The organism is Isoptericola sp. NPDC019482 (genome assembly GCF_040632295.1).
GTDB lineage: Bacteria > Actinomycetota > Actinomycetes > Actinomycetales > Cellulomonadaceae > Isoptericola.
In genome coordinates this window covers 1-56,601 of the sequence record NZ_JBEYBQ010000014.1, presented here as the reverse complement: position 1 = coordinate 56,601, position 56,601 = coordinate 1, and the positions used below count along the sequence as shown (strand labels likewise).

Genomic DNA, 56,601 nt, shown 5'->3' with positions numbered 1-56,601 from the left:
GGCAGGAGACGGTCGCGTTCGACGACGCGGTGGACCCGTCGTTGTGCGTGCGGTGGTCCGACGACGGCACGACGTCCGGGGTGGACCTGCGCGGCGGCGTGCAGACCGTGGTCACGGACCGGCTGCTGTGGCTCGGGGGGTGCGGCATCGACGCATGGTTCACGCCCGACGGCGCGCGCCTGGACCGGCCGGGCGACCCGGGGACGTTCGAGGGCTTCGCCGTGGAGCCGCTGAGCGGCGGCGGCTACGTGGTCCGCACCGACTCCGACGACTTCGGCCTGGACGACCTCGCCGATGCGGACCGCCTCCTGCGTGACGACGGCTCCGAGGTGCGCGAGGTGCAGGGGCGGTACCTGGTGCCGCTGAGCACGGACGGCGGCGGGGACGGCGTGCACCTGGCGCGGCGGGGCGACACGACCGTGGCCAGCTCCGCCGACGGGACCGAGCTGTGGCGGACGGAGGTCCGCAGCACCAGCGTGCTGGTGCGGACCGCGCAGGTGGCGGTCGTCGTCGACGAGGGCCGGCGCGTGTACGGCCTGGACCTCGGGACGGGGGACGTGCTGTGGGTGCGGCCCGACCTCGTGGAGGGTCTCGACGCGATGGGGGCCTACGGGCCGAGGTTCGTCGACGCGGCTTTCACCGACGGGCGGCTGGCCGCGTTCGTCGTGCCGGACTACACCCAGGGCGACGTCGTGCACTGGGTAGCGCTCGACGCCGCCTCGGGCCGTCAGCTGTGGCAGGTCGAGCTCGGCGGCGACGGCTGGGGGGTCCAGCTCGCCGTCGCCGGCCGGCTCGTCCGGTGGTCACCGACCGAGGTCGTCGGTCTCGGCTGACGGGTCGTCCGCGTCGTTCACGTCGGTGTCGGCCGTGGTGTCGTCCGCGAGGACGAGGTAGACCTCGCGCCGTGCCTTGTCGAGCACTGCGGCGGCCGCCTCGGCCTGCGCCCGCGTGCCGGCGCGCGCGACCTGCTCGACGGCGCCGCCCAGGGCGCGCATCGCGTGGTGCAGCTCGTGTCCCTGGCGACGGGGGTCCTCCGCGACCTTCTGCCACGGGGTGCCGAGCTCGTCGCGGTGCTCCTCGACGTACGCGCGGCCGGAGTCGGTGAGCGACGCGAGGCGGCGTCCGCCGTCGTCGGCCACCGTGACGAGGCCCTCGTCCTGGAGCTGGGAGATGGCCGGGTAGACGGCGCCCGGGCTGGGACGCCAGCGGCCGTCGGTGCGCTCGGCGAGCTCGGTGATCACCTGGTAGCCGTGCATCGGCTGCTCGGCGAGGAGCAGCAGCAGGGCGGCGCGGATCTCACCGCGACCGGCGCGGCGGCCGCCGCCCCGGTGGCCGCGCGGGCCGAAGCCGGGGCCGAAGCCCGGGCCGGGAGGGAACCCGGGGCCGAAGCCGCCGGGGCCGGGGAAGTCGCCCCGCCGGCGGCGGTCGCCGCGCGGGCCGGGCTGCCGGTCGAAGGGGTGCCGGTCGAACGACCGGGGGTCGTAGGTGCGGGGGTCGAAAGACGTGTCTCGGGGGGTACGCATGAGCGGTGTCCTCACTGGTTCGGGATGGATGGTCGGTGTCACCCGGGGAGCGCCGGCGGCGCCTCGACCTCGGGCGGCGACGTATCCAAGATAGAACGCGATATATCTTTAAGCAAGCCTCCATCGACTGTGACGTGAGTCACTCCGGTTCCGGTTCGGTGACGGGCCCAGGAGAACGCGCGGAGGTGCGCCTACGTTGTTCGGCATGGAGGTGCTACTCGTCGCGGTGCTCGCGGCGGTCGTCGTCATCGCCGTCACCGCGCTGGCGCCCCGGGCCGGGGTCGCCGCACCGCTGGTCCTGGTGCTGATCGGCGTCGCCGTGAGCTTCGTCCCGGCCGTGAAGGCCATCGACATCGATCCCGAGATCATCCTCGTCGGGGTGCTGCCCGCGCTCCTGTACGCCGCGGCGGCCTCGTTCCCGTCGATGGACTTCCGCCGCGACTTCACGGCGATCGGCGGGATGGCCGTGCTGCTGGTCGTCATCACCGCGGTGCTGCTCGGGTTCGTCTTCTCGTGGGTGATCCCCGGCATCGGCCTCGCCGCCGGCATCGCGCTCGGCGCGATCGTCAGCCCCACGGACGCGGTCGCGACGTCGATCATCAAGAAGCTCGGGGCGCCGCAGCGCGTCGTCGTGATGCTCGAGGGCGAGGGGCTGCTCAACGACGCGACGTCCCTGGTGCTGCTGCGCTCCGCGATCGCCGCGACCGCGGCCAGCGTCAGCCTGTGGGGCGTGGTCGGCAGCTTCTTCAAGGCCGTCCTGCTCGCCGTCGTCATCGGCCTGGTCGTCGGGCGCCTCGGCCTGTGGGTCCGCGAACACCTGCGCCACGCGGCGCTCTCCACGGCCGTGTCGTTCGTCGTGCCCTTCGCCGCATACCTGCCGGCCGAGGAGCTGGACGCGTCGGGCATCGTCGCCGCCGTCGCGGCCGGCCTCGTCACCAGCACGCTCTCGGCGCGGCACCTCAGTCCCCAGGACCGGGTGGCGGAACGCATGAACTGGCGCACCATCGAGACCCTGCTCGAGGGCGGCCTGTTCCTCGCCATGGGCCTGGAGGTGTTCGGCCTGGTCCAGGACGTCCGCGAGGCGCACGGGTCGCTGTGGACGGCGGTCGGCGTCGCGGCGCTCGCGGCGGTCGTCGTCGTCGCGCTGCGGGCCCTGTTCGTGCTCCCGCTGCTGCGGTACCTCGCCGCCCGACGACGGCGGGCGGAGCAGGTCCGCGAGACCCTCGACCGGATGGAGCAGCGGGTCTCCGCGAAGCTCGACGAGCTCGCGGACCCGCACGGCATCATCACGCCCGACGCCGCGAAGGCCCTGGCGGCCGTGTGGACGCAGGGCGACCAGCGCGTGTGGGAGGCCGGCAACCCGCGTCGCCAGGTGCGGCGGGTGCAGCGGCGCGTCCAGCTCGAGGCCGAGAAGCGGAGGGCCTCGTCGGCGGGCGGTCTGTCCGACGACCAGAAGGAGCGGATCCGGCAGCGCCGCATCGATCGCGTCGCCGAGTTCCGCAAGCGGTTCACGCGCCGGATCGCCGATGTCGACTACCTGCTCGCCGCCCCGCTCGGGCCGAAGGAGGGCATGGTCATCGTGTGGGCCGGCATGCGCGGCGTCGTGACGCTGGCGGCGGCGCAGACCTTGCCCGACAAGTTCCCGGAACGCTCGCTGCTCGTCCTCATCGCGTTCGGCGTCGCGGCCGGCACGCTGCTGGTCCAGGGTGGCACGCTGCCGTGGGTGGTGCGCAGGCTCGGGCTGGCCGGGGTCACGTCGTCGCGGTTCGACGAGGGGACCCAGGGGCTGCGCGAGATCGTCGACGGCACCGCCCGCGATCTGCTCGACGACCCCGAGCTGCGCCGCAAGGACGGCACCCCCTACGCGCCGTACGTCGTGGAGCGCGTGCGGACCGTCGTCGTGCGCGAGCAGGCCGACCAGGACGAGGAGGAGGCGACGCCCGAGGAGCTGTCGGCCCAGTTCTTCGAGCTGCGCCTCGCGACGATCTCCGCGCAGCGCAGGGCCCTGCTCGAGGCCCGAGCCGTGGGGACCTACGACTCGGACCTGCTCAGCAGGGCCCTGGAGCAGCTCGACGCCGACCAGATCGCCGTCGAGATGCGCGGGCACCTCGACGGCTGATCCGGCCGGCTGACCTGGACGGTCGGTCAGGTCAGGACGACGAGATCTCGCTGCGCGCAGTCCGCCACAGGCCGCCGGCCAGCGGCGCGACCACCCAGATCAGCGAGGCCGTGACGAGCTGCGCCCACGCCTCGCCGGGCATCGCGGCGTCGGAGAGCAGCGGCGTGCTGGCGGTGCTGAGGTCGACCCAGGGCAGCACGTCGGCCATCCCCGGCACGAGGCTGCCCACGATGCTGAAGATCGTCGGTGCCATCAGGAGCGTGACGATGGCGGCGGGGGTGCTGCGCAGCAGGAGCCCGAAACCCACGCCCTGGGCCATGAACAGCACCACGGTGAGTGCCAGGTAGGCGAGACCGCGCGCCGTGAGGTCCCATGCCGGGTCGGCGTCGCGGAACGCGACCACGATCAGGTGGGCGAGCGCCGCGAGCCCGACCGTGAGCACGATCAGCGCGAGGCCGGAGCCGATCGCGGCCACCACCTTGGCCAGCCCGACGCGCGTGCGGCGCGGCTCGAGGGTGAACGTCACCAGGGCGGTGCGCTGCGACCACTCGGCGGTGGCGGCGAGCACGCCCACGATGGGCAGGAGCATCGCCATCGGCGTCGTCGTGGCGGTCACGTACGCGCCGAACGAGTGGTTGCCGCCGTTGACGAACATCATCACAGCGAGCACGCCGGCGGTGATGATCGCGATGACGGCCAGCATCCAGCGGCCTGCACGGGTGTCGAGCTGCTTGCGCCACTCGACGAGCGTGAGGGTCGCGAAGGACACCGGGCGGAGGTCGGCGCCAGGGCGGTTCGTACGGCTCGCGCGGGCGGCGCGGGTCGGGGTCGCGGTGGTCATGCCGACACCTCCATACGGGTCTGCTCGCGGGCGTCGTCGGCGGTGAGCTCGAGGAAGAGGTCCTCGAGGCCGCGGGAGTCGGCGGCACGCAGCTCGGCGAGCACCACGCCCGCGGCGGCGGCCGCGCGGCCGACGTCGATCGGCTCGGCGTCGACGGACAGCCCGCCGGTGGCGAGCTCCTCGACGCCGGCGCCGCCCTGGCGCAGCGCGTGGGCGAGCGCGACGTCGTCGGTGGAGCGGACGAACGCGCCGGCCTGGCGGAGCAGGTCGTCCTTGTGGCCCTCGGCGACGACGCGGCCGCGGCCGATGACGACGATCCGGTCGGCGACGGCCTCCATCTCGCGCAGCAGGTGGGAGGACAGCAGGACGGTGCCGCCGCGGCGGGCGAAGTCGTCCAGCAGGTCCCGCATCCAGCGGATGCCGGCGGGGTCGAGGCCGTTGGCCGGCTCGTCGAGGATCAGCACCTCGGGGTCGCCGAGCAGCGCGGACGCGAGGCCGAGCCGCTGCCGCATGCCGAGGGAGTACTGGCCCACGCGGCGGGCGGCCTCGCGCCCGGTGAGGCCCACCAGGTCGAGCGTGGTGTCGATGCGGCGGCGGTCGACGCCGGTCATGAGGGCGGCGAGGGTGAGGACCTCGCGGCCGGTCCGCCCGGAGTGCTGGGCGGCCGCGTCGAGCAGCACGCCCACGCGCCGGCCGGGGTTGGCGAGCGCCGTGAACGGCTTGCCGAGCACGCGGGCGGAGCCCGACGTGGCGGGGGTGAGGCCGCAGATCATGCGCATCGTCGTGGACTTGCCGGCGCCGTTGGGGCCGAGGAAGCCCGTCACGTGGCCGGGCTCGACGGTGAAAGACACGTCGTCCACGGCCACGGCCGGCCCGTATCTCTTGGTCAGGTGCTCCACGGTGATCATGGCTCCACCCTGCCCGGGCGCGGGCGGGCGCCGCGTCCGGCGAGGGGATGGTTCGTGTCCTCCTTCCGGAGGATGCGCGGCAGCCGCCCGGCGGATGCCCTCGGCGTGGCCGCTGCCTAGGCTCGACGTCGTGCCCACCGCCCCCGCCCGACCGTCCCGCGCCCGCCGCGTGTGGGGCGAGACGTGGCGCGTGCTGGTCGCCCTCCTCACCGGCCTGACGGTGATGGTCCTCGTGGCCTTTGAGGTGGACACCGGTCAGCGGGAGATGTCCGACGGCCAGTGGGCGCTGGACTTCCTCGTCGGCCTGGTCGGGCTGGGGCTGCTGCTCCTGCGGCGCAAGGCCCCCCTGACGATCGCGCTGGTGCTGTGCGTCGGCGCGACGGTCTCGTCCCTGGTGGTCGGCGCCGAGACCATCGCGGTGATCTCCCTGGCCACGACGCGGCGGTGGTGGAAGATCGCCGTCGTCGGTGTGGTTTTCGTGGCCGCGGGGCGGGTGCACAGCACGCTGCACCCCTACGTCGCCCCGGAGTCCTACGACCGGTGGATCGAGCTCGTCGGCGGTGCGGTCATGTACGCCCTGTTCGTGTGGATCGGCGCGTACATCGGGCTGCGCCGGGAGCATCTCGCGTCGCTGCGGGAGCGGGCCGAGACGGCGGAACGGGAGCAGGCCAGCCGCGTCGCGCAGGCGCAGACGGCGGAGCGCACGCGCATCGCCCGCGAGATGCACGACGTGCTCGCGCACCGCATCTCGCTGGTCGCGATGCACGCGGGCGCCCTGGCCTACCGCACGGACCTCCCGCCGGAGAAGGTCGCGGAGACCGCCGGCGTCGTGCGGGACAACGCGCACGCCGCGCTCACCGAGTTGCGGGAGGTGCTGGGGGTGCTGCGCGACCCGCTCGACGGGGACGGGGTCGCGCCGCCCGAGCCGCCGCAGCCGTCGCTCGCCGACCTCGCCGAGCTGTTCGCCGAGGCCCGCGCGAACGGGGCCGACGTGCGGGTGGACGGGATCGAGGACCTGGGCGAGAGGACCGCGGGGCTCGGGGAGGCGGTCAGCCGGCACGCCTACCGCATCGTGCAGGAGGGGCTGACGAACGCGCGCAAGCATGCCCCGTGGGCTCCGGTGGCCGTCTCCGTGTCGGGCGCGCCGGGCGAGGGGCTGACGATCGTGGTGCGCAACCCGGTGCGCAGCGTCGGGCCCCTGCCCGAGGCCCCCGCGCCACCGCCGTCGGGCCTCGGCCTGGTGGGGCTCACGGAGCGGGTCGAGCTCGTGGGCGGACGCCTGACCTACGGCACGACGGCGGACGCGGCGTCGCGCGACGGGCGCGCCGCGGCGTTCGTGCTCGAGGCCTGGCTACCGTGGGCGGCGTGACGGGTGAGGTGGACGGCGTGAGCGGGAAGACGCGGGTGGTGCTGGTCGACGACGACGCGCTGGTGCGGTCGGGCCTGACGCTCATCCTGGGCGGCGACGCGGACCTGGAGGTCGTCGCGACGGCGTCGGACGGGCTCGAGGCGCTGGACGTCGTGGCGCGCGAGCGGCCCGACGTCGTCCTCATGGACATCCGCATGCCCCGCCTGGACGGCATCGAGGCGACGCGCCGGCTCCGGTCGGTGCCCCACGCTCGCGTCATCGTGCTCACCACGTTCGACGCCGACGACATGATCGTGGAGGCCCTGCGGGCCGGGGCCGCGGGCTTCCTGCTCAAGGACACCCCGCCCGACCGCCTGGTCGCGGCCGTCCGGGCGGCTGCGGCGGGCGAGCCGACGCTGTCGCCCCGCGTCGCGGAGCAGCTCATCGCCCGCGTCACCGACCGCTCCGCCCCCGACGGCCGCCGTGCCGCCGCCGCGCGGCTGGGGACGCTGACGGACCGCGAGCGCGACGTCGCCGTCGCCCTCGGTCGCGGGCTGTCCAACGCGGAGATCGCCGCCGAGCTCTACATGAGCGTCCCGACCGTGAAGACCCACGTGTCGCGCATCCTCACCAAGCTGGACGCCGCCAACCGCGTGCAGGCCGCCATCGTCGTGCACGACGCGGGGCTCGCCACCGGCTGAGCGGCTCCCGCCCGACCTGCGTCGGCGTGTCGCACACGTCGGCGCGTCGTCACGCCGTGACGCTGGCGAGGCTGGTGTCACCAGGGCGAGCGTGACACAGGGGCCTCCGTGAGCAGGTCGGAGACCCGGCACCCGTAGAGGACGGCGATCCGCCCGATCTCGTCCAGGGACCACGGCACCCGCCCGGTGTACCGGGCGGAGATCGCCGAGCGGGAGCGCCCGAGCACCATCGCGAGGTCCTGCTGCAGCATCCCTCGCCTGGCGGTCTCGAACCGGACCGCCCCGGCCGCGACGGCGGCGAGGCCGTCCGGTGACACCCGCGGGGCGCGGCCCTTGCGGTGCCTCGGGGCTCCTGGCCCGCCCTCGGCGTCGTCGTCCTCGGGCTCGGTGCTCCAGGACATCACGTTGTTCCAGCAGGTGCTCATGCCACCGATGCTGGCGGACCGGGGCGTCTGCGGACGCCCGTCGTCCACAGGCCTCAGGCGGCCAGCCGCTCCCGCAGCCAGGAGATGTCGGGGCCCATGTCGCCGTGCGTCTCGCACACGACAGGCGCGCCGGCGGCGGCGATGACGCCCACGAGCAGCTCGGGAGGGATGTTCCCGTCGCCGAAGTGCGCGTGGCGGTCGGCGCCGGAGCCTGCCGTGTCGCGGGAGTCGTTGGCGTGCACCAGGTCGATGCGGCCGGTGATCGCGCGGATGTCATCGGCGGCGGTCGCGAGGTCGATGCCCCCGGCCCAGGCGTGGCAGGTGTCGAGGGTGAAGCCGACGTTCTCGGCCCCGTTCGCCCGCATCACCGCGGCCCAGAGCATCTCCAGGCGGTCGAGGCGGCGCGCCATCGAGAAGTCGCCGCCCGCGGTGTTCTCGATGAGGACCGGCACGTCGGTCTCGAGCGCGTCGATCGCCTTGCGCCAGTTGTCGAAGCCGACGTCCGGGTCGTCCTTCGCGATGACGTGCCCGCCGTGCACGACGACGCCCTTCGCCCCGATCGCCTCGGCCCCGGTCATGATCTGCTGCAGCAGCTTGCGGCTGGGGATCCGGATGCGGTTGTTGGTGGACGCGACGTTGATGACGTACGGCGCGTGCACGTAGACGTCGACCCCCGCGGCCGTCGTCTCCTCGCGGAACGCGTCGGCGCCGCCGGGATAGTCGAGCGGCGGCACCTTCCACGCCTGCGGGTCGGAGAGGAACACCTGGACCACCTCGGCCCCGATGCCCTTCGCCTCCGCCACCGCGTCCTGCAGCCCGACGTGCGCACCGATCTTCACGCTCATGGGACTCACCCTAGGGCCCGGCCCCGACGCCCCGCCCGGCGCCGCTAGCATGCACGCACGACGGCGGGTCCGACCGCCTGGGCCGGCACGATCTGAGGACGGACCGATGAGACTCGACGCATTCGACCCGGGAGGCTTCGAGCCGCCCGCCGAGGACATGTTCGTGGACGTCGTCGGTCCGGGCGACCTGGCCGGCGGCGGGTTCGGCGGGTTCTTCGGCTTCGTCCTCGTCGTGGGTGTCCTCGTGGCGGTCGTGAGCGTCGTGATGGCCGCGCGACGGGCCAAGAAGCTCCATGACGCCGGGATCGACCCGCTCGACCCGGAGACCGACCTGCAGGTGCGGATGGCGCGCAGCCGCGCGATGGCACCCGCGCCGCGCGACGCCGGCGGCGGGGACCGACGGCCCGTCGCCGAGCGGCTCGCGGAGGTCGACCGCCTGCACGCCGAGGGCACCATCACGTCGGTCGAGCGCGACGCCGCGCGGGCCAGGATCCTCGGCGCGCTCTGACGGTCGTAGGCTGGCCCACCATGAGCACCACGCCGCCGCTCGCGTACGTCATCGCAGGGTCCGAGGCCACGGGAGGGGCCGGGATCCAGGCCGACCTCAAGACCTTCCAGCAGCTCGGCACCTACGGGGTGGGGACGCTGACCTGCATCGTCTCCTTCGACCCGAAGCACGACTGGGGGCACCGGTTCGTGCCCGTCGAACCGCAGGTCATCGCGGACCAGTTCGAGGCCGCGACGTCGACCCACGCGCTGGACGTCGTGAAGATCGGGATGCTCGGCACGCCCGCGACGATCGACGTCGTCGCCCGCTCGCTGGAGACGCAGCCGTGGCGCCACGTCGTGCTCGACCCGGTGCTGATCTGCAAGGGCCAGGAGCCGGGCGCCGCCCTCGACACCGACACCGCGCTGCGCGAGCGCGTGCTGCCGCTGGCCACCGTCGTGACGCCCAACCTGTTCGAGGCCAAGACGCTCGCCGAGATGGACGAGATCACCTCGGTCGAGGAGCTCACCGAGGCCGCGCGCCGCATCCACGCCCGCCTGGGCGACGGCCACGGGCGCCGGTACGTCGTCGCGAAGGGCGGCGTCGAGCTGCCCGGCCCGGACGCCGTCGACGTCCTGTTCGACGGCGAGGAGGTCACCGTCTTCGCCACGCCCAAGGTGGGCGAGGAGCGCGTCTCCGGCGCCGGCTGCACGTTCGCCGCGGCCATCACCGCGGAGCTCGCCAAGGGCGCCGACGTCCACACCGCGGTCCGGGTCGCGAAGGACATGGTGACGCAGGGCATCGAGGCGCGCGTCGAGGCCCGCACGCCGTTCGACACCGTGTGGCAGGGCGCGTACGCCTCCTGACGACCTGAGGAAGGAGCCGCCGTGACCGTCGACGAGGACGTGCACGCGGGCGGGCACCGCACGCACGAGGTCACCAACCAGCCGCCGGAGCGGGTGGACGTCAACGAGTACCTCGACTTCCCGGTGCTGCGCGACGCCGTGCACGCCTTCGGCGGCGGCTGGGGCGAGGAGCGGCTCGTCGAGGCGGGCGCGCACGTCGGGAGCGCGGCGTTCCAGCGGGCCGCGGAGCTCGCGAACACGCACGAGCCGGTGCTGCGCACCCACGACCGGCGGGGCCGGCGAATCGACGAGGTCGAGTACCACCCCGCGTACCACGAGGTGATCTCCGCGGCCGTGTCCCGCGGCGCGCACACGAGCGCCTGGGCCGACCCGCGGCCGGGGGCGGACGTCGTCCGCGGCGCCCTCTTCTCCCTGTTCGGCCAGGTCGAGCCCGGCCACGCCTGCCCGGTGTCGATGACGCACGCCGCCGTCCCGAGCCTGCGGCACGCGCCCGACCTGGCGGCGCTGTGGGAGCCGCGGCTGCTCGCCACCGGGTACGACGGCGCGCTCGCGGCGCCCGGCACCAAGCCCGGCGCGCTCGTCGGCATGGCGATGACCGAGAAGCAGGGCGGCAGCGACGTGCGCGCCAACACGACGCGCGCCGTGCCCGCCGGGGACGGCACGCACGTCCTCACCGGGCACAAGTGGTTCTGCTCGGCGCCGATGTCGGACGCGTTCCTCGTGCTCGCGCAGGCGCCGGACGGCCAGTCCTGCTTCCTCGTGCCGCGCGTGCTCGAGGACGGCGGCCGCAACGTCTTCCGCCTCCAGCGGCTCAAGGACAAGCTCGGCAACCGGTCCAACGCATCGGCCGAGATCGAGCTGGACGGCACGGTCGGGCACCTGGTGGGAGAGCCGGGCCGAGGCGTGCGCACGATCATCGAGATGGTGCAGCGCACCCGCCTCGACTGCGTGCACGGCAGCGCGGCCGGGATGCGCCAGGGCGTCGCCGAGGCGCTGTGGCACGCGCGGCACCGGACGGCGTTCGGCGCCGCCCTCGTGGACCAGCCCGCGATGACGGCGGTGCTCGCGGACCTCGCGCTCGAGTCCGAGGCCGCCACCCTCACCTCGATGCGGCTCGCCGCGGCGCACCACGTCGGCCCCGCCGGCGACGAGGGCGAGCGGGCGTTCCGCCGCCTGGCCACCGCCGTCGCGAAGTACTGGGTGTGCAAGCGCGGACCGCACCACGCCTACGAGGCGATGGAGTGCCTCGGCGGCAACGGGTACACCGAGGCGTTCCCGCTGGCCCGGCGCTACCGCGAGCAGCCGGTCATGGCGATCTGGGAGGGCTCGGGCAACGTCGTCGCCCTCGACGTGCTGCGCGCCATCACGCGCGAGCCGGAGTCCCTGGCGGCCGTCGACGGCGAGCTCGCGCTCGCGGCCGGAGCCCACCCCGACCTCGACGCGCACCTCGCCGCGACCCGCGCGCTGCTCACGGACCTCGCCGGCGCGGACCCCGCCGAGCAGCAGGCGTCCGCGCGGCGGCTCGTCGAGGCCCTCGCCGTCGGGCTGCAGGCGTCGCTCATGGTGCGGTACGCGCCGACGGTCTCCGCCGACGCGTTCGTCGCCGCCCGGCTCGGGGACGGTCGCGGCCACGGCTACGGCGTCCTGCCGCGGGGCACCGACACCGCCACGATCCTGCGGCGGCACGCCGGCCCCTGACGGGGGTCAGGTGGTGGGGGTGGCCGATGTCAGCGTCCGCGCCCACGGACGCGAACATCTCCCGCAGCAGCTCCGCACGGCGCGTGCCCTGCGACGGCCGGGTCGCGTTGTAGTCGTACAGCAGCTCCAGGGCCTGGGTCTCCGCGGCGAGGTCGCTCTCGTTGGGGTCGCAGATCAGGCCGGCGGCCATGCGTTCGCGGTTGTCCACGGGCGAGAGTCGAGCAGGTCCGCCCACCCCCGCACCGCACGCCCGGCCCCGACCGGCGAGAATCGGGCCACCGACGGAAGGGCGACGACGATGCAGGGGTACGTGCTCAGGCGCTACGGCCACCCGGGCGTGATGGAGCTGCGCGAGGTGCCGCGTCCGGTCGCGGGGCCGGGCGAGGTATTGGTCCGGGTGCGGGCGGCGGGCCTGAACCCGATCGACCACAAGACGCGCGACGGCGGCCTGCGCGTGATCACCCGGCTCCGGCTCCCGCTGGTCGCGGGCAGCGAGCTCGCCGGGCAGGTGGCGGCAGTCGGCCCGGGTGTCACGCGGTTCGCCGTGGGGGACCGCGTCTTCGCGCGGGTCGACAAGCGGCGGCTGGGCGCGTTCGCGGAGTACACGGCCGTCGCGGAGCACCTGGTGGCGGCGATGCCCGAGTCGCTCGGCTTCGCCGAGGCCGCCTCGCTGCCGCTGGCCGGGCTCACCGCGCTGCAGGCCCTGCGCGACGAGCTGAGGGTGGCCCCCGGCGACCGGGTGCTCGTCACCGGCGGCGCGGGCGGCGTCGGCACCCTCGCGATCCAGCTCGCGGTCTGGCTCGGCGCGGAGGTGACGACGACGGCGTCCGTGCGGGGCGCGGCGCTGGTGCGCTCGCTCGGCGTCACGCGGGTGGTGGACTACCGCGCCGAGCGCTTCGCCGACGTCCTGAGCGACTACGACGGCGCGTTCGACCTCACCGGCGGGCAGGACCTCACGGACGCCTTCGCGATCCTGAGGCCGGGCCGGACGGTCGTCTCCGTCGCCGGCCTCCCGGACGCGACGACGGCCCGCGTCGACCTGGACGCCGGACCTCTCAAGGCGGCCCTCCTGTGGGCGGCGAGCACTGCGATCCGACGCCGGGCGCGGCGCGCGGGGGTGCGCTACCGCTACCTCTTCATGCACCCGAGCGGCGCGGACCTCGCCACGCTGGCCGAGCTCGTCGACGGCGGCCACCTGCGCCCCGTCGTCGACCGCACGTATCCCTTCGTCGACGTCGCCCGTGCGTTCGCCTACCTCGAGCAGGGCCGCGCCAAGGGCAAGGTCGTCGTAGAGCTCCCGGGCGACTGACCGGGGCGCCTCAGGCGAGCCGCGCGACGAGGCAGGGCCCGCCCTCGTAGATGCCGCCGTCGACGGCGAGCGCGCGGCCGTCGGCGTAGGAGAGCGGCTCGGTGATGTCCGTGGACGCACGGCCGACCATCTCGGCGACGATGCTGTGCCCGTGCACGACCCGGTCGCCTCCCAGGTGGTCCAGCAGCTCGCGTGCGGCCCGCGGGCCGTCCTCGCCGCGGAAGGCCGCACGGGAGGTGAGGCCGCGCCACGTCTCCCACCACACGGCGAGGTCGTCGCTCGCCAGCCGGTCCCGACCGGCGGCGTTGAGGTTCTCGAGCGTCCGGCCCCACCCGAGATAGGCGAGGGTGTCGGAGTGCACCAGGAGCGCGTCGGCGTCGTGCGCCGCCAGCGGCAGGGAGGACAGCCACGCGACGTGCTCGTCGGTGAGCCGCGCCTGGTCGCTGTCGAGCCCGCCGTTGCGGGCCCACGACCGTGCGAAGCTCCGCTCGGGCTCGCCGGGCGGTCGGATCGTCGTCGCCCCGAACCGCCGCATCCCGAGGGCCAGCACCTCGTGGTTGCCCAGGAGCGCTCCGACGGCGCCCTCGGACTCGTCGACGAGCCGCCGCACGAGGTCGATGACGCCGACGCCGTCCGGCCCGCGGTCCAGGTAGTCCCCGAGGAACCAGAGCCGGGCGTCGTGGCCGGCCCACCGGCCGTCGGCGTCGGTGAGCCCTTCGGCGGCCAGGGCCCGCACCAGGACGTCGGGGTGGCCGTGCACGTCGCTGACCGCGTACACCCTCGTCATCTGCCGTTCCCTTCGTCCGTCGTCCGGCCGCCGGTGCCGGCCCGGGGCGCTGCACACCGGGGACGACCCTAGCCGCGCCCGCGTGGGGGTCCTGAGCGCGGCCTCGGCCCGGACGGACCGGAAAAGCACTGCCGGAGGGGCGGCGTCACTTGCGACCCTGGGCGCATGACGACCCCCGCACCCATCGATCTGGACACCTGGCCCCGCCGGCAGCACTTCGCGCACTACCGCGCGTCGCCGTGCACGTACGCGATGACGGTGGAGCTGGACGCCACGGCGTTCGCCGCGGCGCTGCGCGCGTCGTCGCGCAGGACGTACCTCGCGCAGGTCTGGGCGCTGGCGACGGTCGTCAACCGGCACGACGAGTTCCGCATGGTCCTCACGGACGACGGCGCGCCCGCCGTCTGGCCGGTGGTGCACCCGGCGTTCACGGTGTTCCACGGGGAACCCGAGACGTTCTCGTGCGTCTGGGCGTCCTACGACGCCGACTTCGGCGCGTTCCACGACGCCGCGACCGCGGTGCTGGCCGAGCACGGGCACTCGACGGACCTCTTCCCGCAGGGCCCGCCGCCGCCGAACGCGTTCGACGTGTCCAGCCTGCCGTGGGCGTCGTTCACGGGGTTCACGCTGAACATCCGGGACGCCTGGAACCATCTCGCGCCGATCGTCACGCTCGGCCGGTACGTCGAGCGGGACGGCCGGGTGCTCCTGCCGCTGGCCGTGCAGGTGCACCACGCCGCCGCGGACGGCTTCCACACGGCGCGGCTGGTGAACGAGGTGCAGGCTCTCCTCGACGACCCGTCCTGGGTGGGCTGAGCCACAGTCGCGGGGTCACCTGCCGGACGGTTCGACGCCCGGACGGCGAGACGGCTTACCCTCTAGTCCCGTGAGCGAGAACCTGGGATCCACCGGCTCGATCGAACGCGTGGTGGCACGCCACGAGATGCCCGACCCCTTGCGGGACGACATCCGCCTGCTCGGTGGGCTGCTCGGCACCGTGCTGAAGGAGGCGGGCGGTCAGAGCCTGCTCGACGACGTCGAGCGTCTCCGCGGCCTGACGATCCGCGCCTACGGGGCGGACGACGGCGGCGCGACGCTGGCGGAGGCGGCCGAGGTCGTGGCCGGCTTCACGCCGGAGCGCGCGGAGCAGGTCGCGCGGGCCTTCACCTGCTACTTCCACCTGGCGAACCTCGCCGAGGAGTACCACCGCGTCCGCGTGCTGCGGGCGCGCGAGTCCGACGCCGCGTCCGGCGTCGTCATCGAGGACTCCCTGCCGCAGGCCTTCACGCAGCTCGCGGAGGAGGTCGGCCGCGACGAGGCGCTGCGGCGCCTGGGCGAGATCGAGTTCCGCCCGGTCCTCACCGCGCACCCCACCGAGGCCCGGCGTCGCGCCGTCTCGGGGGCCGTCCGGCGTATCTCCTCGCTGGTCGCCGACCGCGACACCATGCGCCCCGGCGGCACCACGCTCGCCGAGAACGAGCGCCGCCTGCTCGCCGAGATCGACACCATGTGGCGCACGTCGCCCATCCGCGCGCACAAGCCGTCCGTGCTGGACGAGGTGAAGACCGCGATGGGCGTCTTCGACGCCACGATGTTCTCCACCTTCCCCGAGGTGTACCGCCGCCTGGACGACTGGCTGCTCGACGGCGAGGCCGGCAGCGTCCCGCCCGTCGCGCGCCCGTTCGTCCACCTCGGCTCCTGGATCGGCGGCGACCGCGACGGCAACCCGAACGTCACCTCCGAGGTCACCCGCCAGGCCGCGACCCTCGCCGCCGAGCACGCGCTCGGCGCGCTCGAGAAGGCCGCCGTCGAGACCGGCCGCAAGCTCACGCTGGACGAGGAGGGCACGCCGTCGTCGGCGGAGCTCAAGGCGCTGTGGCAGCGGATGCGCCAGCTCTCCGACGAGCTGGTGACCCGCGCCGCGGCCGACTCGCCGAACGAGCCGCACCGGGCCGCCGTCCTCGCGATCGCCGGCCGCGTCGCCGCCACCCGGCGCCGCGACGCCGACCTCGGGTACCGCGAGCCGGAGGAGCTCGTCGCCGACCTGGAGGTCGTGCAGCGCTCCCTCGTCGAGGCGGGCGCCCCGCGTGCCGCCTACGGCGACCTGCAGAAGCTCGTGTGGCAGGTGCAGACCTTCGGGTTCCACCTCGCCGAGCTGGAGGTGCGCCAGCACTCGCAGGTGCACGCCGCCGCCCTCGCCGAGATCGACGAGAAGGGCGTCCACGGCGACCTCTCCGAGCGCACGGTCGAGGTGCTCGACACCTACCGCGCCCTCGGCGCCGTGCAGAAGCGGTTCGGCATCCGCGCCGCCCGCCGCTACATCGTGTCGTTCACGCAGGCGCCCGAGCACCTGGCCGCCGTCTACCGGCTCGCCGCGCTCGCCTTCGAGGGCAGCGACGACGCCCCCGTCGTCGACGCCGTCCCGCTCTTCGAGACCTTCGACGACCTGGAGAACTCGGTCGACATCCTCGAGGCGATGCTGGAGTTCCCCGAGGTGCAGCGCCGCCTCGCGGAGAACGGTCGGCGCGTCGAGGTCATGCTCGGCTACTCCGACTCGTCGAAGGACGTCGGCCCGGTCGCCGCGACGCTCGCCCTGCACAAGGCGCAGTCGCGCATCGCCGAGTGGGCGCAGCGCCACGACATCACGCTGACCCAGTTCCACGGCCGCGGCGGCTCGCTCGGCCGCGGCGGCGGTCCGGCCAACCGCGCGGTGCTCGCCCAGCCGCCGCACTCGGTGGACGGCCGGTTCAAGCTCACCGAGCAGGGCGAGGTCATCCTCGCCCGCTACGGCGACCCGACGATCGCCGCGCGGCACATCGAGCAGGTCGCCGCGGCGACGCTGCTCGCCTCGGCCCCGACGGTGGAGAAGCGCAACGCCGACGCCCGGGAGCGGTTCGCGCCCCTGGCCGCCGCGCTCGACGAGACGTCGCGTGCCGCGTTCCACGGCCTCGTGAAGTCCGAGGGCTTCCCCCAGTGGTTCTCGCAGGTGACGCCGCTGGAGGAGGTCGGCCTGCTGCCGATCGGCTCCCGCCCCGCCAAGCGCGGCCTGTCGGTCAACTCGCTCGACGACCTGCGCGCCATCCCCTGGGTGTTCTCCTGGTCGCAGGCGCGCATCAACCTCGCGGGCTGGTTCGGCCTCGGCACGGCGCTGCGCTCGGCCGGCGAGCAGCCGGGCGGGCTCGAGGAGCTGCAGGCCGCGTACCGCGAGTGGCCCCTGTTCACCACGCTGCTCGACACCGTGGAGATGGGCCTCGCCAAGACGCAGGAGGACATCGCCGCGCAGTACCTGGCGCTCGGCGACCGGGACGACCTCGCCGAGCTCGTGCTCGGCGAGCTGCGGCTCACCCGCGAGTGGGTGCTGCGGGTGACGGGCAACGAGTGGCCGCTCGCCAACCGCCGCGTCCTCGGCCGCGCCGTGCAGCTGCGCTCCCCGTACGTCGACGCGCTGTCGCTGCTCCAGGTCCGCGCCCTGCGCGCGCTGCGCAGCCAGGGCGTCAGCGAGGGCCTCACCGTGGACGACGGCGAGTGGGTGGACGGCGGCCACAAGGACCGCTGGCAGCACCTGCTGCTGCTCACCGTGAACGGAATCTCCGCCGGCCTGCAGAACACGGGCTGACCCGCCCACAACGCTCTAGGGTGACCGGTCATGAGCCTGGTGACGTTCAAGGACCTGTGCGTCGACGCCGTCGACGCGGCCGCGCTGGGGGAGTTCTGGGCCCGCACGCTGGGATTGCGCGTGGAGCCGCTCGACGGCGGTGACGTCGTCCTGCGCGACCCGGGCCCGGACCCCGTCCAGGCGCGGACGATCTGGGTCAACACCGTGCCGGAGCCGAAGACGGTGAAGCACCGCGTGCACCCGGACGTGCGGGCCCGGTCGCTCGACGAGTTCCCCGACCGGCCGCGGCTGTCCGAGCCCGGGCGGTTCCACTACACGACCCTGGCCGACCCCGAGAGCGGCGAGCTCTGCGTCTTCACCTACGACGAGGTGCCGGACTACCGGCTCAAGGACATCGTCGTCGACTGCGCCGACTACCGGACGGTCGCCGCGTTCTGGCACGAGCTGCTGGGCGGCACGCTCACCCAGGACGACGCCATGGACTACGCCTACCTCGACGAGGGCGCGGGAGTCCCGTTCGAGTCGTTCGACTTCGTGCCCGTGCCCGAGCCGAAGACGGTCAAGAACCGCTGGCACTGGGACGTGACCCTGGACGACGGCGTGACGCTCGACGACCTCGTCGCCCGCGGCGCGCGGGTGCTGCGCGCGCAGGACGACGAGATCAGCTGGACCGTCATGGCCGACCCCGAGGGCAACGAGTTCTGCGTCTTCCAGCCCTGACCGCTCACGACGTCCAGGCCGGGGTTCGGCTCAGGGGCGGGCGGCGAGCGCCGCGAGCACGCGGTCCACGCTGGACCGGATGCCCCACCGCTCGGCGAGGGCGTCCAGCGCCTCCGGGTCCTTCGGCTCCCGCGGCAGAGCGTCGTCGACCTCGCCGACGGGGGCGTCGTGCGCGACCTGCACCACCGTGGGCGCGACGTCGAGGTAGGCGGCGGCGTCGAGCAGCTTCTGCCGCTGGGTCGGGGTGATCCCCTTCGCGCCGTGCTCCGCCGCGGAGCGCAGCCCGGCCAGGTCGCCGAACGCGGCGAGCAGCTTGGCCGCCGTCTTCTCGCCGATGCCGGGCACGCCGGGCAGGCCGTCGGACGGGTCGCCGCGCAGCGTCGCCATGTCGGCGTACGCCTGTCCGCTCGGCACGCCGTACTTCTCCGCGAGCCTCGCCTGGTCGACGACGTCGGGGTCGCGCACACCGCGCGCCGGGTACAGCACGCGCACGCCGGCCGTGTCGTCGACGAGCTGGAACAGGTCGCGGTCGCCGGTGACGATGTCGACGCTCGCGGGCATCACCAGCCCGACGGCGCCGGCCACGGGCAGCGCGGTCGCGGCGCTGCGCGCCACCTCGCGGGTGACGAGGGTGCCGATGACGTCGTCGGCCTCGAAGCCGGGCGCCCCGACGCGGGCGATGCCGAGCGCGGCCAGCACGTCGACGATCACGGGGACCTGCGGCGTGAGGGCGTCGGGCACCTCCTCGACGTCCGGCTCGCCGGCGGGCGTGACGGCGGCGACCCGGTGCTCCTTGTACGACCCGATCGCCTCGACGCGGAACGCGGGCCGCCAGTCCTCGTCCCAGCACGCGACCAGCCGGTCCGGCCCGTGCTCGGTGACGAGGAAGGCGATCATGTCCACAAGGCCGCGCACCGCGTTGACGGGCTTGCCGTCGGGGGAGCGCAGCGAGTCGGGCAGGCCGTAGAAGGCGCGGAAGTACAGGCTCGCGGAGTCCAGCAGCATGAGGCTCACCGGGTCAGCGTGCCACAGGCCCCTGACCCCGGGCCTACGACGGCTCAGAGCTGCCGGCCGACCAGGACGCCGAGGCCGATGCCGACGACGACGGCGCCGAGCGTGAGCGCCATCGTGCCGAGTGCGTTGGCCACGGCCAGCCGCCGGCGCCCGGAGCGGGCAAGGCGCACGGTCTCGACCATCGCCGTCGAGAAGGTGGTGTAGCCGCCGCAGAACCCGGTCGCGACGCCGAGGCGCCAGGGCTCGAGGTACGCCGGGTCGCCGGCGCCGAGCAGCACCCCGCTGACCAGGCCGATGAGCAGCGAGCCGGACACGTTCACCACGACCGTGGCCCACGGGAACGCGGCGCCGGGCGTCCGTGCCCGCACCGCGCCGTCGACGACGAACCGGGCGGCGGCACCGAGCCCGCCCGCCACGGCCACCAGCAGCATGGTCGCCACGGTGCTCATCGGGCCCTCCCGCCCGCGCCTCGGCCCGAGCCGAGCAGGACGCCGGCGAGGCAGGCGAGATACCCGAGCACCAGGGTGCCGCCCGCGTACGCGAGCCCCTGCGCCAAGGCGCCGGCGGCCAGCAGCCGCTCCGTCTCGAGCGCGAGCGACGAGAACGTGGTGAAGCCGCCCAGCACGCCGGTGCCGACGGCGAGCCGCACCCGCTGCACGGCCGGCGTCTCCGGCCCTTGGGCGGCCAAGGACTCGAGCAGCCAGCCCAGCACGAACGCGCCGAGCACGTTGGCGGCGAGCGTCGCGACCGGCCACCCGTCGACGGCGGGCCAGGCCTGCGAGAGCCCGAACCGGGCGGCCGTGCCGACGGCGCCGCCGGCCGCGACCAGCACGACCAGACCGGGCCGCCGATGGGCCGGGCGCACGCGCGCGGGCGGGCCGCCCGCCGTCACGAGGGGTCGCCCGCGTGCCGGTCGGGCAGCACGACCACCGGCCGCGGCTGGTCGTGGATCAGATGCCCCGCGACGGTGCCGCCGACGACGTGCGTGGCCCAGCCGCGCACGCCGGGGCGCCGCGCACCCACGACGATGAGCACGGCGTCGTGGGCGGCCGCGAGCCGCGCCAGCTCCGCGGCCGGGTCGCCGGCGGTGAGCTCGAGGCGCCAGCTCACCGGGCTGTCGGCCAGGGCGGCGGCGACGGCGTCGCGCAGGTCGTCGGTGTCGGCGGCGGGCCCGGCGTCGGGGTCCAACGGCACGACGCCGCCGGACGGCTCGCGCACCGACGCCTCGTCCACCGCCACGCACACCAGCTCGGTGCCGAGCGCGGACGCCAGGTCCGCGGCACGCCGGGGCACGCTGGGGTGGCGGTCGTGGGGCACGCCCACCAGCACCGGACCGGTCATCTCGTCATCGTAGGCATGGTAGGCATCGTCGCAGCCAGCGCCGCGGTCAGGGCGTCCGGTCGAGCACCGGCAGGCCGTCGTCGTCCAGGCGCTCCCGGTCGTCCGAGCGCACGCCGAGCAGCTTCGCCATCGGTGTGCCCGTGAACCCGTAGACGATCGCGGTGAGCAGCACGACGCCGAAGATCACCGGGACGAGCTGGGGGAACGGCTCCCCGGCGTCGTCGAACCGCAGGGAGAAGACCGACGCGGTCGAGGCGGCGACGATGCCGCGCGGCGCCATCCAGCCGATCATCGCCCGGTCGGACCATCTCAGGTCGGTGCCGAGGGTCGAGAGGGCGGCCACCATCGGGCGCAGCACCAGCACGAGTGCCGCGACGATGAGGATGGTGGGCAGCGCGTACCTGGCCAGGGCGTCCAGGTCGATGCGCGCGGACAGCACGACGAACAGCACGCCGATGAGCAGCAGGCCGATGTGGGTGCCGAACTCGTGCAGGGGCTCCGTACGCGCGACCCGCTGGTTCGCGAGGGCGGCGCCGAGCGCGGTCGTGGCGAACAGGCCCGCCTCGTCGTGCAGGCCCTCGGCGACCGCGTAGGCGCCGAGGGCGAACGCGAACGCGAGCACGACCTCGGTCTCCTTGGGCACCCGACCGAACCGGATCAGCAGCCCGAGCAGGACGGCGGCCACGAAGCCGACCAGCAGGCCCCAGCCGCCCGTCTCGAGCAGGCTGACGGGCTCGGCGTGGAGCACGACGTTCGCCACCGCGAGCGCCACGGTGGCCCCGATGGGGTCGATGAAGATGCCCTCGAAGGCGAGCACGGACTCCACGGGCTGGCGGGGCCGGATGATGGCGAGCAGCGGCCCGACGACGGTCGGCCCGGACACGATGAGGATGGCGCCGACCACGGCCGCCCGCCCCCACGTCACGTCGAGGAACAGGTACGCGACGGCGGTGGCGCCGAGGCCGGTGACGAGGGCGCCGGTGGTCACGAGCCCGAGCACGGGGCGCCGCGCGCCGCCGCGCAGGCGCCCGAAGTCCAGCTTCAGCGACTCCTCGAAGAGCAGCAGGCCGACCGCCATGGACACGAGCGGGAAGAGCGCGTCGCCGAACACCTCGTCCGGGTCGAGCCAGCCGAGGACCGGGCCGACGAGCAGGCCGAGCACGAGGAGCAGCAGGATGGAGGGCACCCGCAGCGCCCGGGCCGCGACCTGCCCGGCCACGCCCAGCGCGACGACGAGCGCGATGCCACCGACGAGATCCACGCTCACTCCTCAGCGCCGTCGCGCCGCCGGGCCTCCGCCTCGCGGGCGGCGCGCTCGCCGGCCTCGAGGTTGCGGCGTCGTCGCGACGACCACACGCCCTCGCCGCGGCCGGACGGCTGGTCGGGGTCGTGCAGCAGCGACGAGTCGACGAGCTCGTGCCGCTGCAGGTAGGTGTTCCCGAGGGCCTGCACGGTCGCGAGGATCGGCAGGGCGAGGAACGCGCCGAGCGCGCCGAAGACGGCGCCGAAGCCGAGCACGCCGACGAACGACACCGCCGGGTTCATCTCCAGCGCCCGGGCGCTGACCTTCGGGGAGAAGATCAGGTTCTCCACCTGCTGGTACGCGACGATGAAGATCAGCACGGCGATCGCCTGCGGCAGGCCCTGCGCGGCGAGCGCGACCGCCACCGGCAGGGCGCCGCCGATGTAGGTACCGATGGTGGGCACGAACTGCGAGACGACGCCGGTGAACACCGCCAGCGGCAGCGCGTACGGCGTCTGCACGATCAGCAGGAAGACGAACGTGAACACGCTGGACAGGGCGGCGAGCACGACGCGGGAGCTGATGAAGTCGGAGACCTTCACCTGCGTGATCTCCCACAGCGTCAGCACCTCCTGCTGGCGGTCGGGCCGCAGCCAGGCGCAGATCGCGGCACGGAACTTGGGGCCCGCCGCCATGAGGTAGTAGGTGATGAGCAGGATCGTGGTGATCGCGAACAGGACGCCCACGATGGACACGCCGACGCTGATCGCGCCCGTCGCGACGTCCTGCCCCCACTGGTCGAGGGCCTGCGCCACGAGGTCGTCGGAGTCCGGGACCGTGACGTCCCAGCGTGCCTCGATGCCCTGCTGGATGTTCGTGTAGAGGTCGGGCAGCGACGCGACGAGCTGGATCAGCTGCTGCACGAACAGGTTGCCGAACATCGCGAACACGGCGAGCACGACGACGATCGCGCCGCCCAGCGAGACGCCCGCGGCCGCTCCGCGCCGCCACCCGTGCCGCACCAGCCACACGACGATCGGCTCGAGCGCGAGCGCGACGAAGAAGGAGATGAGCACGTTGACGGCCAGCCCGCCGAGCTGGCCGAACGCGTACGAGAGGAAGACGGCGACGAACGCCGCCACAACGACCATCACGAGCGCGCGCGGCAGCCACCGCGGCGGGTTCTTGCTGTCGTGCTGGACGGGACGGACCGAGTCGTCGACCTCGTCGGCCTCGCCCTCGGGGTGGGGGGCGTCCGTGGTCATGCCGGAAAACGTAGCCCAGGGCGGCCCGCAGGGCGCGCTGGGCCGCAGGTCAGAGGGCGGGCAGCCGGTCGGGCAGGCCGAACCGGGGGAACCAGGTGGCGGTGTCGAGGAACGTCGTGATGCCGGTGATGCGGCCGCTGCCGTCGTCCTCCAGCACGGCGAGCCCCCACGGCGACCAGCCGCCGGTCGGGTCGCGCCGGTACTGGCCGTACGCCATCGACCCGTTCGCCTGCACGGGCACGCAGCGCGACCCGCGGCAGCCGGCGCCGGGGCCCGTCATCCAACGGATCACCTCGGAGCGCCCGTGCACCCACATCGTGTACGGCGGCATGTTGAGCACGGCGTCCTCGTGCAGCAGCGCCACCAGGGCGTCCATGTCGTAGCGCTCGAACGCGTCGAGGTACCGCTCGAGCAGCTCCTGGTCGATCGAGTCCCACTGGGGCTCCGGGGCGTCCGCGCCGTCGTCCCCCGCCCGGCGCAGGCCCTTGCTCCCGAGGGTGGCGCGGGCGCGCTGCAGCGCGCTGTTCACCGACGCGACGGTGGTGTCGAGGAGGGCGGCCACCTCGGCGGCCGACCAGCGCAGCACCTCGCGCAGCACGAGCACGGCCCGCTGCCGCGCGGGCAGGTGCTGCAGCGCGGCCACGAACGCGAGCCGGATCGACTCGCGGCCCACGGCGACGTCGGCCGGGTCGCCCTCGCGCGGCAGGACGGCGTCGTCGGGCACGGGCTCGAGCCAGCGGTCCTCCGCGAGCACGTCGCCGAAGTACTGCTCCTCCGCGGGCTGCGGCCCGCCCAGCCCCATGGGGCGCTCGCGTCGCTTGGACGACCCGAGGTGGTCGAAGCACACGTTGGTCGCGATGCGGTACAGCCACGACCGCAGCGACGACCGCCCCTCGAACCGGTCGTACGAGCGCCACGCGCGCAGCAGCGTCTCCTGCACCGCGTCGTCGGCCTCGAACGCGCCGCCGAGCATCCGGTAGCAGTAGCCCGTGAGCTCGCGGCGGTACGGCTCGAGCAGGGCGCCGACGTCCTCGCCCTCGCCGTCGGACGTGGGGGAGGCGCCGGTCGCCGTCGCCCCGGGTCGGGACGGCGCGGCGGTGCGCTGGGCGGTGTGTGTCACGTCTCACACCGTACGTCGTACCGCCGACACCCGGGAGGGGTGTCGCCCGGGGCGACGGCGAGGGCTCAGCGCCGGTCCTCGCGCAGCACGCGCTCGACCAGGGGGACGGCGCCGGTGGCGGGCGTCGGCGGCCGTACCCGCGTGACCGTGCCGGTGAGCGGCCGGGCCGCGCGGTCGATCTCGAACCACACCGTCTTGCCCTCGACGACGCCGGAGTGCCGCCCGACGGCGTCGGAGCCGTCGTGCATGTGGACGCCCCACCGGGACGCGAGGCGGTCCAGGAAGAGCACGCCCCGGCCCGAGAGGTCCTGCGGCTGGGGGGACTGCAGCTCCGGCTCGGCCGTGCTGCCGTCACGGACCCCCACTCGCAGGCGCCGGCCGTCCACCTCGACCGTCGCCGTGATCGGCCCCTCGCCGTGCTCCAGCGCGTTGGTCAGCACCTCGCTGGTCAGCAGCATCGCGGTCCGCCGCTGCTCGTCGGACACGTCGCACGACTCCAGCACGTCGTCCACCCACCGACGCGCCGGGCCGAGGTCGCTGAGGTCGTCGTCGGCCACCCGACGCTCCGCCTTCGCGGGCCCGGCCGACGACGGCGGGCCCGACGGCGCTGGTACGCGCACCCGCAGCGCCAGCACGGCCACGTCGTCGCGCTGCGCGTCGCCCACGAGCCCGCGCACGAGGGCGCGGGGGACGGCCGAGGTGGCCTCGCCGTGCGCCGAGCGCAGCACCGTCTCCAGGTCGGACAGGCGCTCGTCGCTCGGCACGCCGCGCCGCTCCACCAGCCCGTCCGTGTACAGGACGAGGGTGTCGCCCGGCAGGAGCCGGACGGAGCGGTCCACGCGGGGCGTGGTGGGCACCACGCCCAGCAACAGGTCGGGGGTCTCCGACAGGCGCTCCACGCGGCCGTCACGGCGCAGCACCATCGGCGGCGGGTGGCCGGCCACCGACCAGGTCAGCGTGTAGGCGCGCTCGGGCCGCTCGGCCGGCGGCACCCCCTCGACCGCCTCCTTCGGGCACGGCGCCGGGTCGCGGTCCAGGCGCGCGACGACGGCGGTCGCCATCGCCCGCGGGCCCAGTCGCGCGTTCGCCTTGTCCAGGCGGGTCAGCAGCCCCGCCGGCGACTCGTCGTGGCTCCAGGCGAGGGCCCGGAGCATCGAGCGCAGCTGGCCCATCTGCGCGGCGGCGTGCACGTCGTGGCCCGCGACGTCGCCGATCATGACGATCGCGGTGCCGTCGTCGCGCACCACGGCGTCGTACCAGTCGCCGCCCACCTGGTCGGTGCGCGCCGCGGGGGAGTAGGTGGTGGCGATGTCGAGGTGCGCCACCGTGGGCGGCGCGGTGAGCATCGACTCCTGCAGCGTGGTCGCGACCCGCCGCCGCGCCTCCAGCAGCGCCACCCGCTCCAGGGCGAGCGCCACGTAGCGGCTGATCGTCGACTCGAGGGCGGCGGTCTCGGCGTCGTGCTCCCGGGCCTGGTCCCACACGCAGGCGATGACGCCCACGACCATCCCGTTCGACATGACGGGCAGGAACGACCGCGCGCCCTCCGAGACCGACCCCACGGGACCCATCTCCGGGTAGGTCGCGACCATCTCCGCGTGGTCGCGGAACCGCAGCGCGGCCCGGCTGCGCACGACGTGCGTGTCGGGGCGGGGCGCGTCGAGCCGCGTGCTGCGCAGCGCCGGCTCGCCGGGGTGGTGGTGCCCGACCGTGAAGAACGACAGGTGCCGCCGGTCGGCGTCGACCAGCGCGAGCGACACCCAGCGCGCGCCCGTGCCGGTGCCGATGACGTGCGCGATGGCGTCCTCGACCTCGTCCAGCGTGGTGACCCGGGCGAAGCGCTCCGACAGGCCCAGCAGGAAGCGCGACCGGCGGTGCGCGCGGAACGCCACCTGCTCGGCCAGCCGCGCCCGCTCCCGCTCGGCACGCAGGCGCAGCTCGCCGGAGGCGGCGGCGGACAGGTCGGCCAGGGTGGCCAGGTCCGTGTCCGTCCAGGCGCGCGGGACCGACGACACGGCCCAGAGCGCGCCCACCACGTGCCCGCGCGCGTCCTCGATCGGGTAGCCGGCGTACGCGGCGAGCACGAGTCCGCCGACCGTGTGCCGGCCCTCGACCCGCGGGTCGTCGTCGGCGTCCGCCACGACGAGGGGCGTGCGGGTGCGCGCCACGGCCGCCGTCAGCGGCCGGGGCAGCGAGACGCGCCGGCTGCGCTGCACGGGCTCGGGCATCCCGACCGCGCCGGGCAGCGTCTTGACGTCGCCCTCGTCGGTGAGCATGACGACGGCGGCCGCGGGCACGCCGAGCTGTCGGTGCACGAGCCGCGCGATGCGGTCGAACACCTCGTCTGCGACGGGCTCCCCGCTGCCCGGGCCGGGCGGTGGGCCGGGCACGCGGTCGGGCGTGGGACCGGGCACGAGGCCGGGCGACGGGCCGGACAGGGAGCCGACAGCCTGGGCTTCCGGCACGGGCCCAGTATGGACCTCGATCGGTCAGACGCCGATCAGCCCGCGCCGGTGGGCCACCGCCACCGCCTCCGCCCGCCCCGACACACCGAGCTTCGCGAGCAGGTTCGAGACGTGCACGCTGACCGTCTTCGTGGAGATGTACAGCCGTTCACCGATCTGCCGGTTGCTGAGCCCCTGGGCGACGAGGACCAGGACCTCCTCCTCGCGCTCGGTGAGGAGGGAGGACGTGCGGCGGCCGCCGGGCAGCGGCACCCGGGCGCGGCGGCCCCAGGCGTGGATCGCGTCGGCGAGCGGTGCGGCGCCCATGGCGACGGCCTCGCCGAGCGCCTCGGCGGCCTCGACCTCGGCCGCCGGCACGTCGTCGGACGCCCGCAGCGCCTGCGCCCAGCGGAACCGCGACCGGGCCACCTCGTAGCGGTAGCCGAAGTCGAACTCGCGCACGGTCGCCTCCCAGAGGCCCGGGTCGGCCGGGGAGTCGGTGAGCGCGGCCCGCAGGCGGGAGTGCTCGGCGGCGGCGCGGCTCAGCCACGCCCGGCCCTCAGGGCCGAGGGTGCCGCCGCGGGGGCGCCCGCGGCGCGCGGTCTCCTGCGCGACGGCGAGCAGCGTGTCGCCGCGGTCGAGCAGCTCCCGGGCGGCGTCGGCGGCGTGCGGGCCGGTCTCCGCCTGCTCGGCGAGCGCCGCCAGGGCCAGCGCGGACAGCCAGATGCGGCCGAGGAAGAACTCCGACCAGGTCGCGCCCACGTGCGCCGCGACCTCCTCCGCGGTCGCGACGGCCTCCTCGTGCCGGCCGGCCCACGTCAGCGCGTCGGCGAGGAGGCCGCCCGCGACGAGCGCGATCTGCCCGTCCATCTCCCACGACGGCCGCAGGGCCTCCGCCGCCGCGACCGCCTCGCCCCCCTCGCGGGCGACGGCCGCGTAGAGGCGGCCGCTGTCGAGGTAGACGACGGCGGGCGCGGGCGCGCCGTCGGGGATCGGCCGGTCGGCGAGGTCGCCGGCGAAGTACGACACCAGCAGCGCGAGGTCCAGCAGCTGCACCCCGTACACGCCCCAGATGACGCCCGTGGCCCGGCCGCGCGTGATCCCCGCCTCGAGGACGCGGCCGGCCTTCGCGAGGTGCCCCGCGTAGAAGTGCGTGGTGGCGAGGCTGAACCAGCAGCGCATCTCGGTGCGCAGGTCGCCGGCGACGACGGCGCGCTCGCGGGCGCGGTCGACCAGCTCGGCGGCGGTGTCCGGGGTGCCGACCTCGAGCACGGCGAGGGTGGTCAGTGCGTCGGCCTCCGCGCCGGGGGCGTCCGCGCGCCGCGCGACGTCGACCGTCTGGCGGGCGAACACGCCGGCCTCGTCGTCGCGGTCCACGTTGAGCAGGACGCGCGCGTGCACGGCGAGCGTCCACGCGAGCTCGGGCGTGGCGTCGGCGTCCGCGACCTCGGGGAGGTCCCCCGAGACGCCGGCGTCGGTCGCGCCCGGGAGCAGCACGTCGAGGGCGCCGCTGGACTGGGCCAGCGCGTCGTCGAGCGACTCGAGGTCGAGGACGTAGCGCACCAGGACGTGGCGCATCCGGGCCTGTCGGCCGGGGTCGCCGGAGAGGCCCTCGACGGCGCGCCGGGCGAGCTGCTCGGCCCGCGTCGGCAACCCGGCGGAGCTCGCCGCCGCGGCCGTCGCGAGCGCCAGCGCCACCCGGTCCTCCTCGAGGAGCGCCTCGGCGTCGGGCACCGACTCCCACAGGGAGAGCACCTGCTCCAGGTGCCGCAGCTCCTCGGCGGGGGCGAGCAGCTCGGCGGCGCTGCGGGCTGCCTCGCGGGACGCGACGAGCGCGGCGGTCAGGTCGTGGCCCTGCAGCGCGTGGTGGGCGCGCTTGGCGGCGGAGCCGAGCGCAGGCTCGGCGCGCAGCGCCTCGAGGTAGGCGCGGTGCATCGTGGTGCGCTCGCCGGGCAGCAGGTCGAGCACGAGCGCCTCGGCGACGAGGGCGTGCCGGAAGGCGAGGTGCTGGCCCTCCACGCCCAGCACCTGCTGGGCGACGGCCTCGCGCAGGGCGGCGTCGGCGGCGCCGGGGGTGTCGAGGCCGGGCAGGCGCGGGGCCGCCGCGCGCAGCAGCGCCTCGTCCACCTGGCGCCCGGCCACGGCGGCGAGGCGCACGAGCTGCTGCACGGCCGGGTCGAGGCGCTGGAGGCGCGCGTGCAGCACGTCCGCCAGCGACCACGGCAGGCCCGCCGAGGACTGCCCGGCGTCGAGCAGCTCCTCCGCGAAGAACGCGTTGCCGTCCGACCGGCTGCGCACGGCGTCGAACTCGGCCTCGTCGAGGGGCTCGCCGCGGGTGGCGGTGGTGAACTCGCGCAGCTCGTCGGGGGTGAAGGGGGACAGCTCCACGTGCTGCACCGGGCGCTGCCGGTACAGCTCCGCGAGGACGGGGCGCAGGGGGTGGCGGCGGTGCAGGTCGTCGCTGCGGTAGGTCGCGACGACCAGCAGGTGCTCCGACCGCAGCCGGGCGACGAGGAACCGCAGCACGTCGCGCGTGGACTCGTCGGCCCAGTGCACGTCCTCGACGACCAGCACGAGCGGCGAGCCCGCGCGGCCGGCGGCGGCGAGGCTGCCCGCCACGCCGTCGAGGAGCTGGAGCCGCTCGGCGTGGTCGGCGGCCCCGTCGGTGCCGCCCGCCGGGTCGAGCAGCCGCGCGAGCGCGGGGCGCTCGGCCACGACCTGGGCCACGGCGGGGACGCCGCGCAGCTCGGTCAGCGCCTCCGTGAACGGCAGGTACGGGATGCCGACGTCGCCGAGGTCCACGCAGTGCGCGACGACGACGCGCGCCCCCGCGTCGCGCGCGAGGTCGGCGAGGTGCGTGACCAGCCGGGTCTTGCCCACCCCGGCGTCGCCGCCGAGAAGCAGGACGCCGGGCTCGCCCTCCGCGGCGCGCGCCAGCGCACCGCGGAAGGCGGTGACCTCCTCCTGGCGGGCGATCAGGGGCACCTCGCTGGAACGTCGCACCAGGTGATCGTCCCACCGGGCGCCCACACCCGCCCCAGGTTTTCCGTGCCCGCCGGCCTGCACCGCGGCCGCCTCGTCCGCCGTGCCGACCGCCGTGCCTGCCACGGTCAGGCGGCCCGGCGTCCGGCGCCGTCCTGCGGGCGGAGCGCGTCCAGCCCGTGGGAGATCTGCTCGGCCCGGCGGGTCACCTGGAGGTCCCACGCGCGGGCGTCCGTCCGCGCGGCGACGGCGTCGAGCGTCGCGCCCAGGCGCTGTACGGCATCCCGGTCCGCGGCCCGGGACCGCGCCCGGCGGGCCAGGTCCCCGACCACCCGACCGACGGCGCGGCCCGCCGTGCGCACCCACGCCGGCGCCCCGCGCCGGTACGTCTCGGCCGCCCGCTCGCGCCGGTAGTCCAGCTCGGCCAGGACGGCCAGGTCCCGCGACGTCATCTCGTTCATGTCCTCGTCCCCTCACCGGCCGGGGTCCCCGGCCTTCGTGCCGGCCACCGCCGGCTCTCCGATCTCGTGGTGACCACGCTCGTCCTGAGTCCCCGGGCGGGGGATCGGGCAACTGCCCCGTCTTCGGGGCCGGGGGTACCTCAGACGGCGCGCGACCAGGGCTGGGGCGCGTCTGAGGTACCCCCAGGGCCCGTCGGCAAGGGGCGTCGGCAGAGGGTCGTCGGGCCCTTCGCCCGCGCCAGCCGTTGCGACCTGGGTCACAGCGGTCGCACACTGGGGAGACCGGACCTATACGGGGGTGGACTCGTGGCTGGATCTGTTGCAGGCGCCTTCGACGCGCTGCCGATGCTCGGGCGTGGCAAGCACCGCAACCCCAAGAAGGGCGCGTGCTTCATGGAGCTGGCGTCGTTCCTGGCCGGTGAACGCTGGAGCGATCATCCGCAGTGCACGCATCCGCTGCTCGCGATGCTGGCCCGTGCCGTGAACGACCTGACCTCCGACGGGAACCGGCCGCAGCTCGCGCCGCTCATCCCGTCCGTCATCGGGCTGACCAGCACCGACCCGCGGTGGGACGTGCGGATCGCGCTGCGCGCCGCGCAGACGGCGCTGCCCGTCGCGCCCGCGGACCGCCAGCAGACGCTGGCCGTGGCGATCATCGGCGCGGAGCGCATGCTCGACGCCCTGGACGGGCGGCCCGAGGGCACGCTCGACCCGGCCAGCGCGGACGCGCTCGCCGCGTCGCCGAAGACGGCCGAGTGGGCGTACCGGTTCTGCGAGGGCACGCGCGTGCGGCCCAAGCGGTTCGTGCGCGACGCCGCGCCGTCCGTCGTCTCGACGGCGGTGCAGGGCATCAGCGAGGCGTTCGTGCCCGACACGGACGCCCGGCTGCGCACCCTGCTGGCCGCCACCATCCAGGACGCCCGGCGCTGGGCCGGCCACACCGACGAGGACCGCCCGGCGCTCGTCGAGGAGCAGTGGGCCCCGGTGGTGAAGACGGTCCCGTCCGCCTGACCTCGTGCCGAAGAGCACCCCTCGCGCCGAGGTAGTACCACTCGCGTCGAGGTAGTGCCCCTCGCGTCGAGGTAGTGCGCGGGCGGCTCTGGTAGACCGGAGCCGTGACCGAGAACCCCCTGGAGCAGTTCACCCTCGACGACCTGCGCCGTCGTACGTCCGTGAAGTGGCGCGCCTACCCGCCGGACGTGCTGCCGCTGTTCGTCGCCGAGATGGACACCCCCGTCGCGCCCGCCGTCGTGGACGCCGTGCAGGGCGCGCTCGCCCTCGGCGACACCGGGTACGACGTCGGCACGACGTACGCCGAAGCCGTCGCCCCGTTCGCGCAGGAGCGCTGGGGGTGGACGCCCGACGTCGCGTCCAGCCGGACGATGCCCGACGTCATGGTCGCGATCGTCGAGGTGCTGCGCGTCCTCACGTCGCCGGGCGACGCCGTCGTCGTCACGCCGCCGGTGTACCCGCCGTTCTACGGCTTCCCCGGCAACGAGGGACGCCAGGTCGTGGAGGCACCCCTGGGCGCCGACCTGCGGCTCGATCTCGGCACCCTCGAGACCGCCTTCGCGCGCGTCACGGGCGCCGCCGCCCACGGCACGGGGCCCGGCTCCGGGCGGCGCGCCGTCCTGCTGCTGTGCAACCCGCACAACCCCACGGGCACCGTGCACACCCGCGCGGAGCTCGAGGCGGTGCTGGCGCTGGCGGACCGGTACGGGGTGCGGGTGGTGGCCGACGAGATCCACGCGCCGTTCACGTTCGAGCGCGTGACCGCCGGCGCGGCGCCCTTCGTGCCCCTGCTGTCGGTGGCGGGGGCGGAGCGCGCGATCGTCGTGCAGTCGGCGTCGAAGGCCTTCAACCTCGCGGGCCTGCGGGCGGCGGTCGCGCTCGGCGGGCCGGGCGCCGTGGACGACCTGCGCCGCATCCCCGAGGAGGCGGGGCACGCCGTCAACCACCTCGCCGTCCTGGCGCACACCGCCGCCTACCGCGACGGCGGTCCGTGGCTCGACGCCCTCCTGGCCGGCGTGCACGCGAACCGCGCGTTGCTCGCACGCATGCTCGCGGAGCACGCGCCCGCCGTGCGGCTGCAGCCCGCCGACGCCACCTACCTCGCCTGGTTGGACCTGCGCGCCGCACTGCCCGGCGGGGTCCCCGCCGCCGACGCCGCCGCGTTCGTCCTGGAGCGCGGGCGCCTCGCCCTCGAGGACGGCGTGCGCTTCGGCGCCGGCGGCGCGGGGTGGCTGCGCCTCAACCTCGCGACGTCGTCGGCCCTGCTCACCGAGGCCGTGCAGCGCCTGGCGCGGGCCCTCGGCACGGCTTGAACTACCTCGGCACGGCTTGAACTACCTCGGCGGGGCCGGGACTACCTCGCGGCGTAGTCCGGGGCCGGGCTGACACCGAACGCCTCCTCGAGGGTGGCGGTGCCGGCGAGATGCATCGGCACCGTCAACCCGGTGCCCACGTACCGCAGGTGCCAGGGCTCGGGGGAGTACCCGGTCACGGCCTCCTGGCCCTCCGGGTACCGCACGACGAACCCGTGACGCCACGCCTGGTCGGCCACCCACCGCCCTGTCTCCGTGCTCCCGAACTCGGTGTACGGGGTGCCGGCCTCGGCGACGTCGGCGGCAAGGCCGGTCTGGTGCTCGGAGAACCCCGGCCGCGCGGAGAAGGTGTCGGCGGCGCGGCGGCCGTGCCCGCCGACGTACCGGTCGTACAGCCGCGCCTGGTACTCCTCGGAGCGGTAGCCGGACGCGAGGACCAGCTCGTGGCCCGTGGCGTCCCGGGCGGCGTCGGCCAGCCGTTCCAGGGCGTGCGCGGCGTCGGGGCGCAGCCGGTCGTGCTCGCCGAGGGCGCGCACGTCGGGCCGCACGAGGTCGTCCGGCGCCCAGCCCGCGGGGGTGACCGGGCGGGTCTTGTTCACGAGCACCGTCGGGTCCGCAGGGTCGTGGCTCGGCGCCCACGTCCGGCTCAGGATCGACCCGCTGCCGGGCCGCGGGTCGGGCAGCGCGGCGCTCGCGTCGCCCGCCGGCACGACGGTTCCCGCGACGGTCAGGAGGCCCGCCAGGGTGCCCGCCACGGCAGCGCCACGAAATCTTTGCGGGACCGTGACCACGACACGGGGGGACATGCCGACAAGGTTGCCAGGAAGCCGATAATCTCGCCAAGGTGCGCCGCCGACACCGCCTCGCCCTCGCCGTCCTCCTGACCCCCGTCGTCGGCGTGCCGCTGGTGGCGTGCACGGGCTCCGACGTGCCGCCTGCCGACGCCGCCGCCGAGGAGCTGGTGACCGCGCTCCGTGCGGGCGACGTGAGCGGCGTGGCGTTGCAGGCGCAGGGCTCCGTGGACGTGCAGACGCAGCTCACCCAGGTGCTCGAGCCGCTGGTCGACGCCTCGGGCGAACGGGAGCGTTCGGTGACCCTGGCGGAGGTCGGCAAGCCGGTCACGGAGGACGGCACGACGACGGCGGTGGCCACGCTGGACTGGTCGTGGCCCGTGGGGCGCGACGTCACCTGGGAGTACAGCACGGACGTCGACCTCGCCTACACCCCGCCCGAGAGCGGCGACGGCGAGGGGGCCTGGCGGGCGGTGTGGCGGCCGGACGTGCTGGTGCCCGACCTCGAGCCGGGCGAGCGGCTGCAGGTCAGGACCCTCGACGCGGACCGCGGCGACCTGCTGGACGGCGACGGGAAGCCGATGGTCACCGAGCGGGGCGTGTGGCACATCGGGGTCGACAAGACGACGGTCGAGGGGCTCGGGCAGGAGTCGGCGGCCCGCGACCTGGCGCAGCTGGTGGGCCTCGAGCCGAACGAGTTCTTCGCGCGCGTCGACGCCGCCGGGGACAAGGCGTTCGTCGAGGCGATCACGATCCGCCAGAAGAACGCGGGCGTGGACTTCACGGTGGACGAGGCCCGGGACATCATCGGGGTCCGGGCGATCGAGGACACCCTCGAGCTGGGGCCCACGAGCACCTTCGCCGTGCCGATCCTGGGCCGCGTCGGCGAGGCGACGAAGGAGATCGTCGAGGAGTCGGACGGCGCCGTGCAGGGCGGCGACGTCGTCGGCCTGTCCGGCGTGGAGCGCGCCTACGACGACCAGCTCACCGGCTCGCCGGGCGTCCTGGTGAGCGTGGTCACGGGCGGGGGCGGCGACGTCGGGCTGGACGGTGAGCCCGTTGAGGACGACGACGAGGGCCGCGAGCTGTACCGCGTCGACCCCGTGGACGGCACCCCCGTGACCACCACGCTGGACCAGCGCCTGCAGAAGCACGCGGAGGAGGTGCTGGACGACGTCGACCCGGCCAGCGCGATCGTCGCGATCCGGCCGTCCGACGGCGCCGTCGTGGCCGCGGCGAGCGGGCCCGGCAGCGAGGGCTGGTCGACGGCCACGCTCGGCCAGTACCCGCCGGGGTCCACGTTCAAGGTGGTGGACGCGCTCGCGATGCAGCGCGCCGGGATCACCCCCGACACCGAGGTGTCCTGCCCGGAGCACCTCACCGTGGACGGCCGCACGTTCGGCAACGTGCCCGGCTACCCGGCGTCGGCCACCGGGGAGGTGCCGCTGCGCACGGCGTTCGCGCACTCGTGCAACACGGCGATGATCGGGCAGCGCGACAAGGTGGCGCAGGCGGACCTCGCGACCGCGGCGTCCGACCTCGGGCTGGTCGACGACGAGGTGGCGGCGCCCGTGCTGGGCGTGCCCGCGTTCCTCGGCGCCGTTCCCGCGGAGGCGGGCGGCACCGAGCACGCGGCGTCGATGATCGGCCAGGGCAAGGTGCAGGCGTCGCCGCTGGGCATGGCGACGGTCGCCGCGAGCGTCGCCGCCGGCCACCGGGTGCAGCCCGTGCTGGTGCGCGACGAGACGGGCGAGGAGAAGGAGACCTCCGCCTCGCCGTCGGCCGAGGAGGAGGCGCCGGAGAAGGCCCCGAAGGAGCCCTCGACGCCAGGGGTGGCGGAGGACGAGGCCGCCGTCCTGCGCGACCTGATGCACGGCGTCGTGACCGAGGGCAGCGCGGACATGCTGCAGGACGTGCCGGGCATCGTCGGCGCCAAGACGGGCACGGCGCAGTACGGCGACGGGTCGAAGCAGCACGTGTGGATGCTCGCCATCGTGGACGACCTCGCGGTGGCGGTCTTCGTGGAGGACGGCCACCGCGGGTCGGACACCGCCGGCCCGCTCATGGAGGACTTCCTGGCGGGTCTGTGACCCCTCAGGATGAGCAGGTCGCCGGCGTCGATCCCTGCCGTCATCGGCGTCTCGATGAACCCGGGGTGCACCGAGGTGACGCGCACGCCGTGCGGCCCGAGCTCGAGCGCGACCGACTCGGTGAGCCTGCGGACGTGAAACCAGGGAGGCAACAGGTGTCGTCTCACTCGACTTCACCCGCCGCCCCAGGAGTGAGCCCGCAGGGCCCGGCCTAGTCTCGAAGACGCCGCATCGCCGTCGTCGAGGGGGAGCGCCATGGTCAGCAGGACCCGAGGGAGCGGCCGTCGCCGCATCCGCAGCGGGGACGTCGAGCTCAACCCGGTCTTCGTCCGCCCGGGGGAGACGCGCTCGGTGCCGCGCGACCGCCTCCCCGCGGGGGAGTCGCTGCCGGAGACGGCGTTCCAGATCGTCCACGACGAGGCCATGCTCGACGGCAACGCGCGGCTCAACCTCGCCACCTTCGTCGGCACCTGGATGGACGACCACGCCGCCCGCCTCTACCTCGAGGCCGCGGACAAGAACATGGTCGACAAGGACGAGTACCCGGCCACGGCCGCCGTCGAGGACCGCTGCTGGCGCATGCTCGCCGACCTGTGGCACGCCCCCGACCCGCACCACGCGATGGGCACCTCCACCATCGGATCGTCCGAGGCGTGCATGCTCGCCGGGCTGGCGCTCAAGCGGCGGTGGCAGCAGGCACGGCGCGACGCAGGGAAGCCGGTCGGCACCCCCAACCTCGTGATGTCCAGCGCGGTGCAGGTGTGCTGGGAGAAGTTCTGCAACTACTTCGAGGTCGAGGCGCGCTACGTGCCCATCAGCGAGGAGCACCGGGTGCTCGACGGCCACGACCTCTCGACGTACGTCGACGAGGACACCATCGGCGTCGTCGCCATCCTCGGCGTCACCTACACGGGCATGTACGAGCCGGTGACCGAGATCGCGGCCGCGCTCGACCGGATCCAGGCGGACACCGGGCTGGACGTGCCGATCCACGTGGACGGCGCGTCGGGCGCGATGGTGGCGCCGTTCGTGCAGCCCGACCTGGTGTGGGACTTCCAGGTGGAGCGGGTCGCGTCGATCAACACCTCAGGGCACAAGTACGGCCTCGTGTACCCGGGGCTCGGGTGGGTGGTGTGGCGCGACGAGGAGGCCCTGCCCGAGAGCCTGGTGTTCCGGGTGAGCTACCTCGGCGGCGACATGCCGACGCTCGCGCTGAACTTCTCCCGGCCCGGGTCGCAGGTGCTGCTGCAGTACTACATGTTCCTGCGGCTGGGGCGGGCCGGGTACGAGGCCGTGCAGAACGCGTCGTCCGACGTCGCGCGGTTCCTCGCCGACGGCGTCGCGAAGATCCCCGCGTTCGAGCTGTGGAACGACGGCTCCGACATCCCCGTCTTCGCGTGGCGGCTCAAGCCGGGGCACACGGAGAACTGGAACCTCTACCACCTGTCCGACCGGCTGCGCACGCGCGGCTGGCTCGTGCCGGCCTACCCCATGCCCGACGACCTCACCGACGTCACCGTGCAGCGCGTCGTCGTGCGCAGCGGGCTCAGCCAGGACCTCGCGGCGTCGTTCCTCGCCGACCTCGAGGAGGAGACCCGCTACCTCGACGCCCTCACCGGCCCGATGCCCACCGAGGGGCAGCACACCGGCTTCATCCACTGACGGTCAACGGGCGAAGCGCTCCCGGCGCTCGCGGACGCGCCCCGCGCCGCGCCCGCCGTCGGCGTCGCGGTCCCAGGTGTACACCTCGACGCCGGTGACGAAGACGTGCTCGGCGCGCGAGCCGACGTCGAGCGGGTCGCCCGACCAGACGACGACGTCGCCGTCGAGCCCGGGCGTCAGCGCGCCGACGCGGTCGTCGAGGCCGAGGAACGACGCCGGGTTGACGGTGAGCGCCTCCAGTGCGACCCGCGGGTCCAAGCCCTCCTTCACGGCGAAGGACGCCTGGTGCACGAGGAAGTTGATCGGCACCACCGGGTGGTCGGTCGTGATGGCGACGCGCACGCCGGCCGCGGCGAGGCGAGCGAGGTTGGCGACGTCCCGGTCGCGCAGCTCCACCTTGGAGCGGGACGTGAGCAGGGGACCGTAGATCACCGGCACGTCCCGCTCGGCGAGCACGTCGGCGATCGCGGCGCCGTCCGTGCCGTGGTTGACCACGAGCCGGTAGCCGAACTCGTCGGCCAGCCGCAAGGCGGTGGCGATGTCGTCCGCGCGGTGGGTGTGCTGGTCCCAGGCGAGCTCGCCCGCCAGCACGCGGGCGAGAGTCTCCTTGCCCAGGTCGCGCGCGAACGGCTCGCCCTTGGCCTCGGCCGCGTCGCGCTGGGCCGCATAGTGCTGCGCGTCGAGGAACGCCTGCCGGATGACGGCGGCCACGCCCAGGCGGGTGGACGGCTGCTTCTTCTGCTCGCCGTACACGCGCTTGGGGTTCTCGCCGAGCGCCGACTTCACGGAGACGGCGTCGCTGATCACCTGCTCGTCGACCGTGCGCCCGCCCCACGCCTTGATCGCGACCGTCTGGCCGCCGATCGGGTTCGCCGAGCCCGGCTTCACGACGACGGACGTCACGCCGCCCGCGAGCGCGTCGCGGAAGCCCTCGTCCTCGACGTTGATCGCGTCCAGCGCGCGCAGGTGCGACCCGTCCGGGCCGGTCTTCTCGTTGGTGTCGTCGCCGGCCCAGCCCTCGGCCTCCTCGTGCACGCCCACGTGCCCGTGCGACTCCACGAAGCCGGGCAGCACCCACCGGCCGCCCGCGTCGAGCGTGGGCACGCCGTCGGGCACCGCGACGTCCGCCCCGACGGCTTCGATGACGCCGTCCCTGATCAGCACGGTGCCGTTCTCGACCGGCAGCCCGTCCACCGGGACGACGTAGCCGTGCGTGATCGCGACGGACGAGCGGGCGGTGCGGATCGGCGAGGTCATGCCGCCAGCATGCCGTCATGACGATGCCTTGGCGATACCGTGACAACATGCGGACCCGACATCTACACGTGTTGCGGCACGGCGCCGCGGACCCGTTCGGGGAGCTCACGCCGGACGGGGAACGACAGGCGGAGCTGGTCGGCCGCCGGCTGGCGGCCGTGCCTGTCGACGTCGTCTGGCACTCGCCGCTGTCGCGTGCGGCGCGGACCGCCGAGGTCGTGGGGGCGCAGCTGCCCGGGGTTCGGGTGGCGCCGGCGCCCGAGCTGATCGACCACGTGCCCTGCGTGCCCGACCCTCTGCCGCCCGCCTGGGCCGGGTTCTTCGACGGCTACGACGCCGCCGAGGCGGCCGAGGGCGCGCGGCTCGCGGCCAGGCTCACCACGCGGTTCGCACGCGCCGGTGACGCGGAGACCCACGAGGTGCTGGTCACGCACGCGTTCCAGGTGGCGTGGCTGGTGCGGGACGCCCTGGGCGCGCCGCCCGAGAGCTGGCTCCGGCTGCCGTACGCCAACGCCGCGCTCACGACCATCGAGTACCGCGACGACCGCTCCACCGCGCTGGTGACGTTCAACGACATGGGCCATCTGCCCCCGGAGCTGCGCTGGACCGGGTTCGGGCCGGTGGCGCGCCCCTGAGCCCCGCTCACACCGTCGTCGGCACGTTCTCCTCCAGCTCGGCGAGCCAGGCGGCGGCGGAGGCGTCGGACGGCATCCGCCAGTCGCCGCGCGGGGAGAGCGAGCCGCCGGCGGCGACCTTCGGCCCGTTCGGGATGGCGGAGCGCTTGAACTGCGACGAGAAGTAGCGGCGGAAGAAGACGAGCTCCCACTTCCGGATGGTCGCCAGGTCGTAGGCGGACCGCTCGTCGTGCGGGAAGTTCGGGGGCCACTCGCCGGCGTCGGGGTCGCGCCAGGCGTGCCAGGCGAGGAACGCGATCTTGGACGGCCGCAGGCCGTGCCGCAGCGTCCAGAACAGCGTGAGGTCCTGCAGGGCATAGGGGCCGATGGCGGCCTCGGTGGACTGCGGCGCCTCGCCCTCGCCGGCCGGGACGAGCTCGGGGGAGATCTCCTGGCCCAGGATCTCCAGGAGCAGGGCGTTCGTGTCCGTCTCGAACTGGCCGGAGTCCGCCACCCAGCGGATGAGGTGCTGGATGAGCGTCTTCGGCACGCCGGTGTTCACCGCGTAGTGCGACATCTGGTCGCCCACGCCGTACGTGCACCAGCCGAGCGCGAGCTCCGACAGGTCGCCCGTGCCGAGCACGATGCCGCCGCGGTGGTTCGCGAGCCGGAACAGGTAGTCGGTGCGCAGGCCGGCCTGCACGTTCTCGAAGGTGACGTCGTAGACCTTCTCGCCCGCTCCGTACGGGTGGCCCAGGTCGCGGAGCATCTGCTCCGCGGCGGGCCGGATGTCCAGCTCCTCGAAGTGGACGCCGAGCGACGTCGCGAGCCGGGTGGCGCGGTCCTTCGTCTCCGACGACGTCGCGAAGCCCGGCATCGTGATCGCGTGGATGTCGGTGCGGGGCCGGCCGAGCCGGTCCATCGCGCGGGCCGCGACGATCAGCGCGTGCGTCGAGTCCAGGCCGCCCGAGACGCCGATGACGATCTTCGGCTGCCCGATCGACCGCAGCCGCTGCTCCAGCCCGGCCACCTGGATCGAGTACGCCTCGTAGCAGTCCTGGGCGAGGCGCTCCGGGTCGTCGGGCACGAACGGGAAGCGGTCCACCTTGCGGCGCAGGCCGACGTCGCCCGCCGGCGGGTCGACGGTCCACCCGACGGTGCGGAACCCCTCGACGCGGGCGCCGAGCGCGCGGCGGTTGTCGTCGAACGACCCCTGCCGCAGCCGCTCCTGGCGCAGCCGGTCGAGGTCGACGTCGGCCACGGAGCGGCGCGCGCCGTCGGGGAAGCGCTCGGTCTCGGCGAGCAGGTCGCCCACCTCGTAGACCATCGTCTGGCCGTCCCACGACAGGTCCGTGCTCGACTCGCCCTGCGCCGCGGCGTACGCGTAGGCGGCCAGCCCGCGGTGCGACGCGGAGCGCACCATGAGCCGGCGGTCCTCCGCGCGGGCCACGGTGATGGGGCTGGCGGACAGGTTGAGCAGCACCGTCGCGCCTGCCAGCGCCGCCTCGGCCGACGGAGGCACCGGCACCCACAGGTCCTCGCACACCTCGACGTGCACGACGAGGCCGGCGACGTCGTCGGCCGCGAACAGCAGGTCGGGGCCGAACGGGACGGGCCCGTCCGTGAACGGCAGCGTGACCGTGGCGCCGCGCCGGTCGTCGCCGGGCGCGAACCAGCGCTTCTCGTAGAACTCGCGGTAGTTCGGCAGGTACGACTTGGGCGCGACGCCGAGCACCCGACCGCCCTGCACGACGACGGCGCAGTTCAGGAGGCGGTTCCCGACCTCGAGCGGCGCCCCGACGACCAGCATCGGGCGCAGGTCCGCGCTGGCCTCGACGACGGCGGCGAGCGCGTCCGACGTCGCCTCCAGGAGCGTGTCCGCGAGGTGCAGGTCGTCGATCGCGTACCCCGAGACGCACAGCTCGGGGAAGACGGCGACCGCGACGCCGTCGTCGTGGCACGCGCGCGCCTCGGCGAGGATCGCGGCGGCGTTCGCGCGAGGGTCGGCGACGGTGACGGGGACGGTGCAGGCCGCCACGCGGGCGAAGCCGTGGGCGTAGGCCGAGGTGAAGTCCACCCCCCGAGTGTAGGAACGCTGCCGGTGCCCGCGAGACTTGTCAGAGCCAGGACGGGTCATACCCCGCTGTCGCTCTGACAGGTCGCGGGGCTCGCGGAGCTGTCAGAGCCACGGCGGGCCATACCCCCACCTGGCTCTGACAACTCGGCGGGTCGCTAGGGTCGGGCCGTGCACCCGAACCTCGCGCGCCGTCGTCGCGCCCTCGCCGTCCTGGTTCCCGCCGTGCTGGCCTTGAGCACGATGCTCGGCGTCGCCGTCGCGCAGCCCGCCAGCGCGCACGACCGGCTCCTGTCCTCGGACCCGGCCGACGGCGCCACCGTGGAGGAGGCGCCCACGGAGCTCACGCTCGTGTTCAGCGCGGACGTGCTGGCCGCGGGCGCGCAGGTGGCGGTCACGACGCCGGACGGCACCGTCCCGGCGGAGGTCGCCGTCGACGGCGACGAGGCCGTCGCCGCCCTGCCCGACGACCTGCCCGGCGGCGACTGGGACGTGGCGTGGCGCGTCGTCTCCTCCGACGGCCACCCCATCGAGGGTGAGCTCGCGTTCACGGTCGACGCCCCGTCGCCCTCCCCGAGCGTCTCCCCGAGCACAGCCGAGTCGAGCCCCACGACGAGCGCGACGCCGACGCCCTCGGGCGACCTGACGGCGTCGGCCGGGCATGTGCACGACGGCGGGGGCACGCCGGGCGCCGACCTGGACGCCGACGGCGAGGCGGGCTGGGCGACGGCGTGGCTGTTCCCCGTGGCCGTGCTGGCGGTGGTGGGCGTGGCGGCCGCCGTCCTGCTGCAGAGGCGCCGCCGCGCCGCCGACGACGCGCACGACGCCGGTGCCGGTCCGCACAAGACCGGCGAACCGCGCGAGCCGGGCGAGACGCCCGGCGACGACGACCGCCCGGCGACCTGACCGCCGCCTTCGAGCACGCGATCTGTCCCGCCATGACGGCAGATACCGGGACAGATCGCGTGCTCGAAAGGTTCCCGATTCGAGGTGTCCGGCACGCCACGCGCGGAAAAGTCGCAGGAATCCGCGGATGTTCCCTAGTGTGTTCCCCGTCCTCCCGGCGCGAGCCGGGTGGCGCAAGAACGTGACGACGCGCGGGTCGCGTGCGTCGTGAACCGGAGAAGGGATGCACATGTCGCTGAACAAGTCCGAGCTGGTCTCGGCCATCGCCGGCAAGGCTGAGCTCAGCAAGGCGGACGCGGAGAAGTTCCTCGGTGCCTTCCAGGAGGTGCTCGAGGAGTCGCTCGCCAAGGGCGAGGCGGTCAAGGTCACGGGTCTGCTCTCGGTCGAGCGCGTCGAGCGCGCGGCCCGTACCGGCCGCAACCCGCGCACGGGCGAGGAGATCCAGATCCCGGCCGGCTTCGGTGTGAAGATCAGCGCCGGCTCGCTGCTGAAGAAGGCCGTCGCCAAGTGATCTTTCGCTGACACGACCGCCGCGTCGCGTCAGCGCTCCGGAGGCCCGCCGCCCGCATCCTGCGAGCGGCGGGCCTCCGGCGTTCCCGGACCTGGCAGAGGGCGCGGCCGGTCCGTCCGTGAGCGACTCGAGGCTCAGGCCCTCACAGGTCGCCCGTCTTCTCGAGCCGCTTCATCGCCACCCAGCCGATGGGCACGCGGGCCCAGTAGGTGACGACGCGGTAGAGCATCGTCACGGTGACGGCCAGCGACGCCGGGATGCCCGCCGCGGTGAGCCCGGCGATGAGCGCGCCCTCGACGCCGCCCAGGCCGCCGGGGGTGGGCACCATCGCGCCGACGGAGTTGCCGACCAGGTAGATCACCGCGACGTCGATGAGGTTGAGCGACTGCCCGAACGCGGCCAGGGCGAAGTCGAACGCCAGCACGTAGCCCAGCGTCATGATGACGTTGCCCCCGAGGCCCAGCGCGAGGCGGGTGGGCTGGCCCAGCATCGCCGACAGCCGGGGCCAGACCTGCTCGAGCGTGGGGCGGGCCTTCTCCCACGCCCACCGGCGGACGGCCGGCACCAGCAGCGTGGCGACGACGGCGATCGCGACGCCCGCGATCGCCAGCAGCACGGTCGTCGACGGCAGGTCGATGAGGCCGCCCGATCCGGTGGACACCGACAGCACGACGAGCAGCAGCACCGTGACGACGAACTGTGACAGCTGGACCAGCGCGACGGTCGCCACCGCCATCGGGGTGGCGACACCCCGTCGGGTGAGCATGCGCAGGTTGAGGGCGGCCGGGCCGATGCCGGCGGGCGCCGCGAGAGAGACGAACGACCCGGCCATCTGCGTGAGCGTCGCGCGCCACAGGGGCAGCTTCTCCGGAGAGAACGCGGTGAACGTCAGGGCCGCGCCGAACCAGGTGAGGGCCCCGAGCAGGAACGACGCCGCCACCCACCACGGGTTCGCCTCGGTGATCGCGGAGGCGATCTCCTCGAAGTTCAGGGTCGTGACGATCACGGTGACGGCCACGATCGTCAGCGCGAGCGTGATGACCGTGCGCGCGCCGAAGCGGGTGATGTTCTGCGGCTGCACGTCGGCCTGCGGCAGCCGCTCGACGAGCGCCTCGCGCAGCTCGTCCAGCAGACCCTTCGCGCGCCGCACCTCGTCGCGCGTCGGGCTGGGCAGCGCGATGGACTGCAGCAGGGGACCGATGGCGGCGATGTCCTCGTCCGGGAGCGCCCGCACCGCGGAGGCGAGCGCGCGGCGTGCTCCGACCTTCAGCGCGAGCAGCGCGAGCATCTGCGTGAGATCCAGGCGCCGCGACAGGGTGCCCGACGCGATCTCGCCCTGCTCCCACCCGGTGAGCCACACGTGCGGCGCGCCGGACAGGTCGCGGTGCACCAGCACGACGTCGGCGGTCAGGGCGTGGTGGGTCAGCCCGGCGTCGTGCGCCCGCCGCAGCTGCTCCCACGCCTGTGCGAGCACCGCGTCGCCGCGCGACCCGTCGAGGTCGTCCGGCTCCAGGTCGCGCAGGGAGACGGCCCCCCGCGCGTGCTCCTGCACCAGGACGACGGAGTCGTCCGCGACGCCGATGCCCTCCAGCCGCGGGGTGCGGACGCCCGCCGCCTGGGCCGCGTACGCGAGCAGGGCGGTGCGCTCGGCCGCGGCACGCAGCGAGATCGCCGCGCGGCCCTCCAGGCCGCGCAGCCGCAGCGCGCGCCACAGCCGCTGCACCGTGGTCAGCACCTGGCGGTCGCCGTCGAGCACGACGACGTCGCGGCGGGGCTCGCCGTCGCCCGTGAACAGCGCGTACACCCGGTTGTCGCCGGAGCGGGTGAGGGCCACGGCCGCCGCGTCCGCCGTCGACGGGTCCTGCGGCAGGGTCACCTCGTCGTCCGCGGTCTCGTCCACCTCGTCGCCGTCGGCGTCGTAGGACGCCACCGGGTCCTCCGGGACGGCGGGCGCGCCGTCGGCGTCGGCCTCGTCGTCGACGACGGTGGAGACGTCGCGCACCCGCACCAGCGCCGTCGGGTGGAACCCGGCCCGGCGCACGGCCGCCACGAGGTCGGCGCCGTACGCGCGCTCGCTGCGCACGCCCGACACGTACTGCACGGCCTGCCCGGCGAGCCGGCCCAGCAGCAGGGCGACCAGCACGCCCGGCAGCGACACCTGCCCGGTGATGAGCACGATGAACAGGGCCAGGTACAGCACGTTCCACGACCAGCGCACCGTGCGCCGCCGGGTGCGCGGGCCTGCCGTGGTGAGCAGGCCGGCGATGGCGGCGACGTAGCCGGGGACGGTGAGCTGCCAGGCCCCGTCCCGGTACACCGACAGCCCGCGCACCAGCTCGTCGCTGCCGAACGTGGAGATCGTGAGCGTCGCGACGACCCCGAGCACGAGCCCGAGCGCCGCGGCGCAGATCGACTCCACCACCTGCCGCCCCAGCCGGCGCCAGCCCAGCTCGACCAGCACGGCCGCGGGCACGAACAGGGTGATGAGCCCCTCCAGCACCTGGACCGGGATGAACAGGATGCGGGCCAGGAGGGAGCTGAACGTCCGCACGTCCTGGGTGACGCCCTCGGTGGTGGCGTGCGCGACCACCGACAGCACCAGCACCAGGGCCACGCCCAGCGCGCTGACCACCATGCCGAGCATGTCGGACGGGTGCCGCACGCGGGCCTCGGGGGTATCGACGACGCGCACGAGATCGGTCGCCGTGCCGTGGTCGGAGGCGTCGCCGCCGAGCAGCGCCTGCAGCGGGCCGGTCGGCGGCGCGGGCTCGCCCGCGGGGTCCCGGTGCGAAGGATCCTGGGCAGGACCCGCGGTGCTCGCTCCGGACATGCCGGAAAGTCTAGGTGTTACCGGGCCTCACGGCCTGTGACACGAGGCGGAGAGCGGTGGTAGGTTCCCGGACCACGATGCGAACGTGCCTCCGGGTGTGACCCATACCCGTGACGGGGGCGACACGCCGGTGTGCTAGAAACCCGCATCGTGACGAGTCCGCGGCCACCCGCCGCGGCCGGCCTGGACGAAGGGGACCATGACCATGAGTGCCATCAGAGGCTCGCGACGGCTGCTCGCAGGCGCCGCAGGGACAGCAGCCCTCGTGCTGGTGCTGACCGCGTGCGGCGGCGGCTCCGGCGACGGCGGGAGCGGCGACGGCGGAGGCAGCGCCGAGTCGCTGGTCATCGGGACCACGGACAAGATCACGTCGCTCGACCCGGCCGGGTCGTACGACAACGGGTCGTTCGCGGTGATGAACCAGATCTACCCGTTCCTGCTCAACACGCCGTACGGCAGCCCGGACGTGGAGCCGGACATCGCGGAGTCGGCGGAGTTCACGTCGCCCACGGAGTACACGGTGAAGCTCAAGCCGGGCCTGAAGTGGGCCAACGGCAACGACCTCACCTCCTCCGACGTGAAGTTCACCTTCGACCGCCAGCTCGCGATCGCGGACGAGAACGGCCCTTCGTCGCTGCTGTACAACCTGGACTCGGTCGAGACTCCCGACGACACGACCGTCGTCTTCAAGCTCAAGAGCGAGAACGACCAGATCTTCCCGCAGATCCTGTCGTCGCCGGTCGGCCCGATCGTCGACGAGGACGTCTTCTCGGCCGACGCCGTGACGCCGGACCAGGAGATCGTCGACGGCAAGGCGTTCGCCGGTCAGTACTCGATCACGAGCTACAAGGCCAACGAGCTCATCAGCTACGAGGCGTACGAGGGCTACCAGGGCATCCTGGGCGAGGCCAAGACGCCGAAGATCGCCGCCAAGTACTTCACGGACGCCTCCAACCTCAAGCTCGAGGTGCAGGACGGCTCGGTGGACGTCGCGTTCCGCTCGCTGTCGCCCACGGACATCGAGGACCTGCGCGGCGACGACGCGGTCCAGGTCGTGGACGGCCCCGGCGGCGAGATCCGGTACATCACGTTCAACTTCAACACCCAGCCCTACGGCGAGAAGCAGCCCGACGCCGACCCGAAGAAGGCGACGGCGGTGCGCCAGGCGGTGGCCGACCTCATCGACCGGCAGGCGCTGGCCGACCAGGTCTACAAGGGCACCTACACGCCCCTGTACTCCTTCGTGCCCGACGGCCTGACCGGCGCCACGGAGCCGCTCAAGGAGATGTACGGCGACGGCCAGGGCGGACCCGACGCGGACAAGGCGAAGAAGACGCTCGAGGACGCGGGCGTCACGACGCCGGTCGAGCTGAACCTGCAGTACTCGAACGACCACTACGGCCCGTCGTCGGGCGACGAGTACGCGCTCATCAAGGACCAGCTCGAGGAGAGCGGCCTGTTCAAGGTCAACCTGCAGACCACCGAGTGGGTGCAGTACTCCAAGGACCGCACGGCCGACGTCTACCCGGCGTACCAGCTCGGCTGGTTCCCGGACTACTCGGACGCGGACAACTACCTCACGCCGTTCTTCCTCAAGGAGAACTTCCTGGGCAACCACTACGTGAACCAGGACGTGGAGGACATGATCCTCGAGCAGGCCGTCACCGCCGACGAGGCGAAGCGCACCGAGCTGCTGGGCCAGATCCAGGAGGCCGAGGCCAAGGACCTGTCGACCGTCCCGTACCTGCAGGGTGCGCAGGTCGCGGTCACGGGTGCCGACGTCACGGGCGCCAAGGACACGCTCGACGCGTCGTTCAAGTTCCGCTACGCGGCGCTGGCCAAGGGCTGAGAGACGGACTGAGCTCTTCCCGTGGCCTCACGTAGTACGGCAGGAAGCGCACTGGGACGCTACATCCTGGTGCGCTTCCTGCTCATCATCCCCACCGTGTTCATCCTGGTCACCACGGTCTTCGTGCTCATGCGCGCGACCGGTGACCCCATCACCGCCGCCCTGGGCGGCAAGCTGCCGCCCGACCAGCTCGCCGAGCTGATCCACGCGGCCGGGTACGACCGGCCCATCGTGGTGCAGTACTGGGAGTACCTCACCGGAATCTTCTCCGGCGACTTCGGCACCACGATCAGCGACAACCGGCCCGTCACCGAGGTCCTCACCACGTACGGCACCGCGACCCTGGAGCTCGCCTTCTACGCGGTCCTCGTGGCACTCGTGCTGGGCGTGCCGTTCGGCATGGTCAGCGGCTACTTCCGCGACCGCCTGCCGGACGCGGTGCTGCGCATCCTCGCGATCCTCGCGTACGCGACGCCGGTGTTCTTCGCCGGCCTCATCCTCAAGCTCGTGTTCTCCGTCTGGTTGGGCTGGTTCCCCGTGGCCGGGCGGGTGTCCACGGACGGGGAGATCGCGATGCAGCTCGCCGGGGCGGACTCCGGCTTCATGCTGGTCGACGCGTTCAAGACCGGCGACCCCGAGGTCGTGCTCGACGTGCTCTCGCACGCCGTGCTGCCCGCCGTCGCCCTCGGCCTGCTCACGGCCGGCGTGTTCCTGCGTCTCGTGCGCACCAACATGATCGGCACGCTGGGCACCGGGTACATCGACGCCGCGCGCTCGCGCGGCGTCAAGGAGAGCCGTCTCGTGCGCAAGCACGCGTGGCGCCCGGCGCTCATCCCCATCATCACCGTGGCCGGTATGCAGGTCGCGATGCTGCTGGTGGGCGCCGTGCTCACCGAGACCACGTTCGAGTGGCGCGGCCTCGGCTTCCAGCTGTCCGAGTACCTGCAGGCGCGCGACTTCGTCGCCGTGCAGGGGATCGTCGTGCTGATGGCCGTGGTCGTGGCGGTGACGAACTTCCTCGTGGACGTCCTCGCCGCCCTGATCGACCCGAGGGTGAGGTACTGATGACCAGCGGAGAGATCACGAGCGTCGGCATCGCCGGCGCGGCCCCCGAGCACGTGGGCGGCCGGGGCGCCTGGTTCAAGAAGCTGCCCGTGGTGCACCAGGTGCGGCAGAGCGTCGGGCTGCAGCGCGGCATGCTGGTCGCGGGCCTCGTCCTGACGGCCCTGTTCGTGCTGGTCGCGGTGTTCGCGCCGCTGCTGGCGCCGTACGGCTGGTCGCAGCTGCGCGACCTCGACGGCGCGTTCGGCGCCCAGATGCCCCCGAGCGCCGAGCACTGGTTCGGCACCACGGTGGGTGGCTACGACGTGCTGTCCCGCGTGGTGTGGGGGGCGCGCACGGCGCTGCTCGTGGTGATCGTGGCGGTGCTGTCGTCGATCGTCGTCGGCGTGCTGCTCGGCCTGGTGTCCGGGTACTTCGGCGGCTGGCTCGACCGGGTGCTCGTCGTCGTCGCGGACGCGATCTACGCGTTCCCGTCCCTGCTGCTCGCGATCCTGCTCGCCATCGTCATCTCCGGCGGGCAGTCGAGCATGTGGGGCGGCATCCTCGCCGCCGCGCTGTCGATCACGGTGGTGTTCGTGCCGCAGTACTTCCGGGTGGTGCGCGCCGAGGTGGTGCGCATCAAGGCGGAGGCGTTCGTCGACTCGGCGCGCGTGCTCGGCACGGGGCACTGGCGCATCATGACGCGCCACGTGCTGCGCAACTCCACGCGCACCCTGCCGCTCATCGTCACCCTCAACGCGTCGGAGGCGATCCTCACGCTCGCCGGCCTCGGCTTCCTCGGCTTCGGCATCGAGCCGACGGCGGCCGCGGAGTGGGGCTACGACCTGCAGCGCTCGCTCGCCGACGTCACCTCCGGCATCTGGTGGACCGCGCTGTTCCCGGGCCTCGCCATCGTCCTCGCGGCGATGGGCATGACGCTCATGGGCGAGTCGCTCAACGACCTGGCCGACCCGCGCCTGCGCTCGCGCGCGCGCTCGGGGCAGGTGGCCGGCGCGGTCGCCGCCACCTCGGTGGAGGCGGACGCCTCCGACCCCGAGAACCCGGCGTCCGCCGAGCGCGAGAACCCGAAGGGAGGCGACGCATGAGCACCGAAGCATCGAACGGCGCCGTCGCATCGAACGGCGCCGTCGCGTCGATCAAGGACCTCGCGGTCTCGTTCGCCACGGACGCCGGCCCGGTGCGGGCCGTCGACGGCGTGAGCCTCGACGTCCAGCCCGGCGAGGTGCTCGCCGTCGTCGGCGAGTCCGGCTCGGGCAAGACCGTCACGGCCAAGACCATCCTCGGCCTGCTGCCGGAGACGGCCACGACGAGCGGCGCCGTCGTCCTCGCGGGGCGCGACGGTGCGACGACCGACGTCGTGAACGTGTCGGCGGCAAAGCTGCGCCAGGTGCGCGGCCGTGACGTGGCGATGGTGTTCCAGGAGCCGTCCAGCGTGCTCAACCCCGTGTACACGGTGGGGTGGCAGATCGCCGAGGGCATCCGGGCGCACGGCGACGTGTCGAAGAAGGAGGCGCGGCGCCGCGCGATCGAGGTGCTCGGCACGGTCGGCATCCCCGACCCCGAGCACCGCGTGGACCACTACCCGCACCAGTTCTCGGGCGGGCAGAAGCAGCGCATCGTCATCGCGATGGCGCTGGTGCTGGGGCCGAGCCTCATCGTCGCGGACGAGCCGACGACGGCGCTCGACGTCACCGTGCAGGCCGAGATCCTCGACCTGCTGCGGCACCTGCGCGACGAGACGGGCACCGCCATCGTGCTCATCACGCACAACATGGGCGTGGTGGCCGACCTGGCCGACCGCGTCGCCGTGATGTACCAGGGCAAGGTCGTGGAGCAGGCGCCGGTGCGCGACCTCTTCGCCGACCCGCAGGCCGACTACACGAAGGCGCTGCTCAAGGCCGTGCCGCGCGTCGGGGAGGGCACCGCCCGCGCCGTCGAGCGCGCGGCCGCCCGCCCCGAGGGGTGGGCGTCGTCCGAGCCGGTGGTGCGGGCCGAGGGCCTGACCATCACCTACCCGGGCAGGTTCCGGCAGCCGGCGTTCACCGCGGTGGACGGCGTGGACCTCGCGATCCGCCCCGGCGAGGTGCTGGGGCTGGTGGGGGAGTCGGGCTCGGGCAAGACGACGATCGCCCGCGCCATCGCCGGCCTGACGCCCGTCAGCGGTGGGTCGCTGCGCGTGCTCGGCACCGAGATGCGCGGCGCCAAGGGGCGCGACCTCAAGGCGATGCGCCCGCGGCTCGGGTTCGTGTTCCAGGACCCGGCCACGTCGTTCAACCCGCTGCTCACCATCGCCGAGTGCGTTGCGGAGCCGCTGGTCGTGCACGGGCGGGCGCGGAACCCGGAGGCCGCGCGCGGCCGCGTCGACGCGCTGCTCGAGGCCGTGCAGCTGCCCCGCAGCTACGGCGACCGCTTCCCGCACGAGCTGTCCGGCGGGCAGCGGCAGCGGGCGTCGTTGGCGCGCGGACTGGCGCTCGACCCGGAGCTGCTGATCGCGGACGAGCCGACGTCGGCCCTCGACGTGTCCGTGCAGGCGCGCGTGCTGGAGCTCTTCGCCGAGCTGCAGAAGGAGCTCGGCTTCGCCTGCCTGTTCGTGTCGCACGACCTGGCCGTCGTGGACCTCCTCGCCGACCGGATCGCGGTGCTCTACCGCGGGCACCTGGTCGAGGAGGGCACCGGCGAGCAGGTGCTCGGCGGTCCGCGCGAGGACTACACCAAGCAGCTGCTGGCCTCGCTGCCGCTGCCCGACCCGGAGGCGCAGGCCGCGCACCGGGACGGGCTGCACGCCCTGCGCGCCGCGAGATAGAGAACCCTTCCCCGCGAGATAGAGAGGTCGGGTTCTCTATCTCGCGGGCTAGAGGCCGAGCGCGTCCTTCCACTCCTGTGGCAGGAGCGCGTAGCCGACGAACGCGACGACGTCGAGCAGGGTGTGCGCGACGACGAGCGGCACCACCCGCTGCCGGCCCCAGCGGCTGGTGTAGAACCACGAGAAGACGACGCCCATCACGACGTTGCCGAAGAACGGGCCGATGCCCTGGTACAGGTGGTACGAGCCGCGCAGCAGCGAGCTCCACACCACGAACCACAGGCGGGACCAGCCGAGGTCGCGCGTGCGCTCGTGCAGGTAGGCGACGGCCACGACCTCTTCGAGCAGCCCGTTCTGCAGGGCGGCGACGACCAGCACGGGCACCGTCCACCAGTGCTCGTTCAGGGCGCTGGCCTGCACGGACACGGTGATCCCCAGGGCCCGCCCCAGCAGGTAGAACGCCAGCCCGGGGATGCCGATGGCGGCCGCCAGCCCGAAGCCCCACGCGACGTCGCGGCCGGGGTGCGCGTCCTCCAGGCCCCAGTCGAGGCCGATCCGACGGCGCGTGCCCCGCCACGTGGCGCCCGCCCGTCCGCTGAGCAGGTACAGCGCCAGCGCGACCGGGACCAGTGCGAAGAAGATGCCCAGCAGCTGATAGGTGAGGTCGAGGAGCGAGCGGTCCGACTGGCTGGCGTTGAGGGTCGCGGACTGCTCCGCGAGCGGGGTCTCGGCCGTGAGCCTCGCGATGATGTTGACCAGCGCGTACACGCCGCTCTGCCCCAGGCTGAGGCCCAGCACGATCCAGATCTCGGCGGTGGTGCGGCGGCGGGCGGCGGGCGTCGCGGCGGGGGCCACGGGGGCCAGGACGGCGGGCTGCTCGGCGGTCACGGGGTCAGCGTAGGCCGCGCCGCCGCGAACCTCAGCAGCACCTCAAGGCGGTCACCGGGTGATGCCCGGGCGGCTCCGAGCGTGGTGCCAGGCAGTTCCCTTCCATGACGCTCCAGGAAACGAGGAACCATGTCCACAGCACAGTCAGCACCGCGACGTCCGTCCCGGCTCTGGGCGACGGTGCTCGGCGCCGTCGTCGCCCTGTCCGCCACGGTTGGCCTGTCCGTGGCGGCCGCCGCTCCGGCGTCCGCGGCCCTGCCGTACTGCACGTCGTCGGTGACCGAGCAGAAGGTCATCCACGGCGCCTACCGCTCCGCGAAGATCCCGTCGCGCAGCGGCAATGTCTCCTGCCAGATGGCGCAGGGCGCGAACGGCAAGCACGTCAACGCGCTCCAGGCGGCGCTCAAGAAGTGCTACGGCCAGAACATCGCGGGCGACGGCGACTTCGGACCGGCCACGAAGCAGGCGCTGAAGAACGCGCAGTCCGCCATCAACAAGAAGCTGGCTGCGTCGGGGAGCAAGACCCGGATCAGCGTGGACGGCATGTACGGGAGCGAGACCCGCACCTACCTGAACTGGCCCTTCTACGGCGGGTACGTCCAGTACTGCATCCGCCTCTGACGGCCGTGAGTGCCGGCCTAGCCGTCCTCCCGGGAGGGCCGGCCGGGACGCCGGGCGGGTGCCGCGTCGCGCGGCAGCCGTCCGGCGTCCTTGAGCGCCCGGCGCAGCAGCAGGTCGATCTGCGCGTTGACGCTGCGCAGGTCGTCGGCGGCCCAGCGGGCGACGGCGTCGTGGATCGCGGGGTCCAGGCGCAGCAGGACCTGCTTGCGGACGGGCCGGGCGGGGCGGCCGGGACGCCCGGAGCCCGGGGACGACGGCGCGTCGTCCCCGGGCTCGTCCCCAGGTGCAGGGGCGGCGGGCGTCACTGGTACAGCGATCCCGCGTTGACGACGGGGGTGGCGCGGCTCTCGCCGCACAGCACCACCAGCAGGTTGGACACCATGGTGGCGCGGCGCTCGTCGTCGAGCGTGACGACGCCCTCGGACTCGAGGCGGTTCAGCGCGTCCTCGACCATCGACACGGCGCCCTCGACGATCCGCGACCGGGCGGCGATGATCGCGCCCGCCTGCTGGCGCTGGAGCATGGCCTGCGCGATCTCGGGGGCGTACGCGAGATTGGAGATGCGGGCCTCGACCACCTCGACGCCGGCGACGGCGACGCGGGCCGCGACCTCGGTCGCGATCTCCGCGGACACCAGCTCCGTGGCGCCGCGCAGCGACTCGACGCCGTCCCCGCCGTCGTACGGGTGGGACATGGCGACGTGCCGCAGCGCCGACTCGGCCTGCACGGAGACGAAGTCGTCGTAGTCCTCGACGGCGAAGCTCGCGCGGGCCGTGTCGGCCACCTGCCAGACGACGATCGCGGCGATGTTGATCGGGTTGCCGTCGGCGTCGTTGACCTTCAGCTCGCTGGTCTCGAAGTTGCGGACCCGCACGGAGACGCGGCGACGGGTGGTCAGCGGCACGGTGAGCACGAGCCCGGTGCGGCGGATCGTGCCGAGGTAGCGGCCGAAGAGCTGGACGACGAGCGTCTGGCCGGGGCTGATCACGCCGATGCCGGTGAGCAGCAGGACTGCCACGACGAGGGCGACGACGCCGAGCACGGACACGGCGGAGGCGCTGGCCAGGGCTGCGACGCCGGCGACGCCCAGCACGATGACCAGGAGCACGGCGACGAGCGCGCCCCCGGCGCCGAGGGACCAGGCGGCGCGCTCCTCGACGTCGACGCGGGTGCCGTCGTGGCCGACGGGACGGCCGGCGGGGGTGCCGCCGGTGGTGGCCTGCGGGGGAGTGCTGTCGCTCATCGGTGCTCCTGGGTCGGGGGACGCGAGGTCTCGTGCGCTGCGATAGCAAAGTGATATCACATTTTTGGGGGGTTGTGCACGGGGCTGCGCGATGCCATGATCGACAAATCAGTTTGCAGCACAAAGTTCTCTGCCGGACCCCGAGAGGTAGCGATGACCGACCACCCCGACCGCCCCGACGACGACGCCGGGCTGGCCGCTGCCGACTCGCTCCGGCTCATCCGCGAGCAGCAGGACCGCGCCCGCGCGGCCCTCGGGCCGGACGGCCGCGCGCTCTACGGTGCGTGGGGCGTCGCGTGGCTGGCCGGCTACCTGGTGCTGTGGTTCAGCGCGCAGGGGCGCGAGCAGCCGGAGGCCTGGGCGTACTGGGTCTTCGCCGGTGCGCTCGCCGCGGCCGTCGTGTTCACGATGGTGCACACCATGAGCCGCACCTCCGGCACGCGCGGCGTCTCCGCCCGCACGGGCGCGATGTACGGCTGGGCGTGGATGCTCGGCTTCCTCACCTTCAGCGCGTTCCTCGGCGGGCTCGCGCGCGCCGGCGCCGACGGCGAGCTCATGGGCCTCGCCAGCAACGGCGGCGCGTGCCTCGTCGTCGGGCTCCTGTACCTGGGCGGGGCGGTCGCGTTCGACGACCGCAGCCTCTTCGTCCTCGGGGCCTGGATCCTGCTGGTCGCCGCGGCCGCCACGCTCGTCGGCCTGCCCCTCACCTACCTCGTGATGGCGTTCGCGGGCGGCGGCGGCTTCCTCGTGATGGCCCTCGTCGAGCACCTGCGCATCGTGCGCCGACGGCGGCGCGCGGGGGAGGGGGCGGGCCGTGGCTGACGCCCTCGACCCGGTCATCCACGCGCCCGCCCGGCTGCGGGTCGTCGCGACGCTCGCCGCGCTCGACGCCGGCGACGAGCTGAGCTTCCCCAGGCTGCAGAAGCTGCTCGACATGACCGCCGGCAACCTGTCCACCCACCTGCGCAAGCTCGAGGACGCGGGGTACGTCCGCGTCACCAAGACCCACGAGGGTCGCACCCCCGCGACGTACCTCGCCCTCACGCAGCACGGGCGTCGCGCCTTCGAGGACTACCAACAGGCCCTCACCGGCCTGCTGAGAGGAGCCGGATCATGACCCGCACCCGACCGCCCGAGCGCGCGCCCGCCGTCGCGCCCCCGTCCCCGGCAGCGACGGACCGCTCTGCGGACGCCGTCGTCGGCGTGCGCGGGGTGACGCGCCGCTTCGGCGACGTCGTCGCGCTCGACGACGTGTCGCTCGACGTCGGCCCGGGAGAGCTCGTGGGGCTGCTCGGGCCCAACGGGGCCGGCAAGTCCACGCTGCTCTCGCTGGTCAGCGGGCAGCGTCGCCCCGACGCGGGCACCGTGCGCCTGCTGGGCGGCGACCCGCGCGACGCCGCCAGCCGCGCCGGCCTCGGCATCACCCCGCAGGAGACGGGGCTGCCCGCCACGCTGCGGGTGCGCGAGGTGGTCGACTTCGTCGGCGGGCACTTCGCCGACCCGGTGCCCACCGGCGAGCTGCTGGAGCAGTTCGGGCTCGCCGACCTGGCCCGCCGCCAGACGGGCGCCCTGTCCGGCGGGCAGAAGCGGCGCCTCGCCGTCGCGCTGTCGCTGGTGGGGCGGCCGCGCGTCGTCCTGCTCGACGAGCCCACCACCGGGCTCGACGTCGGCGCCCGCCAGGCGCTGTGGGACGCGATCCGCGCCTACCACGCGGCCGGCGGCACGGTGCTGCTCACCAGCCACTACCTCGAGGAGGTGCAGGCGCTGGCGCAGCGCGTCGTCGTCATCGACCGCGGCGTGGTGCGGGCGGACGACGCGCTCGACGCCATCCTGCGGCGCGTGGGCCTGCGCCGGGTGGCGCTGCGCGCGACGGCCGACCTGGCCACGTGGCCCGGCGTCGTGCGCGCCGAGCGCCTCGACGACGGCACGCAGGAGCTGTACACGGCGGACGCCGACGAGCTCGTGCGGTCGCTGGTGCGCGGCGACGTGGACTTCCACGACCTACGCATCCGGGGCGCGAGCCTCGAGGAGGCGTTCGAGGAGATGGTGACGGAGGCGGACCGATGAGCGCGACGACCCCTGCCCGACCGGCGGCCCCCGGGCCGCTGGCGCTGACGTGGCTGCACCTGCGCTACCAGTTCCTCGAGACGGTGCGCGTGCCGATCGCGGTGCTGGGCAACATGCTGTTCCCCGCGCTGGCGATGTTCTTCTTCGTGGTGCCGCAGCGCGAGGTGGCGAACAACCCGCTGTGGGCCACGATGTCGGTGGCGAGCCTCGGCCTGTTCGCCGTCTGCTCGGCGAGCCTGTTCACCTACGGGCTGGGCGTGGCCGAGGACCGGCAGCTCCCGTTCGACCCGTTCCTGCGCTCCCTGCCCGCGGGCCCCGGGCCGCGGATGGTCGCGCGGATCGGCAACGGCGCGATCTTCGCGCTGTTCGGGCTGGTGCCGCTCATCCTCATCGGCTGGCTGTTCACCGCCGCGACCGTGACGCTCGGGCAGCTGCTCGCCGGGGTGGGCACCATCCTGCTGGTGTCCGTGCCGTTCGTGCTGCTGGGCATGGCGGTGGGGTACTCGCTGTCCGCGAAGGCCGCGCTGCCGGTCGTGCAGGCGGTGCTGTTCCCGCTGGCGTTCGCGGGCGGCCTGTTCCTGCCGCCGCAGGCCTTCCCGGGGTGGCTGGACGCGATCTCGCAGGCCACCCCGACGCGCGCCGGTCGTGACCTGCTGGTGCAGGCACTCACCGGCGAGCCCGCCTACGGGCTGGCGTGGGTCGTGCTGCTCGGCTGGACCGTGCTGTTCGCCGTCCTGGCCGTCGGCGCCTACCGCCGCGACGAGGGTCGCCGCTTCCGCTGAGCCGCCGGTCGCCCAGCCGGTGTGTTGTGAGCGCGATTTCGGGGACTATTCGTGACCGAATAGTCCCCTGCTGAACTCCACGGACATTCGAAAGCTTTGAGGAAGTAGGACATCTTGCTCGACGTCAACGTCTTCGACGAGCTGCGTATCGGCCTGGCCACGGC

At 74.2% G+C, this 56,601-nt stretch carries 50 protein-coding genes and 2 pseudogenes (1 of these 52 only partly in view); 27 read left to right on the top strand and 25 right to left on the bottom strand.

The window, feature by feature from the left end:
- On the top strand, positions 1-833 hold the 3' portion of the coding sequence (locus ABZ493_RS11475; RefSeq protein WP_430582293.1) for a PQQ-binding-like beta-propeller repeat protein. 946 nt of this gene lie to the left of the window's left edge; only the last 833 of its 1,779 coding nucleotides appear in the window; the start codon falls outside the window, past its left edge; its stop codon occupies positions 831-833.
- Here the strand turns inward: ABZ493_RS11475 and ABZ493_RS11470 are convergent.
- Complete coding sequence (locus ABZ493_RS11470; protein WP_430582292.1) at positions 804-1,523, bottom strand: PadR family transcriptional regulator; 720 nt, start codon at positions 1,521-1,523, stop codon at positions 804-806. The genes ABZ493_RS11475 and ABZ493_RS11470 overlap by 30 nt on opposite strands.
- Before the next feature lie 205 nt (positions 1,524-1,728).
- Between ABZ493_RS11470 and ABZ493_RS11465 the strand changes: the two genes are divergently transcribed.
- Positions 1,729-3,642 (top strand): cation:proton antiporter, encoded by a 1,914-nt coding sequence (locus tag ABZ493_RS11465; protein ID WP_430582291.1) that lies wholly within the window; start codon positions 1,729-1,731, stop codon positions 3,640-3,642.
- Positions 3,643-3,673: 31 nt separating this feature from the next.
- On the opposite strand, the gene ABZ493_RS11460 is transcribed toward ABZ493_RS11465, so the two are convergent.
- The gene (locus tag ABZ493_RS11460; RefSeq protein ID WP_430582290.1) at positions 3,674-4,483 is read right to left on the bottom strand and encodes an ABC transporter permease; all 810 of its coding nucleotides are present in this window, start codon (positions 4,481-4,483) and stop codon (positions 3,674-3,676) included.
- On the bottom strand, positions 4,480-5,391 hold the full coding sequence (locus tag ABZ493_RS11455) for an ABC transporter ATP-binding protein (RefSeq protein ID WP_430582289.1): 912 nt from the start codon (positions 5,389-5,391) through the stop codon (positions 4,480-4,482). Before ABZ493_RS11455 ends, ABZ493_RS11460 begins: the two co-directional genes overlap by 4 nt.
- A gap of 130 nt (positions 5,392-5,521) precedes the next feature.
- On the opposite strand from ABZ493_RS11455, the gene ABZ493_RS11450 reads away from it, so the two are divergent.
- Positions 5,522-6,760, top strand: coding sequence for a histidine kinase (locus ABZ493_RS11450; RefSeq protein WP_430582288.1), 1,239 nt, complete (start codon positions 5,522-5,524; stop codon positions 6,758-6,760).
- A complete protein-coding gene (locus ABZ493_RS11445; protein WP_430582287.1) occupies positions 6,757-7,440 on the top strand; it encodes a response regulator transcription factor in 684 nt (227 codons plus the stop codon). Before ABZ493_RS11450 ends, ABZ493_RS11445 begins: the two co-directional genes overlap by 4 nt.
- Before the next feature lie 77 nt (positions 7,441-7,517).
- Here ABZ493_RS11445 and ABZ493_RS11440 read toward each other — a convergent pair whose 3' ends face one another.
- Both ABZ493_RS11440 and ABZ493_RS11435 read right to left on the bottom strand, forming a co-directional pair.
- Positions 7,518-7,865, bottom strand: coding sequence for a helix-turn-helix transcriptional regulator (locus ABZ493_RS11440; protein ID WP_430582286.1), 348 nt, complete (start codon positions 7,863-7,865; stop codon positions 7,518-7,520).
- A gap of 53 nt (positions 7,866-7,918) precedes the next feature.
- The gene (locus ABZ493_RS11435) at positions 7,919-8,710 is read right to left on the bottom strand and encodes a deoxyribonuclease IV (protein WP_430582285.1); all 792 of its coding nucleotides are present in this window, start codon (positions 8,708-8,710) and stop codon (positions 7,919-7,921) included.
- Positions 8,711-8,816: 106 nt separating this feature from the next.
- On the opposite strand from ABZ493_RS11435, the gene ABZ493_RS11430 reads away from it, so the two are divergent.
- The 3 genes from ABZ493_RS11430 to ABZ493_RS11420 are packed head-to-tail and all read left to right on the top strand — an operon-like array spanning position 8,817 to position 11,761.
- On the top strand, positions 8,817-9,218 hold the full coding sequence (locus ABZ493_RS11430; protein ID WP_430582284.1) for a hypothetical protein: 402 nt from the start codon (positions 8,817-8,819) through the stop codon (positions 9,216-9,218).
- A 20-nt stretch (positions 9,219-9,238) separates the two neighbouring features.
- Positions 9,239-10,063 (top strand): hydroxymethylpyrimidine/phosphomethylpyrimidine kinase, encoded by an 825-nt coding sequence (locus ABZ493_RS11425; protein WP_430582283.1) that lies wholly within the window; start codon positions 9,239-9,241, stop codon positions 10,061-10,063.
- A gap of 21 nt (positions 10,064-10,084) precedes the next feature.
- Positions 10,085-11,761 carry an acyl-CoA dehydrogenase family protein gene (locus ABZ493_RS11420; RefSeq protein WP_430582282.1) on the top strand — a complete coding sequence of 559 codons (1,677 nt, stop codon included), beginning with the start codon at positions 10,085-10,087 and terminating at the stop codon, positions 11,759-11,761.
- 52 nt (positions 11,762-11,813) lie between these two features.
- Here ABZ493_RS11420 and ABZ493_RS11415 read toward each other — a convergent pair.
- Positions 11,814-11,951: pseudogene (locus tag ABZ493_RS11415) on the bottom strand (maltose acetyltransferase domain-containing protein); the annotation flags it as partial.
- Between the two features lie 120 nt (positions 11,952-12,071).
- Between ABZ493_RS11415 and ABZ493_RS11410 the strand changes: the two are divergent.
- Complete coding sequence (locus ABZ493_RS11410) at positions 12,072-13,070, top strand: NADP-dependent oxidoreductase (RefSeq protein ID WP_430582281.1); 999 nt, start codon at positions 12,072-12,074, stop codon at positions 13,068-13,070.
- Between the two features lie 10 nt (positions 13,071-13,080).
- On the opposite strand, the gene ABZ493_RS11405 is transcribed toward ABZ493_RS11410, so the two are convergent.
- Positions 13,081-13,857, bottom strand: a complete 777-nt coding sequence (locus ABZ493_RS11405; protein ID WP_430582280.1) for a metallophosphoesterase family protein — start codon at positions 13,855-13,857, stop codon at positions 13,081-13,083.
- Positions 13,858-14,022: 165 nt separating this feature from the next.
- Between ABZ493_RS11405 and ABZ493_RS11400 the strand changes: the two genes are divergently transcribed.
- From ABZ493_RS11400 to ABZ493_RS11390, 3 genes are all read left to right on the top strand, one after another.
- On the top strand, positions 14,023-14,673 hold the full coding sequence (locus ABZ493_RS11400) for a CatA-like O-acetyltransferase (protein WP_430582279.1): 651 nt from the start codon (positions 14,023-14,025) through the stop codon (positions 14,671-14,673).
- 127 nt (positions 14,674-14,800) lie between these two features.
- Positions 14,801-17,473 (top strand): phosphoenolpyruvate carboxylase, encoded by a 2,673-nt coding sequence (locus tag ABZ493_RS11395; protein ID WP_430582332.1) that lies wholly within the window; start codon positions 14,801-14,803, stop codon positions 17,471-17,473.
- Positions 17,474-17,503: 30 nt separating this feature from the next.
- Positions 17,504-18,193, top strand: a complete 690-nt coding sequence (locus ABZ493_RS11390; RefSeq protein ID WP_430582278.1) for a VOC family protein — start codon at positions 17,504-17,506, stop codon at positions 18,191-18,193.
- A 30-nt stretch (positions 18,194-18,223) separates the two neighbouring features.
- Here ABZ493_RS11390 and ABZ493_RS11385 read toward each other — a convergent pair whose 3' ends face one another.
- From ABZ493_RS11385 to ABZ493_RS11340, 10 genes are all read right to left on the bottom strand, one after another.
- Positions 18,224-19,198: a 5'-3' exonuclease gene (locus tag ABZ493_RS11385; protein WP_430582331.1), complete on the bottom strand. Its 975-nt coding sequence runs from the start codon at positions 19,196-19,198 to the stop codon at positions 18,224-18,226.
- Between the two features lie 53 nt (positions 19,199-19,251).
- Complete coding sequence (locus ABZ493_RS11380; protein WP_430582277.1) at positions 19,252-19,656, bottom strand: CrcB family protein; 405 nt, start codon at positions 19,654-19,656, stop codon at positions 19,252-19,254.
- The gene (locus tag ABZ493_RS11375) at positions 19,653-20,099 is read right to left on the bottom strand and encodes a CrcB family protein (RefSeq protein ID WP_430582276.1); all 447 of its coding nucleotides are present in this window, start codon (positions 20,097-20,099) and stop codon (positions 19,653-19,655) included. Before ABZ493_RS11375 ends, ABZ493_RS11380 begins: the two co-directional genes overlap by 4 nt.
- On the bottom strand, positions 20,096-20,548 hold the full coding sequence (locus tag ABZ493_RS11370) for a universal stress protein (protein WP_430582275.1): 453 nt from the start codon (positions 20,546-20,548) through the stop codon (positions 20,096-20,098). The genes ABZ493_RS11375 and ABZ493_RS11370 overlap by 4 nt, the downstream gene beginning before the upstream one ends.
- 46 nt (positions 20,549-20,594) lie before the next feature.
- Positions 20,595-21,809, bottom strand: a complete 1,215-nt coding sequence (locus tag ABZ493_RS11365) for a cation:proton antiporter (RefSeq protein ID WP_430582274.1) — start codon at positions 21,807-21,809, stop codon at positions 20,595-20,597.
- 2 nt (positions 21,810-21,811) lie between these two features.
- Positions 21,812-23,056: an AI-2E family transporter gene (locus tag ABZ493_RS11360; protein WP_430582273.1), complete on the bottom strand. Its 1,245-nt coding sequence runs from the start codon at positions 23,054-23,056 to the stop codon at positions 21,812-21,814.
- Positions 23,057-23,105: 49 nt separating this feature from the next.
- A complete protein-coding gene (locus ABZ493_RS11355) occupies positions 23,106-24,176 on the bottom strand; it encodes a sigma-70 family RNA polymerase sigma factor (RefSeq protein ID WP_430582272.1) in 1,071 nt (356 codons plus the stop codon).
- A 65-nt stretch (positions 24,177-24,241) separates the two neighbouring features.
- Entirely contained in the window at positions 24,242-26,641 is a 2,400-nt protein-coding gene (locus ABZ493_RS11350; RefSeq protein WP_430582271.1) for a SpoIIE family protein phosphatase, read from the bottom strand.
- 24 nt (positions 26,642-26,665) lie between these two features.
- Positions 26,666-29,623, bottom strand: a complete 2,958-nt coding sequence (locus tag ABZ493_RS11345) for an AAA family ATPase (protein ID WP_430582270.1) — start codon at positions 29,621-29,623, stop codon at positions 26,666-26,668.
- Between the two features lie 107 nt (positions 29,624-29,730).
- Positions 29,731-30,063, bottom strand: a complete 333-nt coding sequence (locus ABZ493_RS11340; RefSeq protein WP_430582269.1) for a hypothetical protein — start codon at positions 30,061-30,063, stop codon at positions 29,731-29,733.
- A 306-nt stretch (positions 30,064-30,369) separates the two neighbouring features.
- Between ABZ493_RS11340 and ABZ493_RS11335 the strand changes: the two genes are divergently transcribed.
- Both ABZ493_RS11335 and ABZ493_RS11330 read left to right on the top strand, forming a co-directional pair.
- Positions 30,370-31,074 carry a hypothetical protein gene (locus ABZ493_RS11335; protein WP_430582268.1) on the top strand — a complete coding sequence of 235 codons (705 nt, stop codon included), beginning with the start codon at positions 30,370-30,372 and terminating at the stop codon, positions 31,072-31,074.
- Between the two features lie 104 nt (positions 31,075-31,178).
- Complete coding sequence (locus ABZ493_RS11330; RefSeq protein ID WP_430582267.1) at positions 31,179-32,387, top strand: aminotransferase class I/II-fold pyridoxal phosphate-dependent enzyme; 1,209 nt, start codon at positions 31,179-31,181, stop codon at positions 32,385-32,387.
- Positions 32,388-32,428: 41 nt separating this feature from the next.
- Here the strand turns inward: ABZ493_RS11330 and ABZ493_RS11325 are convergent, their stop codons facing one another.
- Positions 32,429-33,193 carry a M15 family metallopeptidase gene (locus tag ABZ493_RS11325; protein ID WP_430582266.1) on the bottom strand — a complete coding sequence of 255 codons (765 nt, stop codon included), beginning with the start codon at positions 33,191-33,193 and terminating at the stop codon, positions 32,429-32,431.
- 38 nt (positions 33,194-33,231) lie between these two features.
- On the opposite strand from ABZ493_RS11325, the gene ABZ493_RS11320 reads away from it, so the two are divergent.
- Positions 33,232-35,268, top strand: a complete 2,037-nt coding sequence (locus tag ABZ493_RS11320; RefSeq protein ID WP_430582265.1) for a penicillin-binding transpeptidase domain-containing protein — start codon at positions 33,232-33,234, stop codon at positions 35,266-35,268.
- 29 nt (positions 35,269-35,297) lie between these two features.
- Here ABZ493_RS11320 and ABZ493_RS11315 read toward each other — a convergent pair.
- A pseudogene (locus tag ABZ493_RS11315) lies at positions 35,298-35,408 on the bottom strand (SDR family oxidoreductase); the annotation flags it as partial.
- Between the two features lie 115 nt (positions 35,409-35,523).
- Between ABZ493_RS11315 and ABZ493_RS11310 the strand changes: the two are divergent.
- Entirely contained in the window at positions 35,524-36,930 is a 1,407-nt protein-coding gene (locus tag ABZ493_RS11310) for a glutamate decarboxylase (protein ID WP_430582264.1), read from the top strand.
- Positions 36,931-36,933: 3 nt separating this feature from the next.
- Here the strand turns inward: ABZ493_RS11310 and ABZ493_RS11305 are convergent, their stop codons facing one another.
- Positions 36,934-38,187 carry an amidohydrolase gene (locus ABZ493_RS11305; protein ID WP_430582263.1) on the bottom strand — a complete coding sequence of 418 codons (1,254 nt, stop codon included), beginning with the start codon at positions 38,185-38,187 and terminating at the stop codon, positions 36,934-36,936.
- Between the two features lie 47 nt (positions 38,188-38,234).
- Here ABZ493_RS11305 and ABZ493_RS11300 point away from each other — a divergent pair, with 47 nt between their 5' ends.
- Positions 38,235-38,822, top strand: a complete 588-nt coding sequence (locus ABZ493_RS11300; protein WP_430582262.1) for a histidine phosphatase family protein — start codon at positions 38,235-38,237, stop codon at positions 38,820-38,822.
- A 7-nt stretch (positions 38,823-38,829) separates the two neighbouring features.
- On the opposite strand, the gene ABZ493_RS11295 is transcribed toward ABZ493_RS11300, so the two are convergent.
- Positions 38,830-40,878 carry an NAD(+) synthase gene (locus ABZ493_RS11295; protein ID WP_430582261.1) on the bottom strand — a complete coding sequence of 683 codons (2,049 nt, stop codon included), beginning with the start codon at positions 40,876-40,878 and terminating at the stop codon, positions 38,830-38,832.
- Between the two features lie 168 nt (positions 40,879-41,046).
- On the opposite strand from ABZ493_RS11295, the gene ABZ493_RS11290 reads away from it, so the two are divergent.
- The gene (locus ABZ493_RS11290) at positions 41,047-41,781 is read left to right on the top strand and encodes a copper resistance CopC family protein (protein WP_430582260.1); all 735 of its coding nucleotides are present in this window, start codon (positions 41,047-41,049) and stop codon (positions 41,779-41,781) included.
- Between the two features lie 229 nt (positions 41,782-42,010).
- Positions 42,011-42,292, top strand: coding sequence for an HU family DNA-binding protein (locus ABZ493_RS11285; RefSeq protein WP_429730220.1), 282 nt, complete (start codon positions 42,011-42,013; stop codon positions 42,290-42,292).
- Positions 42,293-42,434: 142 nt separating this feature from the next.
- On the opposite strand, the gene ABZ493_RS11280 is transcribed toward ABZ493_RS11285, so the two are convergent.
- Entirely contained in the window at positions 42,435-45,122 is a 2,688-nt protein-coding gene (locus ABZ493_RS11280; RefSeq protein WP_430582259.1) for a lysylphosphatidylglycerol synthase transmembrane domain-containing protein, read from the bottom strand.
- Positions 45,123-45,321: 199 nt separating this feature from the next.
- Between ABZ493_RS11280 and ABZ493_RS11275 the strand changes: the two genes are divergently transcribed.
- Genes ABZ493_RS11275 through ABZ493_RS11260 form a run of 4 tightly spaced genes read left to right on the top strand, consistent with a single transcriptional unit; the run spans position 45,322 to position 50,836 of the window.
- Positions 45,322-46,971: an ABC transporter substrate-binding protein gene (locus tag ABZ493_RS11275; RefSeq protein WP_430582258.1), complete on the top strand. Its 1,650-nt coding sequence runs from the start codon at positions 45,322-45,324 to the stop codon at positions 46,969-46,971.
- A 21-nt stretch (positions 46,972-46,992) separates the two neighbouring features.
- The gene (locus ABZ493_RS11270; protein WP_430570972.1) at positions 46,993-48,036 is read left to right on the top strand and encodes an ABC transporter permease; all 1,044 of its coding nucleotides are present in this window, start codon (positions 46,993-46,995) and stop codon (positions 48,034-48,036) included.
- The gene (locus ABZ493_RS11265) at positions 48,036-49,118 is read left to right on the top strand and encodes an ABC transporter permease (RefSeq protein WP_430582257.1); all 1,083 of its coding nucleotides are present in this window, start codon (positions 48,036-48,038) and stop codon (positions 49,116-49,118) included. Before ABZ493_RS11270 ends, ABZ493_RS11265 begins: the two co-directional genes overlap by 1 nt.
- Positions 49,115-50,836, top strand: coding sequence for an ABC transporter ATP-binding protein (locus ABZ493_RS11260; RefSeq protein WP_430582256.1), 1,722 nt, complete (start codon positions 49,115-49,117; stop codon positions 50,834-50,836). The genes ABZ493_RS11265 and ABZ493_RS11260 overlap by 4 nt, the downstream gene beginning before the upstream one ends.
- 48 nt (positions 50,837-50,884) lie before the next feature.
- Here ABZ493_RS11260 and ABZ493_RS11255 read toward each other — a convergent pair whose 3' ends face one another.
- Entirely contained in the window at positions 50,885-51,724 is an 840-nt protein-coding gene (locus ABZ493_RS11255; RefSeq protein ID WP_430582255.1) for a CPBP family intramembrane glutamic endopeptidase, read from the bottom strand.
- A 129-nt stretch (positions 51,725-51,853) separates the two neighbouring features.
- Here ABZ493_RS11255 and ABZ493_RS11250 point away from each other — a divergent pair, with 129 nt between their 5' ends.
- On the top strand, positions 51,854-52,345 hold the full coding sequence (locus ABZ493_RS11250) for a peptidoglycan-binding domain-containing protein (RefSeq protein WP_430582254.1): 492 nt from the start codon (positions 51,854-51,856) through the stop codon (positions 52,343-52,345).
- 17 nt (positions 52,346-52,362) lie between these two features.
- On the opposite strand, the gene ABZ493_RS11245 is transcribed toward ABZ493_RS11250, so the two are convergent.
- Together ABZ493_RS11245 and ABZ493_RS11240 are read right to left on the bottom strand one after the other, a co-directional pair.
- Complete coding sequence (locus tag ABZ493_RS11245; protein WP_430582253.1) at positions 52,363-52,650, bottom strand: hypothetical protein; 288 nt, start codon at positions 52,648-52,650, stop codon at positions 52,363-52,365.
- Positions 52,647-53,588, bottom strand: a complete 942-nt coding sequence (locus tag ABZ493_RS11240; RefSeq protein WP_430582252.1) for an SPFH domain-containing protein — start codon at positions 53,586-53,588, stop codon at positions 52,647-52,649. The genes ABZ493_RS11245 and ABZ493_RS11240 overlap by 4 nt, the downstream gene beginning before the upstream one ends.
- Before the next feature lie 153 nt (positions 53,589-53,741).
- Here ABZ493_RS11240 and ABZ493_RS11235 point away from each other — a divergent pair, with 153 nt between their 5' ends.
- From ABZ493_RS11235 to ABZ493_RS11220, 4 genes are read left to right on the top strand one after another with little or no spacing between them, the layout of a single operon-like run.
- Entirely contained in the window at positions 53,742-54,410 is a 669-nt protein-coding gene (locus ABZ493_RS11235; protein ID WP_430582251.1) for a hypothetical protein, read from the top strand.
- Complete coding sequence (locus ABZ493_RS11230; protein ID WP_430582250.1) at positions 54,403-54,705, top strand: transcriptional regulator; 303 nt, start codon at positions 54,403-54,405, stop codon at positions 54,703-54,705. Before ABZ493_RS11235 ends, ABZ493_RS11230 begins: the two co-directional genes overlap by 8 nt.
- Complete coding sequence (locus tag ABZ493_RS11225) at positions 54,702-55,655, top strand: ABC transporter ATP-binding protein (protein ID WP_430582249.1); 954 nt, start codon at positions 54,702-54,704, stop codon at positions 55,653-55,655. The genes ABZ493_RS11230 and ABZ493_RS11225 overlap by 4 nt, the downstream gene beginning before the upstream one ends.
- Complete coding sequence (locus ABZ493_RS11220; RefSeq protein WP_430582248.1) at positions 55,652-56,437, top strand: ABC transporter permease; 786 nt, start codon at positions 55,652-55,654, stop codon at positions 56,435-56,437. Before ABZ493_RS11225 ends, ABZ493_RS11220 begins: the two co-directional genes overlap by 4 nt.
- Positions 56,438-56,601 lie beyond the last annotated feature (164 nt).

Bases quoted from the DNA above. Each gene is read 5' to 3' on its own strand.
- ABZ493_RS11470 (WP_430582292.1), bottom strand. From the start codon at position 1,523: ATGCGTACCCCCCGAGACACGTCTTTCGACCCCCGCACCTACGACCCC.
- ABZ493_RS11465 (WP_430582291.1), top strand. From the start codon at position 1,729: ATGGAGGTGCTACTCGTCGCGGTGCTCGCGGCGGTCGTCGTCATCGCC.
- ABZ493_RS11460 (WP_430582290.1), bottom strand. From the start codon at position 4,483: ATGACCACCGCGACCCCGACCCGCGCCGCCCGCGCGAGCCGTACGAAC.
- ABZ493_RS11455 (WP_430582289.1), bottom strand. From the start codon at position 5,391: ATGATCACCGTGGAGCACCTGACCAAGAGATACGGGCCGGCCGTGGCC.
- ABZ493_RS11440 (WP_430582286.1), bottom strand. From the start codon at position 7,865: ATGAGCACCTGCTGGAACAACGTGATGTCCTGGAGCACCGAGCCCGAG.
- ABZ493_RS11435 (WP_430582285.1), bottom strand. From the start codon at position 8,710: ATGAGCGTGAAGATCGGTGCGCACGTCGGGCTGCAGGACGCGGTGGCG.
- ABZ493_RS11430 (WP_430582284.1), top strand. From the start codon at position 8,817: ATGAGACTCGACGCATTCGACCCGGGAGGCTTCGAGCCGCCCGCCGAG.
- ABZ493_RS11425 (WP_430582283.1), top strand. From the start codon at position 9,239: ATGAGCACCACGCCGCCGCTCGCGTACGTCATCGCAGGGTCCGAGGCC.
- ABZ493_RS11405 (WP_430582280.1), bottom strand. From the start codon at position 13,857: ATGACGAGGGTGTACGCGGTCAGCGACGTGCACGGCCACCCCGACGTC.
- ABZ493_RS11400 (WP_430582279.1), top strand. From the start codon at position 14,023: ATGACGACCCCCGCACCCATCGATCTGGACACCTGGCCCCGCCGGCAG.
- ABZ493_RS11395 (WP_430582332.1), top strand. From the start codon at position 14,801: ATGCCCGACCCCTTGCGGGACGACATCCGCCTGCTCGGTGGGCTGCTC.
- ABZ493_RS11390 (WP_430582278.1), top strand. From the start codon at position 17,504: ATGAGCCTGGTGACGTTCAAGGACCTGTGCGTCGACGCCGTCGACGCG.
- ABZ493_RS11385 (WP_430582331.1), bottom strand. From the start codon at position 19,198: ATGCTGCTGGACTCCGCGAGCCTGTACTTCCGCGCCTTCTACGGCCTG.
- ABZ493_RS11380 (WP_430582277.1), bottom strand. From the start codon at position 19,656: ATGAGCACCGTGGCGACCATGCTGCTGGTGGCCGTGGCGGGCGGGCTC.
- ABZ493_RS11370 (WP_430582275.1), bottom strand. From the start codon at position 20,548: ATGACCGGTCCGGTGCTGGTGGGCGTGCCCCACGACCGCCACCCCAGC.
- ABZ493_RS11360 (WP_430582273.1), bottom strand. From the start codon at position 23,056: ATGACCACGGACGCCCCCCACCCCGAGGGCGAGGCCGACGAGGTCGAC.
- ABZ493_RS11340 (WP_430582269.1), bottom strand. From the start codon at position 30,063: ATGAACGAGATGACGTCGCGGGACCTGGCCGTCCTGGCCGAGCTGGAC.
- ABZ493_RS11325 (WP_430582266.1), bottom strand. From the start codon at position 33,193: ATGTCCCCCCGTGTCGTGGTCACGGTCCCGCAAAGATTTCGTGGCGCT.
- ABZ493_RS11310 (WP_430582264.1), top strand. From the start codon at position 35,524: ATGGTCAGCAGGACCCGAGGGAGCGGCCGTCGCCGCATCCGCAGCGGG.
- ABZ493_RS11305 (WP_430582263.1), bottom strand. From the start codon at position 38,187: ATGACCTCGCCGATCCGCACCGCCCGCTCGTCCGTCGCGATCACGCAC.
- ABZ493_RS11300 (WP_430582262.1), top strand. From the start codon at position 38,235: ATGCGGACCCGACATCTACACGTGTTGCGGCACGGCGCCGCGGACCCG.
- ABZ493_RS11285 (WP_429730220.1), top strand. From the start codon at position 42,011: ATGTCGCTGAACAAGTCCGAGCTGGTCTCGGCCATCGCCGGCAAGGCT.
- ABZ493_RS11280 (WP_430582259.1), bottom strand. From the start codon at position 45,122: ATGTCCGGAGCGAGCACCGCGGGTCCTGCCCAGGATCCTTCGCACCGG.
- ABZ493_RS11275 (WP_430582258.1), top strand. From the start codon at position 45,322: ATGACCATGAGTGCCATCAGAGGCTCGCGACGGCTGCTCGCAGGCGCC.
- ABZ493_RS11265 (WP_430582257.1), top strand. From the start codon at position 48,036: ATGACCAGCGGAGAGATCACGAGCGTCGGCATCGCCGGCGCGGCCCCC.
- ABZ493_RS11260 (WP_430582256.1), top strand. From the start codon at position 49,115: ATGAGCACCGAAGCATCGAACGGCGCCGTCGCATCGAACGGCGCCGTC.
- ABZ493_RS11250 (WP_430582254.1), top strand. From the start codon at position 51,854: ATGTCCACAGCACAGTCAGCACCGCGACGTCCGTCCCGGCTCTGGGCG.
- ABZ493_RS11240 (WP_430582252.1), bottom strand. From the start codon at position 53,588: ATGAGCGACAGCACTCCCCCGCAGGCCACCACCGGCGGCACCCCCGCC.
- ABZ493_RS11235 (WP_430582251.1), top strand. From the start codon at position 53,742: ATGACCGACCACCCCGACCGCCCCGACGACGACGCCGGGCTGGCCGCT.
- ABZ493_RS11225 (WP_430582249.1), top strand. From the start codon at position 54,702: ATGACCCGCACCCGACCGCCCGAGCGCGCGCCCGCCGTCGCGCCCCCG.
- ABZ493_RS11220 (WP_430582248.1), top strand. From the start codon at position 55,652: ATGAGCGCGACGACCCCTGCCCGACCGGCGGCCCCCGGGCCGCTGGCG.